The sequence below is a fragment of the Staphylococcus capitis subsp. capitis genome (assembly GCF_040739495.1).
Classification (GTDB): Bacteria; Bacillota; Bacilli; order Staphylococcales; family Staphylococcaceae; genus Staphylococcus; species Staphylococcus capitis.
Window position 1 is genome coordinate 1,441,784 of sequence record NZ_CP145263.1, and the last position, 57,671, is coordinate 1,499,454.

The 57,671-nt window shown below is 32.4% G+C and carries 52 protein-coding genes and 7 pseudogenes (2 of these 59 running past the window's edge); 9 read left to right on the forward strand and 50 right to left on the reverse strand.

The window, feature by feature from the left end; genetic code table 11:
- The 4 genes from guaC to V6C74_RS07260 all read right to left on the reverse strand — a co-directional run.
- A protein-coding gene (gene guaC, locus V6C74_RS07245) for a GMP reductase (protein WP_002453164.1) crosses the window boundary here: on the reverse strand, positions 1–919 show its 5' portion. It extends 59 nt beyond the left edge of the window; only the first 919 of its 978 coding nucleotides appear in the window; the start codon lies at positions 917–919; the stop codon falls past the left edge of the window.
- A gap of 162 nt (positions 920–1,081) precedes the next feature.
- A complete protein-coding gene (gene rpsN / locus V6C74_RS07250) occupies positions 1,082–1,351 on the reverse strand; it encodes a 30S ribosomal protein S14 (RefSeq protein WP_002433763.1) in 270 nt (89 codons plus the stop codon).
- A 188-nt stretch (positions 1,352–1,539) separates the two neighbouring features.
- Entirely contained in the window at positions 1,540–1,689 is a 150-nt protein-coding gene (rpmG, locus tag V6C74_RS07255; protein ID WP_001831295.1) for a 50S ribosomal protein L33, read from the reverse strand.
- A gap of 94 nt (positions 1,690–1,783) precedes the next feature.
- A complete protein-coding gene (locus tag V6C74_RS07260) occupies positions 1,784–3,298 on the reverse strand; it encodes a catalase (RefSeq protein ID WP_002453162.1) in 1,515 nt (504 codons plus the stop codon).
- Between the two features lie 218 nt (positions 3,299–3,516).
- Between V6C74_RS07260 and V6C74_RS07265 the strand changes: the two genes are divergently transcribed.
- Both V6C74_RS07265 and V6C74_RS07270 read left to right on the forward strand, forming a co-directional pair.
- Complete coding sequence (locus V6C74_RS07265) at positions 3,517–4,965, forward strand: amino acid permease (RefSeq protein WP_002453161.1); 1,449 nt, start codon at positions 3,517–3,519, stop codon at positions 4,963–4,965.
- Between the two features lie 172 nt (positions 4,966–5,137).
- Positions 5,138–5,452, forward strand: a complete 315-nt coding sequence (locus V6C74_RS07270; RefSeq protein WP_002453160.1) for a hypothetical protein — start codon at positions 5,138–5,140, stop codon at positions 5,450–5,452.
- 117 nt (positions 5,453–5,569) lie between these two features.
- Here V6C74_RS07270 and V6C74_RS07275 read toward each other — a convergent pair whose 3' ends face one another.
- The 4 genes and pseudogenes from V6C74_RS07275 to V6C74_RS07290 all read right to left on the reverse strand — a co-directional run bounded on the left by V6C74_RS07275 (position 5,570) and on the right by V6C74_RS07290 (position 9,698).
- Positions 5,570–6,373, reverse strand: a complete 804-nt coding sequence (locus V6C74_RS07275) for a Cof-type HAD-IIB family hydrolase (RefSeq protein ID WP_002453159.1) — start codon at positions 6,371–6,373, stop codon at positions 5,570–5,572.
- A 63-nt stretch (positions 6,374–6,436) separates the two neighbouring features.
- Positions 6,437–7,357: pseudogene (thrB, locus tag V6C74_RS07280) on the reverse strand (homoserine kinase).
- Positions 7,358–7,366: 9 nt separating this feature from the next.
- Positions 7,367–8,419 (reverse strand): annotated as a pseudogene (gene thrC / locus V6C74_RS07285) (threonine synthase); the annotation flags it as partial.
- A 5-nt stretch (positions 8,420–8,424) separates the two neighbouring features.
- A pseudogene (locus V6C74_RS07290) lies at positions 8,425–9,698 on the reverse strand (homoserine dehydrogenase).
- A 188-nt stretch (positions 9,699–9,886) separates the two neighbouring features.
- On the opposite strand from V6C74_RS07290, the pseudogene V6C74_RS07295 reads away from it, so the two are divergent.
- Positions 9,887–11,263 (forward strand): annotated as a pseudogene (locus V6C74_RS07295) (aspartate kinase).
- 67 nt (positions 11,264–11,330) lie between these two features.
- On the opposite strand, the gene V6C74_RS07300 reads toward V6C74_RS07295, so the two are convergent.
- A complete protein-coding gene (locus V6C74_RS07300) occupies positions 11,331–11,924 on the reverse strand; it encodes a hypothetical protein (protein WP_002453153.1) in 594 nt (197 codons plus the stop codon).
- Between the two features lie 333 nt (positions 11,925–12,257).
- On the opposite strand from V6C74_RS07300, the gene V6C74_RS07305 reads away from it, so the two are divergent.
- Positions 12,258–13,115, forward strand: a complete 858-nt coding sequence (locus V6C74_RS07305; protein WP_103175548.1) for a hypothetical protein — start codon at positions 12,258–12,260, stop codon at positions 13,113–13,115.
- A gap of 247 nt (positions 13,116–13,362) precedes the next feature.
- On the opposite strand, the gene V6C74_RS07310 is transcribed toward V6C74_RS07305, so the two are convergent.
- Positions 13,363–13,899, reverse strand: a complete 537-nt coding sequence (locus V6C74_RS07310; protein ID WP_002453151.1) for a thermonuclease family protein — start codon at positions 13,897–13,899, stop codon at positions 13,363–13,365.
- Positions 13,900–14,058: 159 nt separating this feature from the next.
- On the opposite strand from V6C74_RS07310, the gene V6C74_RS07315 reads away from it, so the two are divergent.
- Together V6C74_RS07315 and V6C74_RS07320 are read left to right on the forward strand one after the other, a co-directional pair.
- Positions 14,059–14,247 carry a hypothetical protein gene (locus V6C74_RS07315; protein ID WP_016898127.1) on the forward strand — a complete coding sequence of 63 codons (189 nt, stop codon included), beginning with the start codon at positions 14,059–14,061 and terminating at the stop codon, positions 14,245–14,247.
- 533 nt (positions 14,248–14,780) lie between these two features.
- A complete protein-coding gene (locus V6C74_RS07320; RefSeq protein WP_002453149.1) occupies positions 14,781–14,966 on the forward strand; it encodes a hypothetical protein in 186 nt (61 codons plus the stop codon).
- A gap of 16 nt (positions 14,967–14,982) precedes the next feature.
- Here the strand turns inward: V6C74_RS07320 and V6C74_RS07325 are convergent, their stop codons facing one another.
- From V6C74_RS07325 to V6C74_RS07350, 6 genes are all read right to left on the reverse strand, one after another.
- Positions 14,983–15,585, reverse strand: a complete 603-nt coding sequence (locus V6C74_RS07325; protein ID WP_002453148.1) for a response regulator transcription factor — start codon at positions 15,583–15,585, stop codon at positions 14,983–14,985.
- Positions 15,582–16,682 carry a sensor histidine kinase gene (locus tag V6C74_RS07330; protein WP_029625699.1) on the reverse strand — a complete coding sequence of 367 codons (1,101 nt, stop codon included), beginning with the start codon at positions 16,680–16,682 and terminating at the stop codon, positions 15,582–15,584. Before V6C74_RS07330 ends, V6C74_RS07325 begins: the two co-directional genes overlap by 4 nt.
- Positions 16,683–17,414, reverse strand: a complete 732-nt coding sequence (locus V6C74_RS07335) for an ABC transporter permease (protein WP_002453146.1) — start codon at positions 17,412–17,414, stop codon at positions 16,683–16,685. It abuts the gene before it with no gap.
- Positions 17,414–18,289 carry an ABC transporter ATP-binding protein gene (locus V6C74_RS07340; RefSeq protein WP_002453145.1) on the reverse strand — a complete coding sequence of 292 codons (876 nt, stop codon included), beginning with the start codon at positions 18,287–18,289 and terminating at the stop codon, positions 17,414–17,416. The genes V6C74_RS07335 and V6C74_RS07340 overlap by 1 nt, the downstream gene beginning before the upstream one ends.
- Before the next feature lie 180 nt (positions 18,290–18,469).
- Positions 18,470–19,942, reverse strand: coding sequence for a cardiolipin synthase (gene cls / locus V6C74_RS07345; protein ID WP_016898124.1), 1,473 nt, complete (start codon positions 19,940–19,942; stop codon positions 18,470–18,472).
- Positions 19,943–20,002: 60 nt separating this feature from the next.
- A complete protein-coding gene (locus V6C74_RS07350; protein ID WP_002433822.1) occupies positions 20,003–20,200 on the reverse strand; it encodes a hypothetical protein in 198 nt (65 codons plus the stop codon).
- A 317-nt stretch (positions 20,201–20,517) separates the two neighbouring features.
- On the opposite strand from V6C74_RS07350, the gene V6C74_RS07355 reads away from it, so the two are divergent.
- A complete protein-coding gene (locus tag V6C74_RS07355) occupies positions 20,518–21,543 on the forward strand; it encodes a low specificity L-threonine aldolase (protein ID WP_002453143.1) in 1,026 nt (341 codons plus the stop codon).
- 107 nt (positions 21,544–21,650) lie between these two features.
- On the opposite strand, the gene V6C74_RS07360 is transcribed toward V6C74_RS07355, so the two are convergent.
- From V6C74_RS07360 to hflX, 8 genes and pseudogenes are all read right to left on the reverse strand, one after another.
- Positions 21,651–22,052, reverse strand: coding sequence for a DUF4355 domain-containing protein (locus tag V6C74_RS07360; RefSeq protein WP_016898123.1), 402 nt, complete (start codon positions 22,050–22,052; stop codon positions 21,651–21,653).
- Positions 22,028–22,127 (reverse strand): annotated as a pseudogene (locus V6C74_RS07365) (hypothetical protein); the annotation flags it as partial. The gene V6C74_RS07360 and the pseudogene V6C74_RS07365, both read right to left, overlap by 25 nt.
- An 87-nt stretch (positions 22,128–22,214) precedes the next feature.
- Positions 22,215–22,465: pseudogene (locus V6C74_RS07370) on the reverse strand (hypothetical protein).
- A 426-nt stretch (positions 22,466–22,891) separates the two neighbouring features.
- Positions 22,892–23,151: pseudogene (locus V6C74_RS07375) on the reverse strand (minor capsid protein); the annotation flags it as partial.
- Positions 23,152–23,229: 78 nt separating this feature from the next.
- Entirely contained in the window at positions 23,230–24,570 is a 1,341-nt protein-coding gene (gene glnA, locus V6C74_RS07380; RefSeq protein ID WP_016898122.1) for a type I glutamate--ammonia ligase, read from the reverse strand.
- Positions 24,571–24,589: 19 nt separating this feature from the next.
- Positions 24,590–24,958 (reverse strand): MerR family transcriptional regulator, encoded by a 369-nt coding sequence (locus tag V6C74_RS07385; protein ID WP_002433929.1) that lies wholly within the window; start codon positions 24,956–24,958, stop codon positions 24,590–24,592.
- A 263-nt stretch (positions 24,959–25,221) separates the two neighbouring features.
- Positions 25,222–26,460 (reverse strand): aminotransferase class I/II-fold pyridoxal phosphate-dependent enzyme, encoded by a 1,239-nt coding sequence (locus V6C74_RS07390; RefSeq protein ID WP_002453138.1) that lies wholly within the window; start codon positions 26,458–26,460, stop codon positions 25,222–25,224.
- A 17-nt stretch (positions 26,461–26,477) separates the two neighbouring features.
- Positions 26,478–27,713, reverse strand: coding sequence for a GTPase HflX (hflX, locus tag V6C74_RS07395; protein WP_002453137.1), 1,236 nt, complete (start codon positions 27,711–27,713; stop codon positions 26,478–26,480).
- Positions 27,714–27,824: 111 nt separating this feature from the next.
- Here hflX and V6C74_RS07400 point away from each other — a divergent pair, with 111 nt between their 5' ends.
- A complete protein-coding gene (locus V6C74_RS07400) occupies positions 27,825–28,301 on the forward strand; it encodes a glutathione peroxidase (protein ID WP_002453136.1) in 477 nt (158 codons plus the stop codon).
- A 272-nt stretch (positions 28,302–28,573) separates the two neighbouring features.
- Here V6C74_RS07400 and hfq read toward each other — a convergent pair whose 3' ends face one another.
- The 17 genes from hfq to V6C74_RS07485 all read right to left on the reverse strand — a co-directional run bounded on the left by hfq (position 28,574) and on the right by V6C74_RS07485 (position 48,252).
- Positions 28,574–28,813 (reverse strand): RNA chaperone Hfq, encoded by a 240-nt coding sequence (gene hfq, locus V6C74_RS07405; protein ID WP_002453134.1) that lies wholly within the window; start codon positions 28,811–28,813, stop codon positions 28,574–28,576.
- Positions 28,767–29,765, reverse strand: coding sequence for a tRNA (adenosine(37)-N6)-dimethylallyltransferase MiaA (miaA, locus tag V6C74_RS07410; protein WP_002453133.1), 999 nt, complete (start codon positions 29,763–29,765; stop codon positions 28,767–28,769). Before miaA ends, hfq begins: the two co-directional genes overlap by 47 nt.
- A gap of 4 nt (positions 29,766–29,769) precedes the next feature.
- Positions 29,770–30,705 (reverse strand): alpha/beta hydrolase, encoded by a 936-nt coding sequence (locus V6C74_RS07415; RefSeq protein WP_002453132.1) that lies wholly within the window; start codon positions 30,703–30,705, stop codon positions 29,770–29,772.
- A 249-nt stretch (positions 30,706–30,954) separates the two neighbouring features.
- Positions 30,955–32,628: a glycerol-3-phosphate dehydrogenase/oxidase gene (locus tag V6C74_RS07420; RefSeq protein WP_002453131.1), complete on the reverse strand. Its 1,674-nt coding sequence runs from the start codon at positions 32,626–32,628 to the stop codon at positions 30,955–30,957.
- A gap of 175 nt (positions 32,629–32,803) precedes the next feature.
- Positions 32,804–34,303, reverse strand: a complete 1,500-nt coding sequence (glpK, locus tag V6C74_RS07425; RefSeq protein ID WP_002453130.1) for a glycerol kinase GlpK — start codon at positions 34,301–34,303, stop codon at positions 32,804–32,806.
- Between the two features lie 148 nt (positions 34,304–34,451).
- Complete coding sequence (locus V6C74_RS07430) at positions 34,452–35,270, reverse strand: MIP/aquaporin family protein (protein WP_016898121.1); 819 nt, start codon at positions 35,268–35,270, stop codon at positions 34,452–34,454.
- 311 nt (positions 35,271–35,581) lie between these two features.
- The gene (locus tag V6C74_RS07435; RefSeq protein ID WP_002453128.1) at positions 35,582–36,115 is read right to left on the reverse strand and encodes a glycerol-3-phosphate responsive antiterminator; all 534 of its coding nucleotides are present in this window, start codon (positions 36,113–36,115) and stop codon (positions 35,582–35,584) included.
- 13 nt (positions 36,116–36,128) lie between these two features.
- On the reverse strand, positions 36,129–38,096 hold the full coding sequence (gene mutL, locus V6C74_RS07440) for a DNA mismatch repair endonuclease MutL (RefSeq protein ID WP_016898120.1): 1,968 nt from the start codon (positions 38,094–38,096) through the stop codon (positions 36,129–36,131).
- Positions 38,097–38,111: 15 nt separating this feature from the next.
- Positions 38,112–40,721: a DNA mismatch repair protein MutS gene (gene mutS / locus V6C74_RS07445; RefSeq protein WP_016898119.1), complete on the reverse strand. Its 2,610-nt coding sequence runs from the start codon at positions 40,719–40,721 to the stop codon at positions 38,112–38,114.
- Positions 40,722–40,924: 203 nt separating this feature from the next.
- Complete coding sequence (gene thiW / locus V6C74_RS07450) at positions 40,925–41,419, reverse strand: energy coupling factor transporter S component ThiW (protein WP_002453125.1); 495 nt, start codon at positions 41,417–41,419, stop codon at positions 40,925–40,927.
- Positions 41,420–41,442: 23 nt separating this feature from the next.
- Positions 41,443–41,808 (reverse strand): YlbF family regulator, encoded by a 366-nt coding sequence (locus tag V6C74_RS07455; RefSeq protein ID WP_002453124.1) that lies wholly within the window; start codon positions 41,806–41,808, stop codon positions 41,443–41,445.
- Positions 41,809–41,811: 3 nt separating this feature from the next.
- Positions 41,812–43,356 carry a tRNA (N6-isopentenyl adenosine(37)-C2)-methylthiotransferase MiaB gene (gene miaB / locus V6C74_RS07460; protein WP_002453123.1) on the reverse strand — a complete coding sequence of 515 codons (1,545 nt, stop codon included), beginning with the start codon at positions 43,354–43,356 and terminating at the stop codon, positions 41,812–41,814.
- Between the two features lie 193 nt (positions 43,357–43,549).
- Complete coding sequence (locus V6C74_RS07465; protein WP_002453122.1) at positions 43,550–43,846, reverse strand: MTH1187 family thiamine-binding protein; 297 nt, start codon at positions 43,844–43,846, stop codon at positions 43,550–43,552.
- 75 nt (positions 43,847–43,921) lie between these two features.
- Complete coding sequence (locus V6C74_RS07470; protein ID WP_002453121.1) at positions 43,922–44,539, reverse strand: poly-gamma-glutamate hydrolase family protein; 618 nt, start codon at positions 44,537–44,539, stop codon at positions 43,922–43,924.
- Between the two features lie 156 nt (positions 44,540–44,695).
- Positions 44,696–45,562 carry a 2-oxoacid:ferredoxin oxidoreductase subunit beta gene (locus tag V6C74_RS07475; protein WP_002453120.1) on the reverse strand — a complete coding sequence of 289 codons (867 nt, stop codon included), beginning with the start codon at positions 45,560–45,562 and terminating at the stop codon, positions 44,696–44,698.
- Positions 45,563–47,323, reverse strand: coding sequence for a 2-oxoacid:acceptor oxidoreductase subunit alpha (locus V6C74_RS07480; protein WP_070664269.1), 1,761 nt, complete (start codon positions 47,321–47,323; stop codon positions 45,563–45,565).
- A gap of 134 nt (positions 47,324–47,457) precedes the next feature.
- Positions 47,458–48,252 carry a TIGR00282 family metallophosphoesterase gene (locus V6C74_RS07485; RefSeq protein WP_002453118.1) on the reverse strand — a complete coding sequence of 265 codons (795 nt, stop codon included), beginning with the start codon at positions 48,250–48,252 and terminating at the stop codon, positions 47,458–47,460.
- 162 nt (positions 48,253–48,414) lie between these two features.
- Between V6C74_RS07485 and V6C74_RS07490 the strand changes: the two genes are divergently transcribed.
- Positions 48,415–48,630, forward strand: coding sequence for a hypothetical protein (locus V6C74_RS07490; RefSeq protein ID WP_002453117.1), 216 nt, complete (start codon positions 48,415–48,417; stop codon positions 48,628–48,630).
- A gap of 206 nt (positions 48,631–48,836) precedes the next feature.
- On the opposite strand, the gene rny is transcribed toward V6C74_RS07490, so the two are convergent.
- The 9 genes from rny to V6C74_RS07535 form a co-directional block, all read right to left on the reverse strand.
- Positions 48,837–50,396 (reverse strand): ribonuclease Y, encoded by a 1,560-nt coding sequence (rny, locus tag V6C74_RS07495; RefSeq protein WP_070664267.1) that lies wholly within the window; start codon positions 50,394–50,396, stop codon positions 48,837–48,839.
- 234 nt (positions 50,397–50,630) lie between these two features.
- Complete coding sequence (recA, locus tag V6C74_RS07500) at positions 50,631–51,683, reverse strand: recombinase RecA (protein WP_002437037.1); 1,053 nt, start codon at positions 51,681–51,683, stop codon at positions 50,631–50,633.
- Positions 51,684–51,851: 168 nt separating this feature from the next.
- On the reverse strand, positions 51,852–53,000 hold the full coding sequence (locus V6C74_RS07505) for a CinA family nicotinamide mononucleotide deamidase-related protein (RefSeq protein WP_103175549.1): 1,149 nt from the start codon (positions 52,998–53,000) through the stop codon (positions 51,852–51,854).
- A gap of 141 nt (positions 53,001–53,141) precedes the next feature.
- On the reverse strand, positions 53,142–53,723 hold the full coding sequence (pgsA, locus tag V6C74_RS07510; RefSeq protein WP_002453113.1) for a CDP-diacylglycerol--glycerol-3-phosphate 3-phosphatidyltransferase: 582 nt from the start codon (positions 53,721–53,723) through the stop codon (positions 53,142–53,144).
- A gap of 27 nt (positions 53,724–53,750) precedes the next feature.
- Complete coding sequence (locus tag V6C74_RS07515; protein ID WP_016898116.1) at positions 53,751–54,143, reverse strand: helix-turn-helix domain-containing protein; 393 nt, start codon at positions 54,141–54,143, stop codon at positions 53,751–53,753.
- Between the two features lie 18 nt (positions 54,144–54,161).
- On the reverse strand, positions 54,162–54,989 hold the full coding sequence (locus V6C74_RS07520) for a YmfK family protein (RefSeq protein ID WP_016898115.1): 828 nt from the start codon (positions 54,987–54,989) through the stop codon (positions 54,162–54,164).
- Between the two features lie 181 nt (positions 54,990–55,170).
- Entirely contained in the window at positions 55,171–55,878 is a 708-nt protein-coding gene (locus tag V6C74_RS07525; RefSeq protein ID WP_002453110.1) for an SDR family oxidoreductase, read from the reverse strand.
- The gene (locus V6C74_RS07530) at positions 55,878–57,164 is read right to left on the reverse strand and encodes a pitrilysin family protein (protein ID WP_002453109.1); all 1,287 of its coding nucleotides are present in this window, start codon (positions 57,162–57,164) and stop codon (positions 55,878–55,880) included. The genes V6C74_RS07525 and V6C74_RS07530 overlap by 1 nt, the downstream gene beginning before the upstream one ends.
- Positions 57,164–57,671, reverse strand: the 3' end of a protein-coding gene (locus V6C74_RS07535; RefSeq protein ID WP_016898114.1) for a pitrilysin family protein. It continues 767 nt past the right edge of the window; the window shows 508 of its 1,275 coding nt (coding positions 768–1,275); the start codon falls outside the window, past its right edge — the gene reads right to left on this strand; it ends in the stop codon at positions 57,164–57,166. The genes V6C74_RS07530 and V6C74_RS07535 overlap by 1 nt, the downstream gene beginning before the upstream one ends.

The following is a 57,671-nucleotide window of genomic DNA, read 5'->3' on the forward strand; positions in this document are numbered from 1 at the left end:
ATGATTTTAAATCTTTACCACCGGCATAAGATATAGAACTTTGTAAATCTTGTTGCATTTCAATTAAAGTATCTTTAAGTGAACCTTTATGTTCGACAAACATTTTTTTACCTTCAACATTTTTATGTTCGCCTTTTTGGAATTCTGAAGCACTTCCAAAATATTCTTTATATTTCTTACCTTCAAGTTCAACTGTCTCTCCTGGTGACTCTTCGTGTGCAGCGAACAACGAGCCAATCATTACCATTGATGCACCAAAACGAATTGATTTAGCTATATCACCATGAGTTCTTAAACCACCATCAGCAATGATAGGTTTGCGAGCAGCTTTACTACAAATGTTTAGCGCAGCTAATTGCCAACCTCCAGTACCAAAGCCTGTTTTGATTTTAGTTATACAAACACGACCTGGACCAATACCAACTTTTGTTGCATCAGCGCCAGCATTTTCAAGCTCTCTAACGCCTTCAGGTGTGCCAACATTACCAGCAATAACGAAACTTTGAGGTATGTGGTTTTTAATATGTTTAATCATATTGATAACTGAATCTGAATGACCGTGCGCAATATCAATCGTGATATATTCTGGAACTAAAGATTTCGAAGCGAGTTCTTCTATGAATTTAAATTCATTTTCTTTTACTCCAACAGAGATAGAAGCGAATAGTCCATCATCTTGCATTTTTTTAATAAATGGAATTCTAGCTTCTTCATCAAAGCGATGCATAATATAAAAATAGTCATTTTGAGCGAACCATTGTGCAAGTTCTTCATTCATTACTGTCTGCATATTGGCCGGAACCACTGGTAATTTAAATGTGCGTGGTCCGAACTTAATTGAAGTATCACATTCAGAGCGGCTATTAACAATACATTTATTTGGTATTAATTGTATATCTTCATAGTCAAAAATCTTCATTTTATGTCTTTTGCCCCTTACAATTAAAAATTTTAATTGGATAATACTTTAAAACCGAATAATCATATTAAATTTGCACATATTATTCAGTTATTCTTTATCCTTACTAACTGTACATTGTTTTTTTACTAATGTAAATGGACAAAAGACATAAATTCTTTTTTACCAGCTTGATTTTTTTACGCCAGGGATTTGACCTTTATGTGCATGTTCTCTAAAAGCAATTCGAGACATTTCAAATTTGCGTAAAACACCTCTTGGACGCCCTGTCACTTTACATCTTCTAGTTAATCTTGTAGGTGATGAATCTCTAGGAAGTTTCCTAAGCGCTTCATAATCACCTTTGGCTTTTAGTTCTTTACGTAATTCATAATATTTATTTACAAGTTCTTCCCTTTTTTGTTCTTTAACTACTTTAGATTTTTTTGCCATTTAATTTAACCTCTTTTCTATAATCGTAATTATTACGATTTATAGAATAACATATATTACGATTTATACAAGGAAAAGTTCTGAAGTTAATAAAACTTTATTTATAATTTTTCAATAAAAAAGCCTCTCCTATTTAAATAATAGGAGAGACAAAAAATTTCAAATTGTCGTATTTGAAAGATAAGAAATTATTTAGTTTCACGATGTAACGTATATTTATTTAATCTAGGACAATATTTTTTCATTTCAATACGTTCTGGATTATTACGTTTATTTTTAGTTGTAATATAGTTACGATCGCCACATTCTGTGCAAGCTAAAGTAATATTTACGCGCACGTTAAACACCCTTTCTAATGTTGTTAGGAATTCTTACGATTTAAGATTTTATCATAATTTATGTCAACGTGCAATCTTATCTTTTCCAAATATATTATTTGAAGTTTTCGTAAGTTTCATCTTCTTCAGTTTCTAAATCGATTTGATTAATATCAATACCTAAAGCTTTAGCTACACCTTTACCATAATCAGGATCTGCTTTATAACAATGACGAATATGACGTACTTTAACGTCTTCAGTTACCCCGTCCATTGCATTAGCTGTGTTAGTAAAGATACGTTCTTTTGCATCATCTGATTGTAGTCTGAATAACTTGCCTGGTTGTTCGAAATAATTGTCATCGTCTTGACGGAAATTATATTCATATCCATCGCCATCTACAGGGAATGATGGTTTTTTGAACTCAGGTTGAGAATCATATACGCCTTGGTTATTTGGATAATAGTGAGGTCCGCCACCTTGGTTGTTATCTAAGAAACGCATTTGACCATCACGACTGAATGGGCATAAGTTTTCAACTCCAACTCCTTTAGGTTGGTTGACAGGAATTTGCCAATGATTGACACCTAAACGATATCTCTGAGCGTCTCCATAAGAGAATAGTCGTCCTTGTAACATTTTATCTGGAGAAAAATCTAATCCCGGTACTATATTTGTTGGCGCAAAAGCAGCCTGTTCTACATCTAAGAAATAGTTTTCAGGATTGCGATTTAATTCAAATTCTCCAACTTCAATTAAAGGATAATCATCTTTGTACCATACTTTAGTTAAGTCAAATGGATTGTGTGGATGGTTTTTAGCTTGTTCTTCTGTCATCACTTGGATATACATTTTCCATTTAGGATAATCGCCTTGTTCAATGGCATTAAATAGATCTCGTTGAGATGAATCTCTATCTCCACCTACAATTTCAGCGGCTTCTTCATCAGTATAATTTTCAATGCCTTGTTGTGTTCTAAAGTGGTATTTCACCCATACACGTTCTCCCGCATCATTATACATTGAATAAGTATGTGAGCCGAAACCATGCATGTTACGGAAACCTTTAGGCATACCACGGTCTGACATTAGAATAGTTACTTGATGTAAAGATTCTGGAACACCAGTCCAAAAATCCCAGTTATTTTGAGGACTTCTCATGTTTGTACGTGGATCTCTCTTAACAGCACGATTTAAACTAATGAATAATTTAGGATCTCTAAAGAAGAACACTGGAGTATTATTCCCAACCAAATCCCAGTTACCATCCTCAGTATAGAATTTTAATGCGAATCCACGAATATCTCTTTCTAAGTCAGCAGCTCCACGTTCACCTGAAACTGTTGAAAAACGCGCAAACATTTCTGTTTGTTTGCCAACTTCAGAGAAGATTTTAGCATTTGTATATTGAGTAATGTCATTTGTTACAGTAAAAGTACCGAAAGCTCCAGAACCCTTTGCGTGCATACGTCTCTCAGGAATAACTTCTCTATCAAAATGTGACATTTGTTCTAAGTAATAAACATCTTGCATCAATAATGGACCACGTGGCCCTGCTGTCATACTATTTTCTCTATCTGATACTGGTGCACCAAATAGTCCAGTTAATCTACCATCTTGTTTAGACATGACTAGCTCCCCCTCATATTTTCTTATTTGTAATAATTATAATGTAATATATATTTTAAATAAACCCGTTTTGAATAGCAACTAAACGCATTTCCTATTTAAAATAAAATTTCAGAAAATTTTTAAACATTTTCGCTTTAAAGTGCTAAAAAGTTATTGAATACTCAACTCAAAAAGATTAAAATGGTGGATATATTTAAATAGATGGGAGACACCATATGGAAGATAACAATATGAAACGTGGACTCAATTCGAGACACATATCCATGATTGCAATTGGTGGCGCTATCGGAACGGGATTATTTGTTGCAACTGGTAGTGTAATTTCGCAAGCAGGTCCCGGTGGCGCTATATTAGCTTATATACTAATAGGGATTATGCTTTACTTTTTAATGTCATCTATTGGAGAATTGGCAACTTTTTACCCAGTATCAGGATCATTTAGTTCTTACTCAACGCGCTTTGTTGATCCATCTCTAGGTTTCACGATGGGATGGCTATATTGGGGAATGTGGTCACTCGTTACAAGTGTAGACGTTATTGTAGCATCGAATGTCCTCCAATTCTGGGACGTATTTAAAGTACTTAGTCCTCTAGTTTGGAGTTTAATATTTTTAACTTTTATTTTCTTAATTAATATCTTTTCAGTCAAAGCTTTTGGAGAAACGGAATTTTGGTTATCACTTATCAAAGTAATAACAATAATTGTTTTTATCATCTTTGGCGTATTAATGATATTTGGTATATTAGGTGGCCATTCTTATGGTTTTGAAAATTATACTAAAGGTCAAGCACCATTTGTGGGTGGTATATCAGGAATACTAAGCGTATTACTAGTAGCTGGTTTCTCTGTAGGTGGAACTGAAGTCGTCGCAGTTACCGCAGGCGAATCAAATAATCCTCAGAAATCGATGCCTAAAGCTATCAAACAAGTATTTTGGAGAATTCTTTTATTCTATGTATTATCTATCGCTGTGATAGCAGCTATTATACCTTATACAGATCCTTTATTATTAAATGAGCATGAATCTGTTTCCCAAAGTCCGTTTACTATCGTATTTGATAGAATTGGAATCGCATTTGCTGCATCTGTCATTAATGCGGTTATCTTAACTTCATTATTATCAGCAGCAAATTCAGGAATCTATACTACGAGTAGAATGCTATTTTCTCTAAGCGCCGATGGCCAAGCTCCTAAATTTTTCGGCAAATTAAATCAACAAACGAAATTACCTATTCGTGCGTTAGTCACAACATACATTCTTATAATACTTGTTATAGTATATGCAAATTTCAATGCAAATGCTGTGTTTAATCTATTAAACATAATTGGTTCAATGGTTATTGTAGTGTGGGGATCAAGTATTTGGTCTCAAATTAGATTGCGTCGCGCCATTAAACGTCAAGGTAAAAATCCTGATGAATTACTACCTTATAAAGCACCGTTTTATCCAATAGGAGCAGTTATAGTAATTATTACATTATTTTTTTTACTATTAGGTAATTCTTACGGTAGTATTATTACTGGAGATTTTTTAAGTGTTTTAAGAAACTTTGCACCTATTATTATTCTTGCAATTATTTATTTCGTGCATAAATTACTTAAACGCACGCATTTTGTAAAATTAGAAGAAATGGATTTAACTTCTCACAATTATAAAAATTAATTTTATAAGCGATAGTTCTTTATAAGAATTGTCGCCTTTTTATCTTATTTCTTTCATTAATCGATTGAATTCTTTTTAGAAAATAAACTTCTTTCATAGCAACTTTGAATATTTTATGTTTAAAAGTAATCATGTATAATATAAGTAATAAAAAGGTTTAGAGGTGGATAACATGGTTGGACAAACTAACTTATTCGATGATGTTATAAAACAAGATGAACGTTTTGTCATTGTGGTTCAAGCCCTTGAAGAAAAAAATGGTAATTTACTAAAACACACGTTAAGGGAATACCCTAGTTTAAAACATGATCAAATGAATGATTTATTTACACATCTCAAAGATGTATTTTTGGAAGAACCCTTTGAAGACAATCAATCAGCTTTTACTATTACAGTATATACAAACCTTGATTACGCTGCTGACCAAGTTTATGCACACGTCAAACGTTACAAAGGTAAACATGATTGGACACACACTGCCAAATAAAATAAGTCAAATATCAAATTATGATAATACAAAAATATGGACTGGCAAGATTAACACCTCTTACCAGTCCTTTTAATTATGTTTAAAGCTATATTTTTAGCAATTTTTTATTGTTAATCAAATCAATTTCTTCAACATATGAGGAATACCTTCTGAGTCATTATCCAAGGTAACTTCATCGGCACTCTCTTTAAGTTCTTCACTAGCATTACCCATCGCAACGGAATAGCCAGCAACCTCAAACATAGATTGATCATTTAAACTATCTCCAAACACCACTACTTCTTCTAGATTAATATTCTCTTTTTTGCATAGTGCTTTAATAGCATTTCCTTTGGAGACATCTTTAGCCATAAACTCTAAGAAAAATGGTTTACTAGTCGTTACATCTATATCCTTATTGAAAAAACCATTTAAATCTATACGTGCTTCAGTAATGTTACCTACATAATCTACGCCCATCACTTTAGGAACATCACGAGAAATATAAGATTTAATATCTTTAACTCTTTTCATAGGTAGCCCTGTCAATTCAGATTCAATATTCATATATTCGTGATCGCTATCATGGATAATATAACCGTTATCATACGTTAAAACTAGAAAGCCTCGTTCTCTACAATAATCTACAATTAAATCAAAATTATCTTTCGAAACTGTTTTACTTACTTCAACTTCTTCATTAGACATTTTGATTGTTTTACCACCATTGTAGCTAATAATAAAACTCTCATTATGATTTAACTGCAATTCTCTAGCTACTGGAATCATCCCTTCCGTAGGTCTACCAGATGCTAAAACTACGCTATATCCTTTATCTTGAATATCAATCAAATATGATTTAGTTTCGGGTGACACTTCATTGTCGCTATTCATTAGAGTATCATCCATATCCAAAACTACCATTTTAAATTTACTCATATAGCAAAAGAACTCCTTCCGTGACTTAATCAAAAATCATTCTTATCCATATTTTACAATAATTTAGGACTTTAGGTACACAACTTCTTCTATAACGCCGCTCTCATTAATTGTAGCAAGTTCAGAGGTACAATGAGTTATTTGATCTCTTAGTACTCTAACTAATTCACCACTACGTTCTCTACGGCTTAAAGTTAAAATTGTAGGACCTGCACCGCTGATGACAGTTGCATATGCTTCGTGTTGTCGCGATAGTTGACGAACTTCTTCAAACTCTGGAATAAGATGCTGTCTAAATGGTTCATGAAACCCATCTTGTTCCATCATTTTACCTGCTAACTCATATTTATGTTGAATTAAAGCACATATCATAGTATTACTAATCGCACTATTTTGTACTGCTTTTCTGTAGGAAAAGGTTTCAGGCAAGGCATTTCTAGAGTCTTCAGTACGTAATTCGTAAGGCGGGATTGTTAAAATAATATCAACCTTAGGTACATCAATACGCGTAACATCTGTTACTTTAGTGTCCGGATTATAATATCCAGAGATGAGTCCGCCATAGATTGTTGGAGCAACATTGTCAGGATGACCTTCAATTTCAGTAGCTAATTGTAATAACTCGTATTGCGATAATTGAATATTACCAAAATAGTTTGCGATATATAAAGCGTCCACTAGCGCTGAAGCAGAGGAACCTAGTCCTCTAGCTAGTGGGATATCACTTCTCATTTCGATTTGTAAACAAGGTAATGTTACATCATATTTTAATGCAACCTCTTGAGCAACTTTATAGATATAATTACTTTCATCTTTGGGTAATGTTTCTAATTCAGGACTTTAATATAAGAATTCCCAATCATGTCCATCTATTTTTTTAATAGACATGTATAAATATTTATCTAGTGCCATTCCTATTGAATCAAAACCTACGCCTAAATTAGCAGTTGATGCCGGAATTTTAAGTTTCAAAACTTCTTCCATATCAAATTGCCCTTTAATGTATTTGATTATACTGTCCTTGTCATTTGGTAACGGTTGAATTGGGTTATCTAGTAAGGAGATTGCTGTATCTGGGTCTTTTAATCCATTACCAGTTAAAATAGCCACTACTTTTTTACCTTTAGGAAGTTTTCCTGCTCTGTGAAGTTTAATTAAACCTGCGATGGATGCGTTACTTGCTGGCTCACTAAATACACCTTCATTTGTAGTCATTAACTGATAAGCTTCAAGAATTTCGTCATCTGTTACACTATCAATTAATCCATTAGATTCTTCTAACGCTTTAACTGCTTTCTGCCAACTTGCTGGATTACCTATACGGATAGCTGTCGCAACTGTTTCTGGATTTTTAATAACTTTATTTTGAACAATTGGAGCTGCGCCTGCTGCTTGGAAGCCGAATAATTGAGGTAATTGGCTACCTTTTTTCTCATTAAATTCTTTAAAACCTTTCCAATAAGCAGTAATATTCCCAGCATTACCAACAGGAATTGCTAATACGTCTGGAGCTTGTTCTAACTGTTCAACAATTTCAAACGCCCCAGTTTTCTGCCCTTCAATTCTAAAAGGATTCACTGAGTTTACTAATTCAATATCACTATTTTCTTCCGCTATTTCTTTTACAATTTCTAGTGCTTCATCAAAGTTCCCTTCAATTGAAACAATTTCTGCGCCATACATGACAGCTTGCGATAATTTTCCAAGTGCAATCTTACCTTCAGGAATAACTACAATTGCTTTCAAACCTGCTCGTGCAGCATAAGCTGCTGCTGAAGCCGATGTGTTTCCTGTAGATGCACATATCACTATCTTTTTGCCTTGTTCCTTAGCTTTAGTGACCGCCATAACCATGCCACGATCTTTAAATGATCCTGTAGGATTGGCACCTTCATATTTAACATACAACTCTATTTCAAGCTTTTCAGATAACTTTTTACAATAAATAAGTGGCGTACTGCCCTCGTTAAGGGTAATCTGAGGTGTTTCTTCGTTAACTGGTAAATACTCATTAAATTCTTGTACTAATCCTTGCCATCTTTTCATATTTATTAAACTCCTTCTACAGGATAAATCTTTTCAACTTCATATCCTGATTTATTTAGAACATTCTCTGGAGATTGATCCAATCCTGTAATAATCACTGCAACCGTATTATCGTCTCTTTCAACAATTTGAAGAGATTTATGTAACGGCAACTGCGCTTTAATGTCATTCTCGATTTTTTCAACAGTTAATTGATTATTTTGTAAAACAACGTAGTAATTTAACTTTTCTTGGATTACTACTGGTTCTTCCCCATCCATCATCTCTCTTGTTTCATCGGTTTTTAATTCAAAATGAGGTGGCAACGTGTGAAGGTTCGATTCAAAGAATAAAGCAACATTGAGTAAATCACTTACTACAGCACTTCCCGTAGCTAAACTACCGGCACCTTTACCATAAAACATTGTGTCACCTACAGCATCGCCTACAACATAAATGGCGTTATATTCATTTTCAACAGCTGCAAGTTGATGCGTCTTATGAATAAGTGTTGGTTCAACTGAAGCGTGAACATGACCATTTTCATAAGTACCTTTACCAATTAGCTTTATTTTAAAGCCTAATTGATCAGCAGCATTAATATCTGATAATGTAGTTCCACTAATACCAGTTAACTTCACATCATTAAGTTTAATCACTTGGTTAAATGATAGATAAGATGTAATAACAACTTTACGAGCAGCATCGACACCTTCTACATCATCTGTAGGGTCTGCTTCAGCAAACCCTAATCTTTGAGCTTCATCTAAAGCGTCTTCGAAATTTGTTTGCTCGCGTGTCATTTTAGAAAGAATAAAATTAGAAGTTCCGTTCAAAATCCCCATAAATTTTGAAATATTATTAGCGTTCAAACCATTATTAATTGCATTAACAATTGGAATACCACCTGCAACACTTGCTTCAAATTTTAAGGCTACACCATTGCTCTCTGCTAAATCCTCCAACAGTTTTAAATGAACTGCTAATAAATCTTTGTTAGCAGTTATCACGTTTTTTTTTATGCAGTTCTTAACCAATCGACAGTAGGTTCTATACCACCCATAACTTCAACTACAATATCAATTGATTCGTCCCCTAATATCTCATCAATATCTTCAGTTAAATGATATTGGCTAATATTTAATGGACGTTTTTTTGATTTATCACGTACTAAAATATGCTTAATGACAATATCTTTATTGATGGTATCTTTAATTTGTTGCCTATTCTCCTCAATAATTTTTACAACACCTGATCCGACAGTTCCCAAACCAAGTAATGCAATATTCAATTCTTTCATGTATCATACCTCCTATTGTGCTTTTGATAAAAACAATTGTACATTTGAAAAATACTAAATAATGGTTTAGTATAAAATCATTCTTAATTTTTGTAAAGTTCTTAATATTGAAAATATAAATCTATAGTACCATGCTTAATCAGAAAACTGAATAGAATTTTCTGATTTTTTAGAAAGGTTGATAGCTCATGAAAGTTGCTAAATTCGGAGGTAGTTCTGTCTCCAATGCTAAACAAATTAAAAAAGTATTAGATATTGTAAATGAGGACCCTGAGCGCAAGATAATTATCGTTTCTGCCCCAGGAAAAAGAAGTAAAGATGATACTAAAACAACTGATTTACTCATTCGTTTATATGAAAAAGTACTAAATGGTTTAGATTATCAAAGTAAGAAGAAAGAAATTATACAACGTTACGCTGATATTGTAAGAGAGTTAGTGATGGATAAAGAGATATTAACTACCATTGATGAAACGTTAGAACGATACATTAGTCAACTTTATGACAAACCTGCTCGTTTATATGATGCTTTATTATCTTGCGGAGAGGATTTTAATGCGCAATTAATTGCTTCATACAATAATAGTCAAGGTATTCCTACACGATACGTTTCTCCTAAAGAAGCTGGACTCACAGTGACAGATTTGCCACAACAAGCTCAAATTATAGATTCTTCATATGAGGATATTTATAAATTACGTGATTATAATGAAAAGCTTATTATTCCCGGCTTCTTTGGAATTTCAAAAAATGATTATATTGTAACCTTCCCACGAGGTGGTTCAGATATTACTGGCGCTATTATCGCTAGAGGTGTAAAAGCATCACTTTATGAAAATTTCACTGATGTGTCAGGTATTTTCAAAGCAAACCCAACAATAATAGATAAGCCAGAGCTAATTGAAGAAATTACTTATAGAGAAATGCGGGAACTGTCATATGCTGGATTTGGAGTTTTTCATGATGAAGCTCTACAACCTTTATATAAAGATCGAATTCCTGTTGTAATAAAAAATACAAATCGTCCTAGCGATAAAGGTACTTATATTCGTCACGATAGAGAAATTAATTCAGAAAATGTAATTAGCGGTATAAGTTGCGACAAAGGCTTTACAGTTATTAATATTAAGAAGTATTTGATGAATAGGTAGGTTGGATTTACATTAAAAATTCTAGCAGTATTAGAGGAGTTTAATATCTCATTCGATCATATGCCATCTGGTATTGATAATATCAGTATTATTATGCGTACTAATCAGATTAAAGGTAAGGAAAGTCAAGTTTTAAATGAAATAAGAAAACGGTGTGAGGTAGATGAACTAAGCGTTGACCATGACTTATCTATATTAATGATTGTTGGAGAAGGAATGAATCAGGTAGTTGGTACAGCAAGTAAAATCACTCATGCACTTTCAGAGTCTAATATTAACTTGAAAATGATTAACCAAGGGGCTTCTGAAATATCAATGATGTTTGGTATACGAGTTGAAAATGCAGAGAAGGCTGTCCTTTCAACTTATGAATTTTGTTACCATGGTATTTGTCTAAAAAATTTATGTTCATAAAACAAAAAGATTTCTACAATACATATACTACTTTAGTCTATTTTCAGTGTATGTCGTAGAAATCTTTTTATGATATTTTCCTATTATTTATAACCGCTTCTTCAATGCGTTTCTTACCTACTACCAATTTTAAAATATAGAATTGATAATAACTGAGAGAATCAATCACAGCTTTATAATTTGAAAATTGATGATAATTTTGATCATCCATCAAATCATACATTAATACAATTTCAGGTTTGATATAATCTACATTCCAGCTTAATGAATGAAAATAAATATTACTCTTCGGCAAGCGAATCTTACTATCTAATCTAAATATCCACTCATCATTTACTACATCATAAACAAAAATATTGAGAACCATATTTCCATCTTTAAACACTTCGACATGGGCAACTTCAGGTAATGAAAGTTTTTTACTCTGTGGAACTATATTTGCTTTACTATAATATTCTATAGTGAAATCTTTAGGTATAACTTTAAGGATTTCAATTAATTTTTTACGTTCAACGCAAATATCCACTTTGTTAGGTAACTTAAACTCATCATTTAAAAACAATTGCATCGCAACTTCGCCATGAAATTTAAATATATGAGTTGATGTATCCATTAATATCTTCACTATTTGATCTACAGGTTTTTGTGCTTCAATTTTCATTCGTACACCTCTTTAAGCAAGCGCTTTCATAAATTTAATTATACATACGAAAATTACAATTATCAAACGTATATTTGTGAACATTTAGTAAATTAAAATTAAAATTTTTATAAAGAATAGGCTTTGTATAAATATTAAATGTCAAAAAGAGTTATAATACGGTTTTTTGTATATCAATTAAAAATTTAAATTTCTTAAAGTTTTGTAAACATTAAATATAGCGCGAGTACGTTTAAGCATTATTTACACTCATAATCATTGAACTCGAAATTTAAGACGTATATAATTTGTTTTGAAATTAGAATTAAAATTTTAAGATTTGGGTGAATATTTATGTCTGTAACGGTCATTTTATCTGTAATTATAATTATTTTGATTATAGCCATTGTCTTAAATCAAAGATATATGAAAGATAGAGTTGAGACTGAAGAGTACGCTAGAAACCAATTAATCGCTAAAAATTCAACTTTGAGCGAAGAAAATTTAGCTCTAAAGAATCAAATGTTAAGTTCTAATAACGATGTAGGACATCATGCATTTAAAAATGCTAAGCGTGAGTTACAAAAGATTTTGGACCGCTTTAAAGAAAACGGTCGTTTAAAAACATATTCAATTGTTTCTACAAATAATTTAGCTGTAAAGCATCCATTATTTGAATATGCACGATCATTTGATTTTATAATTGTTACTGACGTAGGGCTTATCAATGTCGACGTTAAAAATTGGAACCAAAAAACTTTCTATCATTTCGACGTTCCTGACAAGCATTTTGAAGAGAGAAATCAACCTTATGAAACCGATCAGATTGTAGGTCACTATGTAAGTAGTAGATACCATAGCCAATTCAATACGACATGTACAGGTGTCTATACATTTACAGAAATCTTACAAGATAATCGTGTGATTTACGAATTTTATGACCAAGATCCATACCAACAAGCTGCAAACAATGCTAAAGCATTTAAAGATCAAATAGAATCTGTTTATCAATTTAAGATTCAAAGTATCGGTGTTGTTTACTTCAGCGACGGTAGCGTCAATATTATCGAAGGTTCAGATGAAAGTGATAAATATGTAGATACGGTATCTACTCAATCTTCTCTTGAAAAGGTTATAGAAGATGCTGTACAACTTTCTAAGCACCCTCTCAACAATGTACAAGTACAAAAGATATCTGATAGTTTTAAATAACATATGGAAGCTTAAAAAGAGAGTGGGACAGAAATATAATTTGTCAAAATTATTTTCGTTGTCCCACCCCAACTTGCATTGTTTGTAGAATTTCTTCCAAAAGAAATTCTCTATGTTGGGGCCCCGCGGCAAGGATGACTAGGATTGAAAGAAGCTTGATACAAGCGCACTTTCAATTCAGACATCTACTGCCAATATGTTAAGTGAGGTTGAGACAACGAATTATGTCGCAGCCTCCTTTAATATATTAACTCCATAAGTTCACTTTATTCTGTTTCGCCTCTTCTTGGGCTTTTATAAGAATATTTCTATATTTACCATTTGGAGAATAGTATTTCTCTCTGGCTAATCCTTTTTCAACTAATTCTCTGTTAAACATCCTATTTTTACTTAGCCAAACATAAGCCAAAGTTCGGCCATATCTATCATTTTTTTCTTTATCGTATTCTAAATAAACATACTTATGTGTTAACTCTTTCTTACTATAGTTTGATGCTTCTTTACCATAGGGTTGAACAGGCGTATTTGGTTTAACCGTTTCTGGTGTATCCATACCAATCATTCTAACTTTAATACGCTCGCCATCTTTCTTAGCAAGAAAAGTATCCCCATCTACTACACGTTCAACATAAACTTTATCTTTTCCTTTTAAATCTGCGCTTAGATTTTTTTCATTTGATTGTTTACCGCCAAATGGACCTTCGTGGTTAATAAATTGAAAAAGTATGACTATTATTGCAATTAATGCCACAACAATTAGCGATAATCCTTTTTTTGATTTCATAGCTGTCACCTTACTTCACGTTATATTCTGATTTATGTTAATTAAAATTTAGTTTGGAGTCAATATGAAATTTAAACTGATTCATCATAAGCTTCTATTTATAGTTATTTTTCAAAATGTAAGCTCATGCTATAATATGTAATGTTAGGAGTGAAATAGATGGATTCATCTAATGAAAGCAAGATATCTTTAATCGCAATTATTGTAGCAATAATCATAGGCGTAGTATTACAAATAGTATTTAAATTACCTATCATAGTAAGTGTAGTAGTAGCCATATTACTCGGAATTTTAGTTGGTTTCATTGTATATATTATTCAATCCACGCTAAATAAAAAGAAAAAGTGAAAATCTACTATGTTAAAGAAACCTTAATATTCAATATATAATATTTAAATAATTTCTCTTAATTCCTTAAATTAAATAAAGAGAAGTGTTATTAAATCAATTAAATAAACCAATTTATGATAATAAGGTACTATATGAGCCATACGCAATGCGTATGGCTTTTTTATACACAAAGACTAATACATAAAGTAAACGTAGCTGAAATGATATAAGAAAATTAGATTGATTAGTAAAAAACTAGTCATTCAAAAACACATTAAGTAGTTCTCATTAAATAAATATATTTCCACTGTCTAGAAATCAAACTTAAGTTATTTTTTAAATCAGGAGTAAAAGTAATCTATAGTGGTATAGTTACAGAAACAGTATACTGTCTATTTTTACAACTCATCTATTCAACTTTATTTTATAGAAGGACAAATTTTATAAATGTATCTCAGACATAAAAGTTGTAAGTAGATAAAGTCTAAATTTATCAATAATTATATTGATAATAGCATATTTACAACACTTAATATGGGAGGTACAAAACGATGGAAATTTTAGATTGTATTATCGACACAAATTCAGTCACATATGAGGTAAAGACATCTAAAGGGAAAGTGTTTCAACACACATTGAGTATTGAAACACCCACATATAAAGTTATAGAAATTTTAGCATTATTATCTGATTATGTAGATAAAACTGATCGTCCAAAATTAATAATTAAAAAGTAAGATATTTTATCAAAATTTATATCCACCCTTTATCAATTCCTTTTTTCCATGCATCAAAGCGATTTTCAGAGCACATTTTATCAATAATCGTACTTGTGTAATTACGCACTGTCCCATTAGACAAATAAAGTTTTTCAGCAATTTCTTTACTACTCAACCCATTGCCTATCTCTCTTAATACAACTTGTTCTTTATGCGTTAATGGATTTGACTCAGTAAATAAAGTAGTCATCAATGATGTACTATATTCTTTTTCACCCTTCATCACTTTATAAATCGTATTCACTAAATCTTCTACAGAACGTTCTTTCAACACATAGGCATCTACATCATTGGCAACAGCCTTTTCGAAATAGCCAGGTCGCTTGAATGTCGTAACAATGATAACCCGTGTATTTAATCCTTTAGCTCGAATTTGAGCCAAAATTTCCAACCCAGTCATACCAGGAATCTCAATATCTAAGATTGCCACATCAGGCTGTTTATTTTCGATCAATTGAAGTGCTTCTTCACCATTTTCGATATCGTTTAAAACTTTCATATCCTCATGCATTTCAATAAGTTGTACCATTGCTTGTCTTAACATTAATTGGTCTTCAGCTATCACCAGTGATATCACATTAATTCACTCCTAGGAATTTGAACTGTTATTGTAGTACCTTCATTTGATTGAACTTTAACTTCCCCATTTAAATAAGCGGTACGTTCTTTAATACTTTTAAGCGCGCTTGCCTCGTCATCATTAATCCCTACCCCGTTATCACTCACAATCAATGTCATTTCATGATGCTTCTCTATAATTTCCCCTACAACTTCTGTGGCATTGGCATGTTTAATTACATTATTAATCGCTTCTCTTAATATCATCGATAATATGGATTGTTTGGCCGGATTTAATGACCTTGCAGCACTTTTATTTTTGAAAATAAAATTTAAATTCGCATCGTGAAGAATAGATGCTACAGATGAAACTTCCTCTTCAAATGATTGCACCTTCAAGTCGTCTATAATCGTGCGTACTTTATTAAGTGTCTCTCTTGATAAATCATTAATGGCTCGCATTTCATTTCTAGCTGCTTCTTTGTCGGTATCGAGGAGTTTTGTTGCAAGTTCTGATTTCAACGTTAGACTTGCAAACACATGGCCTAGAGTATCATGGAGATCTTGACCAATGCGATTGCGTTCTTGTTCTGCTATAAGGACATTAATATATTTGTTCTTCTCTTCAAGTTCTTTACGTACCTTACGATCTTTGCGCACTTGAAAATTACCAAACGCAATCATCAATATGACAATATAATATATTATCATCGTATACACATATTCATGATGGGTGATATAGGTGAACAAAGCACATAGTATCATTGTAGTAACAAAACTTATAAATTCTTTTGATTTCACTCCCACATCGAAAATGAAGGGTAATGCAAATGCACTATAAAAAAAGAACATACTTAATAATGGTTCATAAGCATAAACAAAATACATAATGCAGAGATAATGGATAAGCAAAAAGATATATAAATGATTTTTGTTCAACTTAGTGTGAAGTAGAACTAAAATTAAATATGAGATTGTAAAGATAGCTAAAACAATAATATATACCAACATATTATAATGATGTTCATTATAAAATAATCCAAATATCGGAAATATTAAATATACAAGTGAAGAAATTTCACCCATCCTTACTCCAAAACCACGTTTAGATCTCATTTAAGACACATCTTTCTTGTTATTAATAATTAAAGCTATACTAAGGAAAATTATACTATATACTAGTAAAAAACCAAGTGACTCATAATTGATACCTTTATCTTTACCAAAGTCTAACGAGATTTGCTTTAAATGATAGGTAGGCATTTTTTTAGAAATAGTCTGAAGCCAATCTGGAAATGTCTGAACTGGGAACCATAAACCACCTATAATTGCCATTGTCATGTTAAGTAAATTTGCTACACTACTCGCCTTTTGCACATCATTAAATTGTGCAATAATCAATCCTAAAGTTAAAAATAAACTTGCTCCTACCCATAAAACAATTCCAGATAGTAACCAATCTGATAAATTCATGCTTACATCTTTATAAAAATGTGCTGCTGTGAAAATAATTATAATCGCTACTAAAAATTGGCACATAGTTTTTAAAACTTTGACGAGATAGTATTGTGACGGTTTCAAAGGTGTAGACATTAAATGTTTATACCAACCATTGTTTCTCTCCTCAATCATGTCTAGTGGAAATGACAACATACAAAAGTTTAATAAACTAAATACTGTCATACTGTACATATATTCCTTATAAAACGGTTCTTTAGCTTCTTCAGGTAAATCTAATAAAGAAGTAAATAATAGATAAAATCCTAAAGGAAGAAATATAGACATAAATAAATAGAGTTTTTTTCTAAACATTACTTTAATTTCAGTTTTAAAAAATGTGGCTACCATCATTGTGTCACCCTTTCTTGGTCGCTATTATTGGAAAACATAATATCTAATAATGAAGTTTTATGAATTTCAATTTGATTCAAATCAATACGGTATTCAATTAATTTTTGTATAACTGAAGCAACTTGATTCGTTCTAATTTCATAACTATTTTTATAGTTGGTAATCTCAAACTCACTCTTTAAATCTTCAATAATATGTTTACAATTTGACGGTAAAACTACTACTGAATAGCTCTGTTGATTTTTAATGAGTTGAGGAGAATCACTCAATTGAATTCGACCTTTATCTAGAAGAACGACTTGATCAGCCATTCTCTCGACTTCTTCTATGTAATGAGAAGTGTATAGAATCGTGACATTTTGTGATTTAAGATCTTGAATTATTTTCCAGAAATGCTCTCTTGTCTCAATATCCATAGCAGTTGTTGGCTCATCTAAAATTAAAAATTCAGGCTGACCAACGAGTGTTAATGCAAAATCAAGAATACGTTTTTGTCCACCAGATAACTGGCTTGCCATCTGATTCATCTGCGTTTCACTAAATTGAGTAATAGCTAAAAAACGTGTGGTTGAAATCGAATTTGAATAAAAAGATTGGTGAAGTTTGAATAATTCCTTTACTTTGAAGAATTTAGGAAAATTTGTTTTTTGAAATAAAATTGCCATTTTATGATGATTAATCATTTTAGACTTATCAATAATCTCTCCCTTATCACCTTGTAAATTGCCAATTATTATATCTATAAGAGTTGATTTTCCTGCACCATTTTTACCAATTAAAGCCGTACATAAATGTTCCTTAATTTCTAAATTAATGTCATCTAGTACCCTGTTCTTCTTAAATGACTTAGATAAATTTTTAATCTTAATCATAATGTTCACGCCTTTTCTTTAAGATATATACAATTTATCAATTACTAGGTATATAATTTAGTTCATTTTGTCATTATTAGTACGTGACATTTGTCATTTAATTTAATAGTTTACATAATATTGTTATTAGCAACAAAAAATCCTCGCTCTTACGAACGAGGATTGTACTAAACTATCATTTTATAAAATTGGTGAAATTAACTTGGCTAAATCTTCTTTAAATTTAATTGATAGTGGACGTTGTTCATATTTTTCTTTAGTAAGAAGTTTTGATTTTTTCACGTCTTCTTCAAAAGCATGACGTAATTGTTGTGCAATTTCTTTGTCGTATACAAAGGCATTAATTTCAAAATTTAACTCGAAACTTCTAAAGTCCATGTTTGCACTACCTACAGATGAAACTTCATCATCTATCATCAGTATTTTAGAATGTATAAATCCATTCTGATACGTATAGATATTTACACCACTATCTAACAAGTCAGCTGCATTTGAAAAAGTAGCCCAATATACAAACGGATGATCGGGTTTACATGGAATCATCAAATTAACTTCTACCCCACTGTTTGCTGCCATTTTTAACGCATTAATGTACGATTGATCTGGTATAAAGTAAGGACTTTGAAGATAAATTGATTTTCTTGCACTCATTATCATTTTTGTATAACCATATTCTATTTGGTGAAGATCGAACGCTGGTCCACTCGAAGCAATTTGTAATGCTTTATTTCCTTTTTCTCCTGTCTTTTTAGGGAAATATTTTTGATCATATTCAAACTGTGGTCGATGTGCTTGTGAGTTCCAGTCTAGAATAAATCTTATTTGCAATGCATCAATACTGTCACCTTGCACACGCAAATGTGTGTCTCTCCAATAGCCTAATTTACCTAAGCCTAAATAATCGTCACCTATATTAAAACCACCTACATAGCCAACTTGACCATCTATGATAATAATTTTTCTATGATTTCGGTTGTTCATTCTGAAATTTACAATAGGTAGTTTAGATGCAAAAAAGGCTTCAACCTCTCCACCTAAAGACTTAAATTTTTTAAATTTAGCCATATTCACTTTTTTCGAACCTACATCATCATATAATAGTTTAACTTCTAAGCCTTCTTTAAGTTTAGTTTCTAACGCATCGATAATACGATTTCCAAGACCGTCTAATTCAAATGTATAATACTCAAGGTGAATATAATCTTTAGCATTATAAATATCTTCGATCACTTTATCAAAGAGTTTATGACCATCAGTAAATAATTCGATGTTATTATTTTCAGTTAGAAAAGCATCTTGTTTCATTAATAACATTCGGATTAAATCATGATGTTTTGTAACTTGGTCGTTTGGAGAATTAAAATTTAATTTTTCAAAGCTATTCGCTTGTGCTTTAACTAAGTCTTGGAAAGCATCTAACTCTTTTCCGTTATTTTTCTCTAGTTTTTTCTTAGAAACAGTACGACCTAGGAATAAGTAAAGGATGAACCCTACTATTGGTAATAAGAAAAGTACAAATAACCATGCCCACGTGGAACTTGCACTTCGTCTGTCCTTTTCCAAGAATATGATAATAAAAGCAAGTATCAAGTTAACGATAAACCCTAGAACTAATAAAATCGCTAAAATAGTACCAAAATATCCTAAATTCATGAATGTTAACTCCTATATGTATTTCCACCTAAATCATCTCAAGTGGATATTTCTCTTATATTATTCTTTAGTAACTAAAGTTACTATTGCATTATAATCTTCTTCGATATTTGGAAACTTTCGTTCCTCAATCTGTTTAATAGTGATATTTAATAAGCTATATGCACTACCCTCATCTGACTTTAGAAAATCATTTACGCTTTTTTCCAATCTTTCAATAGAATCTTCTGTAAATGTTTTAAATTTTATTTGTTGCATAAGGCACATTCCCCTTTCTTTATGTTGATTAAATGATAGAACTTTTCATATAAAAATTCAATTATTACAGAAACAATTTGTTTAATTACCACTTATTTAAATAGGTTGCTCGGAATATATTTTAATTTTAGTTATGATGATGTATAATAACAACATTCGATTGAATATTCAGAATTATCTATCTTTTGATTTATTTATTAGTTTATATTTTCTTGTTAACTATCCCTAATACTAAGAATTTATTTTCTAATAAAGGTGAATCATCAAGATGCGTAGAATGATATTGAAGATTGGATTTAACTTAGGAGGGAAAGTTAATGATTTCATTTGAAAATGATTATTTAGAAGGCGCGCATGAGAAAGTACTCAAACGACTTATTGATACAAATATGGTTCAAGCTGCTGGTTACGGCTTTGATGAATTCTCAGCACAAGCGGCTGATAAAATAAGGGAGACTATCAAGTGTCCTGAGGCAACGGTAAGATTTCTGGTTGGTGGTACTCAAACAAACCAAGTGGTTATAAATTCTATGTTGAAAAGTTATGAAGGTGTGATATCAGCAGATACGGGACATGTGGCAGTTCATGAAGGTGGCGCCATTGAATTTAGTGGTCATAAAGTTTTAGCCATACCATCCAGTGAAGGTAAAATATCAGCCGAGGGTGTCGAAGCTTACTTAGAAACTTTTTATAGTGACTTTAAAAGAGAACATATGGTATTTCCAGGGATGGTTTATATTTCGCATCCCACAGAATATGGAACGTTATATACGAAAGAGGAATTAAAAAGCTTAGCCAAAGTTTGTCGTAAACATGAGATACCATTATTTATGGATGGCGCTAGACTCGGTTACGGGTTAATGAGTGACAATACCGATGTCACTATTGAAGATATAGCTAAGTACTGTGATGTCTTCTACATTGGTGGTACTAAAATAGGTGCACTGTGTGGTGAGGCAATCGTATTTACTAAGAACAATGAGCCGATAAACTTTACGACAATTATTAAACACCACGGCGCTTTACTAGCTAAAGGTCGATTAACTGGCATCCAATTTTTAGAGTTATTTACAGATGAGTTATACTTTAAAATTAGTAAACATGCGATTAATATGGCTAAGAAAGTTAAAAATGGATTTTTAGAAAAAGGATACCAAGTCTATTATGATTCACCCACTAACCAACAATTCTTTGTACTTAGTAACGATAAAATAAAAGAATTAGAGAAGAAGGTTAAATTCGCAGTGTGGGAAAAATATGATGATAATCACCGTGTCGTCAGATTTGCGACAAGTTGGGCGACTACAGAAGAAAATGTAGAACAGTTGTTGAAGCTAATTTAATATTTTTAATTTTAAGAGATTTCGTCTATTCTTAATTTTACTTTGAAAATAAAAGGTAAATTGGCTAAACGATGTATGAATACGGCGAAATCTTCTTTATTGATGATTCAACATTTTTTTGTTTTTTCAGCGTTAAAGTTGACTAATACATTACCAATTTGATCATTAAAATTTTGCACACCAAATTCATTAAGCATTGAACGAGTCTCATTTTTCATTTGAGATAAAGCCTTTTCTGCTTTAAGTTCTTCATTCTCTTTCAAAAGCTTTTCGATCTCATATTGACTCTTTTGATCTTTATTCATTTTGGCCAGTTTCTCAGCTTCTTGAATTGCATACTTAATACGTTCATCAGATTTTCTTTTTTCTCTAGCTAAACGATCCTTAATCATTTGAGATACTTCTTCTTGAGAGAATGTTTTCTCTTTTTGTTGCGTTTGTTCATGAGTTGTTTCTAAATTGTCATTGTGCTTCGTTTCTTCAGTTATATTACTTTGATTGTTCTCCATGAGATATACCTCCGTTTATAGTCTGTCGACTGCGTATTCCATACTTGCTTTTATAACGTCATCAGTACGTTTTGGATATAAAAAATAACCTTCCGCGGAAGGTTAAAAAAGCGTATAAAAATAGCACCACTTTCTATTTATAAGGGTAGAAAGGATGCTATTTTAATACCAAGCAACTAAATATTCACTTGGAAATTCATTTTTGCTTATAAAATATCTAATAGCTTGAAATGCTTTGTTCCTATATATCATATAATCTTTTAATATTTCATCTTTAGATAATACAAAATCAATAACCTCTGAATTTTTTTATTTAAAGTTACTATTCCTTTCCCCTTTTTTAAATCATCTTGTGGCAAATATTCATAACTAATTATTCGCTCATCTTCTTCTATTTTATTTAGTGTTAATATTGGTCTCACCTTATTTACTAATAAAACTTGCATAATCATACTTTTTCTAAACATAATTATGTGCTTTTATATATGAATAATTATACTTATTCATTAAATAGTGTTCAATAACTTCATGACGTAATAATATAAAATCTTGCTCTTTTATATTTTTTCCTTCTCTTAAACGTTGCCAACTTAAAGCTATATTAAAGTCGGGGAAAAATTTATCTCTTTTATTTCCTAATTTATAGATGTTTTCAAATAAATGTTCATAAACTCTTTCTATTAATTTTTGATTATATCCAGTATTATTTGATATTACTTCAATTTCTCTTTTTTATTTCTATTTAATACTGACTTATAATATTTCATTGCATGCTTATCTCTTTTTGAATGATAAGGATCATTGATGTCGTTTAATGCTCCTGCCTTACGTACTAAACTCTGTTTATCTTCTATCTGATACTTACCTTTACGCTCAGTAAAGAATTTATCCCGCCAGTTTCCCATTTGTGGCACTGTAGTACTTCTACACCAAGGGTGCATAGGGGGTGCATTAATGCCAGGTGTCATATCTTTTATTTTAAATACTTTGCCGTTAAAGAGTGACAAATTTTAGATGTTTTCTTGTCTATTTTAGCCACATATTTATATTCGCCATCTTCACCTAATTCTTTTAGATAAGTAAGCTTCTGTGATTCAGCCTAAAACATAAAAAAGAGCTGAGACAGTTTCGTCTCAGCTCTGACCCCTATTGTGGTTCCCCTGTTTTGTTTAGCGCTTTAGTATTGTTTTATGTACTGTTCGCGTTCCCATTCAGAAACTTGAGTACGGTAATAATCCCATTCAATAGATTTAGAGTTAATAAATTGATTGTAAATGTGATCTCCTAAAGCGTTTTTAATTGAAGAATTTTCACGCATTGATTTTAACGCAGTATACAATGTTGATGGTAAGTCTTGGATGCCAACTGCTTCTCGTTCTTCACGATTCATTTCGTAGATATTTTGATTTACTGGTTCAGGTACTTCTAGTTTGTTTTTGATTCCGTCTAACCCTGCTTCAAGGATTGCTGCTAGAGCCATGTAAGGGTTAGCTGCAGGGTCAACTGAACGTACTTCAATACGCGTTGATAATCCTCTTGAAGAAGGCACACGTACTAATGGAGAACGGTTTTTACCACTCCAAGCGATATAACATGGTGCTTCGTAACCTGGTACTAAACGTTTATAAGAGTTTACTAGAGGGTTACATACTGCAGTGAATCCACGTGCATTTTTAAGAACACCTGCTGTAAATTGATAAGCTGTTTCTGTTAATTGCATTTCGCCATTTGGATCATAGAAAGCATTTTCTTTGCCTTTAAATAATGAAACGTTAAAGTGCATTCCGCTTCCGTTAACACCAAATAATGGTTTAGGCATGAATGTCGCATGTAAATTATGTTTACGAGCAATAGTTTTTACAACAAGTTTGAATGTTTGAATATTATCACAAGCTGTTACAGCGTCTGCATATTTAAAGTCAATTTCATGTTGACCAGGTGCAACTTCATGGTGACTTGCTTCAATATCAAAGCCCATATCCTCTAATTCTAATACGATATCACGACGACAATTTTCACCTAAGTCTGTAGGTGCTAAGTCGAAGTAACCACCATCATCATTGAGTTCTAATGTTGGTTCACCTTTTTCATCTAATTTGAATAAGAAGAATTCTGGTTCGGGCCCTAAGTTGAAGTCTGTGAAGCCCATATCTTCCATTTCTTTTAAAACTCGTTTTAAGTTCGCACGTGGGTCGCCTTCGAATGGAGTACCATCTGTTTTAAATACATCACAGATTAAACGCGCAACTTTACCTTGTCCAGCTGTCCATGGGAATATTACCCAAGTATCTAAATCTGGATGTAAGTACATATCAGATTCTTCAATGCGTACGAATCCTTCGATTGAAGAACCATCAAACATCATTTCATTATCTAAAACTTTTTCTAATTGGCTAACTGGAACCTCTACGTTTTTAATTGTTCCTAAAATATCAGTGAATTGTAATCTTAAATATCTAACATTTTCCTCTTCAGCAAACTTACGAATATCATCTTTTGTAAAACTACGTTTTGGCATGGTTTGAATCCTCCAAATTTTATTTAATAAATCTTGATAAGTCACCACGATTTATTGGCAATGTTTCGCTACGCGGTTTCTGCGTTGCATCTACAATCATTCTTTTTCTAGTCTCTTGTTCGTCTGTCGATAAGTGATCTTGGTCATCAAAAATGATTTGTTTGATACCTTTGATATTAAAACCTTTTTCAATTAAAGATTTAATTTCTAAAAGTCGATCCAAATCATTCATTGAAAATAACCTTTTGTTACCTTCAGTTCTTTCAGGTGTAATGAGTTCATGTGTCTCATAGTACCTAATTTGTCTTGGACTTAGTTCAGTTAATTTACTCACTACACTCATAGAGAATACGGCCATGTTACGTCTGATTGAATCGTTAGACTGCACTTGAACCTCTCCTCTACTTTTGAACTTGTCATTAATTTAGCATAGTTTTATCGATATTACAAAAGTATGTAAGGTTTTCTAACACAATATGTTAAAAGCCTGTCACATCAATATTTCGACCAATAAAATTAACGCTAAATATCTAATTAATTTCAAGCAACAACTTATATTTTCTAAAATAATTTTATAATTTTCTGACAAAAAGTTCAAATAAATACAAAAACTCTCTAAACCTTTGACTATTTAGAGAGTTTAATAATTATTTAAATTAAGTTTTGTTTACGTAATTGAGTAACTGCTCGTGTTACAGCTAATTTAACATGTTCATAAGTAAGTCCACCTTGCACATATGCCTCATATGGTGGTCTAATAGGACCGTCCGCTGATAATTCGATAGAAGAGCCTTGTACAAAGGTACCAGCAGCCATAATAACATCATCTTCATATCCAGGCATATAACTCGGTTCTGGACTAAAATGTGCATTAATAGGAGAAGCATGTTGTATACTTTGGCAGAAAGATATCATTTGTTCTTTCGTCTCAAATTGTACAGTTTGAATCAAATCTGTACGCTTCACATTATATTTAGGTGTCGTTTTCATGTTTAGCTTTTCAAGAAGGAGACTAGTAAACAATGCACCTTTCAAACTTTGACTTACTACATGAGGAGCTAAAAAGAACCCTTGATACATTTCTTGTAAAGAATTCAAAGATGCTCCCGCTTCTTTACCGATACCTGGTGCAGTTAGGCGATAACCACATCTTTCAATTAAGTCTTTACGTCCTGCAATATACCCACCTATCTTAGCTAGGCCACCACCAGGATTCTTAATAAGTGAGCCTGCAATTATGTCAGCCCCTACTTCAATAGGTTCTTTATCTTCTACAAATTCTCCGTAGCAATTATCTACAAATATAATGACATTCGGATGCTGTTTTCTAATTGTCTCAATCGCCTCTTCAATTTCATTTACCGGAATTGATGGGCGTTGATCATAACCTTTTGAACGTTGAATAGCGACGACTTTCGTTTTCTCATTTATAGCAGTTAGTACAGATGAAATATCAATTTTACCATTATTTAATTTAACCTCGTTGTAATGCACACCATGTTCTTTCAAACTTTCTATACCATTTCCATTCACACCTATCACTTCTAGTAAAGTGTCATATGGACTGCCAGTGATATATAATAACTCATCACCATATTTCAAAGTACTTTGTAGTGCTAGCGTAATTGCATGGGTACCTGAAATGATTTGTGGTCTAACAAGTGCATCCTCAGCTTTAAATGTGTGAGCGTAGATTTCCTCTAAATGATCTCTGCCGAAATCATCGTATCCATATCCAGTAGATCCTTGCAAATCACTCTCAGTAGCTTTGACATGGTGAAATGCGTTTAACACTTTTTCCTGATTGTTGAACGCAGTTTGCTCAATATCTCTGAAGAACGGTGCTAAAGTCGTTTCAACTTCTTCAATTAATTTAGTCATTTCTTCCATGATTGTTTCTTCCTTCTTTATTTTTTATAACCTTTAACACTATAAGTCTCACTTTCTTCATTAAAATGAAGTTCTTCGACTAACGTGTTTTGCTTTAAAAAGTACAATCGATTAGCATTTACACTATCAACTGTTTCTTCGTAATAGTTTAAATGACGTTTAATCTCATCAATCATTAAGTTTTTTACTTTATCTTTATCATTTTCATCACGACTAGAAACAAATACATATGGCGATTTAGCAACTGGAGACGCTTGTGCTTCTGTGCATAAATCTTTTTTATTGAAAATTACAGCCTGAGGTATTTGATCCATATTTAAATCATTAATGATTTGATTAACTGTATCGTATTGCGTACGGTGTTCAGGATGACTTGCATCTACAACATGTAATAATAAGTTTGCATCTTTAGCTTCTTCAAGCGTAGATTTAAATGCAGCAACAAGTGTTGTAGGTAACTTCTGAATGAAACCTACTGTATCTGAAATAATGAGATTAAACCCTTCATTTATTTGTATTTGACGTGTTTTAGGATCTAATGTTGCAAAGAGTAAATTCTTTTCATAAGTTTCTTCATTTGCCAAAACATTAAACCATGAAGATTTCCCAGCATTCGTATAACCTACTAAGGCCACTTGGAAAACTTGATTTTGTTCTCGTTTATTTCTATATCTTTCACGATGTTCAACTACCGATTGTAATTGATGTTTAATTTCATTCATACGAGTTCTTATATGGCGTCGATCCATTTCAAGTTTTGTTTCACCTGGACCTCTTGTTCCAATGCCACCACCTAAACGTGAAAGACTCTTCCCATGACCTTGTAATCGTGGTAAAAGGTAATCAAGTTGTGCAAGTTCAACTTGTAATTTACCTTCTCTACTTCTCGCTCTTAAAGCAAATATTTCTAATATCAATTGGGTTCTATCGATGATTTTTATGCCCAAATTATCATTTAATGTTTTAGATTGTGCGGTCGTTAGCTCATCATTTGTAACGACAACATCTATATCGTGAAATTCGATGAAAGCTTTAATTTCTTCTATTTTACCTTTACCGACATAATATTTATGATCAAATTGTTCTCTATTTTGAGTAATTTGTCCTTTAACATTTAAACGGCAAGTTTGAGATAGAGCTTCTAATTCTTCCATAGTAGAATCAAAATTAAATTGATTATCCGTTTGAGCATGTACACCGATTAAAACAGCAGTCTCTAATTTTTTTTTAGTCTTATGTGGTTGCTGAGCCATGATATACATCTCCTTTTAAAAAGTTACTCAAAACATTCTATCATAGAGTATAAACAAAGACTATACAGTTAAATTATGTTAAATTTGAGGTATATCGAAAGGGTGATAAATATGGAAACAATTTATGATTTCGTAGTACAAAAAAATAACGGTGAAAATTATAAATTAGAACAGTATAAAGGCGATGTAATGCTTATTGTAAACACTGCTAGTGAATGTGGTTTCACTCCACAATTTGAAGGATTACAAAAGTTATATGATAATTATAAAGATAAAGGATTTATCGTCTTAGGTTTCCCTTGTAATCAATTCGGCGGACAGGAACCCGGTTCAGGAGAAGAAGCAGCTCAAAATTGTAAAATTAATTATGGTGTTACTTTCCCGATTCATGAGAAAGTAGACGTTAAAGGCGATAATCAACATCCATTATTCCGTTATTTAACTGATGCTGCAAAGGGTATGTTAAATGAAAAAATCAAATGGAATTTCACTAAATTCTTAGTTGACCGTCAAGGTAATGTCGTTAAACGTTTTTCTCCTCAGAAAAAACCAGACCAAATCGCAAGTGAAATTGAAAAATTATTATAAATAAATATTAATTGAGTGAGAGTAATAAAAACTATAATCACAATGAAAAATGCTTCATGTAATGTGTAAAAATTGAAATTAATACTAACTTCAATCACCACATTACATGAAGCATATTTTTTATTACAAACATTCCCTTGATTTGTTCTAAAGTGCTTATGTTTTAAAACATTATCTTCAATACTTAAATGTATTTCATTGATTAGCAAAACCAGTGATTAGTTTTTACTCTTCAACAAAATGGCGTTATTAATGCACTTTGATTACAACTTCTATTCTTCACTTTTTTCTTCAGATGATTCTTCTGTTTCAGTATCAACTGTAAAAGTGCTGATCGCATGTTTGTAAATCAGATGTTGTTTGCCTTGAGAATTTAAACTTACAACGTATTTGTCAAAGTCTTCAATAACACCTTTCATTTGAAAGCCGTTTAAAAAGAATACAGTGACCTCAGTTTTGTCTGCTTTAAAGTTCTCTAGTGCTTGATCTTGGATGTTTTCGTTTGCAATCATGTTTAGAACTCCTTTTATTTATTTGGGTTGTAATCTCATCTAACATCATCTGAAGTGACATTTTTTCTTTATCTAACCAAAGAACGTCCATTTTATTTTTAAACCAAGTTAACTGTCGTTTCGCGTACTGACGTGAATGCTGCTTAAGTTTTTCTATAGCGTCCTCCATCTGTAAATGACCTTTTACTACAGGAACGAGTTCTTTATATCCAATTGCTTGCATACTTTGACTTGATTCAAAACCTTGTTCTACGAGGTCTTGCACTTCTTTAAATAATCCGTGACCCAACATAATATCGACACGTTTATTTATTTTAAAATATAATGTTTCGCGCGACATTTCAATCCCTAATAATAATTTATCATAATTTTCAGTAAATTGTTGCACTTTCTTGCGAGAACTTAAAAGTTTTTTTGTTTTTAAATAGTATTCTATCGCTCGAAGTACTCTTTTTCGATTATTTGGATGAATATCTTCTGCAGAATCACTATCAAACGAAGCTAAATACTGATGCAAGTCTTCATTATTATACTGTTCTAATTCTTCAAGTTGCGCTCGAACTCGTTTCATTTGTTCTTCTGAAATTGTTTCATCTTCAAACGCATAATTATAGAGTAATGATTGTATGTAAAGACCCGTTCCACCAGCTATAATAGGTAATTTACCTCTATTTGTAATATCTTCAATACATACCTCTGCACGTTTTTTAAATTCAAATGCCGAAAACGATTCGTCAGGTTCTAAAATGTCTATCATATGATGTGTGATGCCGTCCATCTCATCTCGTGTTACTTTAGCTGTGCCAATATCCATATTTTTGTATACTTGCATTGAATCACCACTAATGATTTCTCCATTAAACTTTTTGGCGACTTCAATACTTAATTCAGTTTTACCTGATGCAGTTGGCCCAACAATAACAACAAGAAATGGCTTTGGTTGATTCGTCATTTAGTTATTCACTCACTTTATTTTTCTTTAAAATTTGCTTCTCTATCCACTCAAACATATGTTGCCATGTCGTTTGATAATCATCTTCGAATAAAATTTCATGTCTTTTATTTTTATATAGCTGAACAGTAATGTGTTTAATACCTGATTTTTTATATAATTTTCCTAATTGTTTAATTCCTTTCCCATAATCACCAAATGGATCTTCTTTTCCTGAAATTAATAAAATAGGCAATTGTTTATTGAGCTTATCTAGACATTTAGGTTCTATTGTTAGCATCATAAATTTTACAGTTTGATAAATCAACTGGTTAGATACTTTAAATCCACAATATTCATCTTTAACAAACTTCTCTACCTCATCGCGTCTTGTAGATATCCAATCACTCTCAGTCAAAGGATTATCTATTCGTTTGTTGAATGATTTGTTAACTAATTTATTTACCCAATTCACTCGACGGCGTTTCCCTAATATCATCGTAACCAGTTTTAATGCAAATGTCGCCGGAACACCCTTCCATTTAGGGAACATACCAGTCCCAGTTAATATGAGGCCATTAGCGAATTCTGGGTATCTCATTACGAATAACCTTGCAATAATAGAGCCCATAGAATGTCCTAGTACAACATAGGGAACATTGAGTTCAGCGCCATATAAAGTTTCCACTATCTCATATGCATCATCAACGATTTGAGACATACTTTCAAAGTGACCACGTTCAACTTCATCAATATCTTTACCATGACCACGATGATTATGTCGTAGCACATCATAACCTTGAATATTTAACGCATTTACTAGCTCATCATAGCGGTCCATATGTTCAGCCATACCATGAAAAAGATGGACAATACCAATAGTATTTTTCTTCGCTTTATCAACTTTAACTTCTATCATTGTTCCATCTTCAACAGTAATTTTAAATTGACTTTGACTCACAACATATGCCCCCAATCTTTCTAACTTTTAACTTACGTCCAGTTCAATATGCGCTTTTGAACCATTTTATAAATAATATACCGTGTGACATTCATGTAATCAAATCGTTTGCATAATATCATTACTTATTTATTTTTGGAAAATGATAGCACAAATCGCAAATAAAAAACTACCCATGAATGAAAGCAAGCGCCAACATTCACAAGTAGTTTAATAGATATTCATTCAATTCATTTTAATTCAACATGATTATTCTTTAACTGCTGGTTGATTGTTTCCAGTACGTGCTTGATCAATTGCTTCTTCCACTTCTTTAGTGTAAGCCTCTTTTTGAGCATCTGAATAGTTAAGCATGTCAGCCATAACATCAATAACAGCATCTTTATAATCTAAAACATCTTGAATATTGAAGTATAGTTTACCTGAACGACGTACTAAGAAGTCAGTTGGTTTATAAACCATTTCTTGTTGGATACCGTAAACTAATTCTACATAAATTTCTAACGGTAAGTTATTATCTTGTTGTTGAGCAGTTTGAGCAATATTAAATAATTGATCTACGTTAGAACCGTATTTGCTAGCTAATCTACGTGCAACATCTTCTTCAATACCAAATCCTTTGGCTGCGTCAACTTTTTGATCAACAAAGTGTTGATAGTTTTTACTACCGCCTACGTCACCACCAGAGATTTTAAGATATTTAGTTGCACATGGTTCAAATTTAAGTCCATGTTCTTGTTTTAAACGTTTAGCTAATAAGTCAACAATATCTAGTGCCATATGACGATAACCTGTTAACTTACCACCTGCAATTGTAAGTAGGCCTGATTCGCCTTCCCAAACTTCATCTTTACGAGAAATTTCAGATGGATCTTTACCTTCTTCTAAAATTAATGGACGAACACCTGCCCAAGTTGATTCGATATCTTCATCTTTAACATTTACACTTGGGAACATGTAATTAATTGCATCAATAAGATAATCTCTATCTTCTTGTGTAGTTAATGGTGTAGCTTTTTCATTATCATAGAAAGTATCAGTTGTACCAACATATGCTTTTCCTTCACGTGGAATAGCGAAAATCATACGACCATCTTTCTCAGTATCGAAATAAACTGCTTGGCCTAATGGGAACTTAGATTGGTCGATAACAACGTGAACACCTTTAGTTAAACGTAGTTGTTTATTATTACGTGCGTAGTCACCACTTCTCACTTCATCAACCCATGGGCCTGAAGCGTTAATTACTTTTTTAGCTTTGATACCATATGTTTCTCCGTCAATCATATCTAATACTTCGATACCATTCACTTTTTTATTTGAATCATAAGTGAAGTGTTCTGAACGCGTATAGTTAATGATTTCAGCACCTTTTTCAGCTGCTTTTTTCATAACTTCAATAGTTAAACGCGCGTCGTCAGTACGATATTCAACGTAATAACCGCCACCTTTTAGGCCTTCTTGTTTAACTAATGGTTCTTTATTTAATGTATCTTTTCTAGATAACATTTTTTTACGTTCAGATTTTTTAACACCAGCTAATCTATCATACATTGTTAAACCGATAGCTGTTGAGAATTTACCAAATGTACCACCTTTATGCATTGGTAAAAGCATCCATTCAGGTGTAGTTACATGTGGACCATTTTCATAAACAATTGCACGTTCTTTACCTGTTTCAGCAACAACGCCAACTTGTAATTGTTTTAAATATCTTAAACCACCATGAACAAGTTTAGTAGATCTAGAACTTGTACCTTGTGCAAAGTCTTGCATTTCAACTAATGCTACTTTCATACCGCGGTTACTAGCGTCAAGAGCAATACCTGCACCTGTAATACCACCACCGACGATAACAACGTCATATTCATTTTCTCTTAAATTTTTCTTGATATGATCTCTTTTCAATGTAGATAATGCCATTATCTAACGCCTCCTAGAAATAAATAAAAAACGAGACACCTATCCCACAAGAACATTTAATTGTTTTGTACGAACAGATCTCTCGTTTCTCGATTTTCTTATTAACTTAACTAAAGTATACCACATTTAAGAAAATCAAATCCATTTAAAGCTCATCTTTTCTTAAAATTTTGTCTTAATCTTCTAATTTGAATACTTGAGTTGCTTCAACAGCCTTTTTCCAGCCTTTATATAACTTAGTGCGTTGTTCATCTTCCATCTTAGGTTCAAATTCAGTTTCAAGCTTCCAACGTTCTCTAATGTCTTCTTTATCGTCCCAGAATCCCACAGCTAAACCTGCTAAGTAGGCAGCACCTAAAGCAGTAGTTTCTTGAATTTCTGGTCTTTCAACTGCTGTATTTACGATATCAGCTTGGAATTGCATTAGGAAATTGTTTTTAACAGCACCGCCATCGACACGTAAGTTTTGAACTTCAATAGAGGAATCTTTTGACATTGCTTCCATAACGTCACGTGTTTGATAGCATAGTGATTCTAATGTCGCACGGATGAAGTGTTCCTTTTCAGTACCGCGAGTTAATCCAAAGAATGCGCCTCTAGCATCTGAATCCCAGTAAGGCGTACCTAGTCCAACGAATGCTGGTACCATATAAACGCCTTCAGTTGAATCTACACGTGAAGCGTAGTTCTCAGTTTGAGGTGCAGAATTAATCATTCTTAAACCATCACGTAACCATTGGATAGCTGAACCTGAAACAAAGATTGAACCTTCTAGCGCATAGTTAACTTTGCCATCAATACCATAAGCAATTGTTGTTAATAAACCACTTTCAGATTTAACCGCTTCTTCACCTGTGTTCATTAACATAAAGCCACCTGTACCGTATGTGTTTTTAACGTCACCACGATCGAAACAAGCTTGACCAAATAATGCAGCTTGTTGGTCACCAGCAATACCTGCGATAGGTACTTCTTGACCAAAGAAGTGATAATCAATCGTTTTAGCATATATTTCGCTTGATTCTTTAACTTCAGGAAGCATTTGTTTAGGAACATCTAAAATGTCTAATAATTCATCATCCCATTTTAAATCATGGATATTAAACATTAAAGTACGACTAGCATTTGTATAATCAGTGATATGAGCAGCTTTACCTGATAATTTCCAAACTAACCAAGAGTCGATAGTTCCGAATAACAAGTCACCATTTTCTGCTTTCTCTCTCGCTCCATCAACATTATCTAGAATCCATTTTACTTTTGTTCCTGCGAAATAAGGATCAAGTAGTAAACCTGTTTTATCTCTAAATGTTTCTTCATAACCTTTATCTTTTAATTCAGTACAAATATCTTGTGTTTGACGTGATTGCCAAACTATCGCGTGATATATTGGTCGTCCAGTATTTTTATCCCAAACCACTGTTGTTTCACGTTGGTTAGTAATACCGATACCTTCAATTTGTTCAGATTGAATATCATTTTCGTTCATAACTTCAGCCATTACTGAAAGTACTGAAGTCCAAATTTCATTAGCATCATGTTCTACCCAACCTAAGTGTGGAAAATGTTGTTTAAATTCACGTTGAGAAACACCTTTAATTTCTCCATCTTTATTAAATAAGATTGCACGTGAACTTGTCGTTCCCTGATCGATTGATAAAATATATTTTTCCATAGGTTTTGACTCCTTTTGATGTGATTAATAATAAGCTTTATAAAGTTGGTATTTTAAATCTATTTATAAAGTATCAACCATTATATCTATACACATAATCGAGAAATTTTAATCCCGATAATTATAATTATCTAATATATCATAGCAATTAGTAAATTGATTCAATGTCGTCTTTTTTTGAAGATTTATTTAAAATCAACCCTAATACTAGAGTGATTACGACTACTAAAATTCCAACAGCACAACTTACATTGAATGTTTGTTTATAAAATACTTCGTAAATGACAGCACCTAGCATACCACCAGCAATAGGACCTAATACTGGCACTATAGCATATGACCAGTTAGATTTACTCTTTCCTGCAATTGGTAAAATTGCATGTGCAATACGTGGGCCTAAGTCACGAGCTGGGTTAATTGCATAACCAGTAGGACCGCCTAAACTTAAACCAATAGCTACAATTAAAGCTCCCACAATCAGTGGGTTTAATCCGTCAGCAATTTTATTTACACCAATGAATAGAATACCTAATGTTAATGCCATAGTACCGATAATCTCACTTAAAAAGTTAGCGAAATAATTTTTGATTCCAGGTGCTGTAGAGAACACGCCTAATTTAACGTCATGTTCTTCAGTAACTTTCCAATGTGGAAGATACATTAACCAAACGAGTGCACCACCAACGATACCGCCTAACATTTGGCAAATGATATATCCTGGTACTTGAGCCCAACTAAATCCACCATCCATGGCAAGAGCTATACTTACAGCTGGGTTTAAATGCGCGCCTGAGAATTTACCAACAGCATAAGCACCCATTGATACGGCAAGACCCCAACCTGCTGCGATAACAATCCAGTCAGCGTTGTTGCCTGCACTTCTCTTCAAGTTGACGTTTGCACACACGCCACCCCCGAAAAGAATTAGGATCGCAGTTCCTAAAAATTCTGCTAAATAAGCATTCATATAAATTCCTCCCAAAAAACAGAGAGACCCCTACCATAGCGATATTAAGCTTGTAGAAATCTCCCAGTCTCTGTTCTATTATTAACTTTTAAACTTGATATAATTTTACTATTGGGTTGTAAGCGTTGTCAATAACTTTGTAAAATAATTGTCATAATTAGTATTTAGATTTATAAAAATAATGAGCAAATGTTATTGATATCCAAAATACTTTTTAATTATTTTAGTGTTATTGTTATTTTTTTATAAAAAAGTGAGTTGCTTAAAGAATAAAAATTCTCCTCAAACAACTCACAATTTATAATGATTTACTACCAAAGCTTTTGATAGCTTGTAGTGACATATTTAGCTCCACTTGAGATAGCTTCTTGAATTTCCTCTTCATCATTGATTAATCCGCCCGCAATGACAGATGTTGAAGTTTCTTTTTGAATTTGATTCACTGCTTTACTCGCTATACCAGGTAAAACTTCGACAAAATCTGGTTCAACTTTTTTAATTAACTCTATACTTCTCGTAAGTGCTTGGCTATCAATAATAAACACTCTGAATATCGTTAAAGTATTTAATGATTTGGCTTTTCTAATAACTTTTGTTTTGGTGGAAACAATACCTTTAGGTTGATATTGTTGAATAATATATTCACAAGCAAATTCATCATGGCTCAACCCTTTAATTAAGTCGATATGAATATAACACTCTATATTATTTTGCTTTAGTAACCCCATTATACTCTTTAGATGACCAATATGCATATCTAATAATACACAAGCTTTATAGTTCGTCTTCGTTAATCTTTCAAGATCTCTCATGTTTCTAATAGCTGGTAAAATATTTTCTTTCAAGATAACAGCTCCTCTACATCACTCGTTTAAATAGTTTCTCTAGTTCATAGTTTGAAAAATTAATTATAATTGGTCTACCGTGCGGACACGTAAACGGATCTTCTGCTTCTCTTAGTTGATCAATTAAATCTGACATTTCATTATTTTTTAAATAATGATTGGCTTTAATTGATTTCTTACAAGACATCATAATCGCTGCGTCTTCTCTAATCTTCTTCACATCTACCTTTTTATTGTCTAAAACTAACTCAATCATATCTTTAATGATTTCCTGTGCTTCAGCTTTAGGAAACCATACTGGATAGCTATTTACAATATAATCATGACCACCAAAATGCTCTAAGTGAACGCCCACTTTATCCAATTCATCTTGATATTGATCAATAATCATTTGCTCATCTTTTGAGAAATGGAATGTTAAAGGTATAAGTAAATTTTGAACTTCATTAGATACTTCTCCAATTTTATCTCTGAAATATTCATACTTTATTCTCTCTTGGGCTGCATGTTGGTCTATCATAAACATACCATTTTCATTTTGCGCAATAATATACGTTCCATGTACTTGGCCCACAACTTCCATGTATGGTACGCGACGTTTAGGATTTTGACTCACTGTACCTTTGATATCTCCCTCGTTGTTAGAGGTTGATTCAGAATTGGAGAGATCATCATCTTCCATATCATTAAGTATGTCTTTTTGAATTTGAGAGTAATTATCTTCTCCGGAACGTTGTATATTATGAGAGGCATTTTCTTGCTCTTCATCTTGGTTAGACAAACTAATATTTGTATTTTGATAATTATTAATTCCTTCTCTAATTTCTGAATCATTAGTATTGTTAAAATGATCTTTAGATGAAAAGTGTTCTGATGGGTCCCCATTTTGTGCTACTTCAGAATTCCTTTTTTCAAAATCCATTTTTTGTTGTTCAAATGATTCAAGAACTTTATTCTTTCTTGGTGTACGGTCTAAATCATTTTGCGGAATCAGAATTCTATCTTTAAATGCCTCTCTAATTTTTTCAACTATTAAATCATATAACTGTTCCTCTTTTGATAAACGAACTTCTAACTTAGTTGGATGTACATTAACATCAACTAGGATAGGATCCATTTCAATGTTAATGTAGCAAATTGGATATCTACCGATAGTTAATAAGGTATGATACCCTTCCAAAATAGCCTTGTTAAGAATAAAGTTCTTAATGTATCTACCATTAATAAAAATTGAAATATAGTGTCTGTTACTTCTTGAATGTTCAGGCTTTGCAAAGAAACCTTCAAGGTGATAGTCACTCGTATCTCCTGAAACATGTACTAAATCTTTAGCAACTCTCATTCCATATATTTCTGCCATCACTTCATTAGTACGCCCTGAGCCATTTGTACTAATTAATGTTTTGCCATCAGACACTAAAGAGATTCTAATATCCGGGTGACTCATCGCCATTCGGTTAACAATATCAGTTATTTTGCCCAATTCTGTATAAAGACTTTTAATATATTTTAAGCGCGCTGGAGTATTGTAAAACAAAGATTCAACTAATATATCTGTACCTTTTTTAGCTTTTGCTGGTTTACGATTTATTATTTCACCGTTTTCAGCATAGACTTCGAAACCATTTTCATTATCTGTACATGTCTTTAATGTCACTTTAGAAACTGATGAAATACTGGCTAACGCCTCTCCACGGAATCCTAGTGTTCTGATATGGAATAAGTCATCATCAACATCTAATTTGCTCGTTGCATGTCTATGGAAGACTAGACTCAAATCATCTTGCTCAATACCTGAGCCATTATCAACAACTCTGATTGAAGCAATACCTGATTGTTCCACTTCGATATTTATCTCAGTAGAATTTGCATCAATCGCGTTCTCTAATAATTCTTTAACTACAGAACTAGGTCTTTCAACAACTTCTCCAGCTGCAATTTTGTTAGCTAATGAGGTTTGTAATTCTTTTATTTTTCCCATTTCTTACACCTACCTCTATCTTAATTGATTCTGTAACTCACTTAATTTCACAAGTGCTTCTATAGGCGTCATGTTGGATAAGTTTAAATTCTTAATTTCTAATTCTATTTCACTTTGTTCATCACTATTTTCAAATAAATCAAATGCAGCTTGTTCAAATGAATCGTTAATTTTTGTACTTTTCTCATCTTTGTTATGTTCATTATTTGCATTTTCATCATCTGTATGATGATTTGGTAACTCATTAGGCATAATTTGATTAGAAGGTTTTTGTTCAAATTCATCTAATATTATTTGAGCTCGACTTATTACTTCTACCGGTAAATCAGCTAACTTAGCTACTTGAATACCATAACTATCATCAACGGCTCCATCTTTGACTTTATGTAGGAAGATAAGTTCTCCTTGATATTCATTAGCAGCCACATGTACATTTTTTAAACATGGCAACATTTGATCTAATGAAGTTAATTCATGATAATGCGTTGAAAATAATGTTTTAGCATGAGAAGTTTGTGCCACGTATTCTATCATTGCTTGTGCTAGAGCAAGCCCATCATAAGTTGAGGTCCCTCTACCAATTTCATCAAAAATAATTAAACTATTTTCTGTAGCATAGGTTAATGCTTTTTGTGCTTCCAACATTTCTACCATGAATGTACTTTTACCTGAAACTAAGTCATCCGCTGCACCGATTCTAGTGAAAATTTGATCAAATATAGGTAGTATAGCAGAATCACAAGGTACATATGCGCCCATTTGAGCCATGATACTAATAATGGCTACTTGTCTCATGTAAGTTGATTTACCAGACATATTTGGCCCTGTAATGAGATAAATAAATGTATCATTGTTTAAACTACAATCATTTGGCACATAATCATTATGATCCATAACTCTCTCAACTACGGGATGTCTAGAATTTTCCAGATGTAAAGTTTTATCATCACTGAAAGATGGTCTTACATAATTATATTTTTGGGCAATTTCAGCAAAACTTTGAAGACAATCTAATTCAGAAATAATTTTAGCTTGTTTTTGTAACCTTTCAGTGTAAGTTTTGATATGCTCACGTAATTTAACAAATAATTGATATTCTAATTCAATCGCCTTATCTTCGGCACCTAAAATGATATCCTCTTTTTCTTTCAGCTCGTCAGTTATAAAACGCTCTGCATTGGATAATGTTTGTTTGCGATTGTACCCATAGTCACTAGGTTCAAACCCTTGCAAATTAGCACGTGTTATTTCAATAAAGTAACCAAAAACTTTATTAAAACTTATTTTAAGAGACTTGATACCTGTGCGCTCACGTTCTTTAGCCTGTAATTCTGCTAGCCAAGTTTTACCATTTTTAGAAGCTTCTAAGTACTCATCTAGTTGTTCATTGAAACCTGTCTTAAATAATCCGCCATCTTTAACTGAAATCGGGGGTTCTTCTACTAAACTTTCTTCTAATAATTCTAAAAGATCATCTAATGGCTCAAGCTCATTGAATTGAGTAGTAGTTTGAGCATCTAATTCGTTAAGTAATTCTTTGATATGTGGAATTTCTGATATAGAATGTTTTAGCTGAATTAAATCTCTTGCATTCACATTACCGTAACTAACTCTACCTACCAATCTTTCTATATCATAAACTTGATTTAAATAATTACGTAATGTATCTCTTTCGATAAAACGATTAATAAATTCTTCTACTATATTTAATCGATCATTAATTTGATCTTTACTAATTAAAGGTCTATCTACCCATTGCTTTAATCTTCTAGCGCCCATTGGTGTTTTAGTTTCATCCATTAACCATAGTAAAGTACCTTTTTTGGATTTGAGTCTAATACTTTCTGTTAGTTCAAGATTACGTTTGGCATAGAAGTCCATCTTCATGAAATCAACAGCAGCATATTGTACAACTTCTTCTATATGAGATAGATCTCTTTTTTGGGTATGATGAATATAATCTAATAATAATTGTGCAGATTTATGCATGAGATGATGAGTAAGCTTATTTGTATCATATTGTTCATCTGATATACACTCACGTACCGTAATTGTTTCTGTAGTCATGCTAATTTGGCGTTTTAGCTCATCAGATAATTCTTCATTAACGACAATTTCATTTGGATTTATCGTCGTAATTTCATTTAACAATGTCGCTTCATCTTGAAAATGAGTAGACTTAAATTCACCAGTAGAAACATCACAATAACTAAGTGCTAATTCCTCACCCTTTACAAAGCTAAGGATGTAGTTATTTTGTTTCTCGTCAACTCCGCCTTGTTCCATAACTGTACCGGGAGTAACAATTCTTACAACTTCTCTTTTAACCATGCCTTTAGTTTGTTTAGGGTCTTCCATTTGTTCACAAATCGCTACTTTATACCCATTATTAATTAAGGTTTCAATATAACTATCTGCCGAATGATATGGTACGCCACACATAGGAATTGGATTTTCTTTTTTAGCATCTCTTTTAGTTAAGGTAATTTCAAGAACTCTTGATGCTTCTTTAGCATCTTCAAAGAACATTTCATAGAAATCGCCGAGTCTAAAAAATAACAAACAATCATCATATTCTGATTTTATTTTTAAATATTGTTGCATCATTGGTGTTACATTCGCCATTTCTATTTTCACAACCCTTATTTATAAATATTTTTTTATTAATATAATTTTTTACGTACAGTTTTAACTCATACATTTTAACATATAAATATGTAACTCGCTTAATCAAAAAGTGTATAAAAAAGTACGCTCTAATATGAGAAATAAACAGAGTCCCCCCTATTTAATTAATCCCTCAATAATAAAGCGTACATTAAAGTTAATTATTTCTTATTAAATTTATCTAATAATCCGCGTCTTTTTAAAACAATAAGTATGATATAGCTAATTAGAGATCCAATTACACTTGAAACCATAAATGCTATCATTAATGGTTTCACAAAGAAGTTTTCCATCCCCATAACCCATGCTAACGGTATACACATTAAACTTCCTATCACACCTGTTCCTAAAACCTCTCCAACAGATGCCATAAAAATATGTTTTCTATACATGTAGAATAGACTAGATAAGAGAACTCCTATCATACTACCTGGGAAAGCAAAAGGTCTACCTGTTCCAAAACTAATTCTTAAAATTGAAGAAATAAGTGCTTGAGCTAATCCATACCAAGGGCCTACAAACACAGCACATAAAACATTAGTAAAATGTTGAACAGGCGCTGCTTTTATAGGTCCTAAAGGTATTACAATAAGACTACTTAATACAACGTTGATTGCAATTAAAAATGCGGTTATAGTCAAATTCCTTATTTTCATAGCATTTACTCCTCAATTAGCTTTTATTCCTTATGTTCTCGTTCGTTATGTTCATTAAGTCTATCTTCCATTGTTTTAATCATCATTTGTAATAATTCATTAGCATCATATTGTGCAGAACGAAATTCTTCAACTATAGGTAAGTTATTAATTTCATTTTCAATATGATGAATTTGATTTTCAGATTGTCGAAAGGCAGTATCTTTTCCATAATTTTGAAAGTTAACAGATTGTTTTTGTTGTTTTTTTAGACTTTTCATCTTACTTTCAATAGTTTTATTATTATGGATTTGTTGTTCAATCGATTGGTAATCTTTGACAACTTCTAAGTTATTAATGCGCCGCGCTAGTACATCTGCATGTTTTAATATATCCTCTTTTGAATACATTTTCTATTGAACCACCATTGTCTTTTGATGTTCTTGTACAAATGTTCCATTTAATGAATATTGCTTAGCTTCATCGATTTTAACATCAACAAGCTTACCAATCATTTCTTTAGGAGCTTTAAAGTTTACTAGTTTATTTTTTTCTGTGTAACCAGCTAGCACTGTGTCGTCCTTTTTACTAGCTCCTTCACATAATACGGTAACTATTTCACCTTCATACTGACTCATAGCTTTTTGAGAGTATTCACCTACTTTTTTATTTAATCTTTGTAGTCGTTCTTTTTTCACTTCAGTAGGCACATTATCTTTCATTTTAGCAGCTGGTGTTCCATCTCTTTGAGAGTATAAATAAGTATAGGCATGTTCAAATTCTACTTCGTCATATAAAGATAGTGTTTCTTCAAATTGTTCTTCAGTTTCATTTGGATATCCTACAATGATATCTGTTGTTAACGCTATATTAGGAATTGCAGTTTTTATTCTATTTACTAGATCAAGATAGCTTTCACGAGTATATTTACGACCCATAATTTTTAAAACAGCATTGTTACCTGATTGAACTGGAAGATGGATATGAGGAACTATATTACCGCCATTGGCTATGACTTCAATCATGCGATCAGTAAAGTCCCAAGGATGGCTTGTTGTAAATCTTACTCTCGGTATATCGATTTTAGATATATCTTCTAGTAAATCACCAAGTCCATAATCTAAATCTTCTATATCCTTACCATAAGAATTTACATTTTGACCTAATAAAGTAATTTCTTGATAACCTTCTCTTGCTAATTCTCTTACTTCATTGATAATATCTTCTGGTCGACGGCTACGTTCCTTCCCTCTAGTAAAAGGTACGATACAATATGTACAGAATTTGTCACATCCATACATAATATTAACCCAAGCTTTAATACTACCTTCTCTTACCTTAGGGAGATTTTCAATAACATCTCCTTCTTTGGACCATACCTCTACTACCATTGCTTTAGATAAGTATGCTTCTTCTAAAATTTCAGGTAAGTGATGAATATTATGTGTACCAAATATCATATCTACATTTTGATATGATTTAAGAATTTTATTTACAACTGATTCTTCTTGAGACATACATCCACAGACTCCGATTAGGCAATCAGGACGTTCTTTTTTCAGATGTTTTAAATTTCCTATTTCACTAAATACTTTATTTTCCGCATTTTCTCGAATAGCACAAGTATTAATTAAAATCACATCCGCTTGATTAATATCTGTTGTCGCACTATAACCTAAAGCTTTTAATATCCCCGCCATTACTTCAGTATCATGTGCGTTCATTTGACAACCATACGTTTTAATTAAGAAAGTACGACCGTTACCCATATCTTTATATTTTTCATCTATATGGAAATCTCTATTATATTGAACTTCTTGTTTCCCACGTTTTTTTGCTTCTTTTAAACTTGGTGGTTGATACACTTGTTCAAAGTATTTGCTATAGTCTTTTTCAGCTTTACGATCACGCTCAGCTAAAATGTTTATCGTACCAGCTTTTCTTTGTTCTTCATTCACTTTGAAAAATCCTTTCTATAAGCCCATAATCATTACTATATTATATTAAATTTAAAGTTAAAGTGCAAAAAGACGTTTTGATTTATTTTTCAAAAATGACATAAAATAAGAGACAAATCAAACTTAATAAGTTTAATTCGTCTCCAACATATCTTGTGAAAACTTAACATTAGTTTATTATAAAATGCTTAGTTTATTCTTCATCATATTTACCAGTTAATGTCTCAATCTGAATACCCTCTGGTACATGATAAAATTTAACTTGGCTAATAATACTTGGACATTCTAATTCAACCATTCTCTCGTTAAGTTTTTGAATTAGAATGAGGCATTCACTCATTTCTCCTTGGACCGTTGTCTCCAATGGCCCTACTCTATAATGCATCCCAGATTCATCAATAATTTTAATTGCCTCATCAACATAAGGAATAACATCTTCATTCTTCGGAGTTCTAGGAATTATTTGTACACTCATTAAAGTATCTTGCACTACTATAACACTCCTTTTATCTATACAGTCATATACTCATATTTTAACATTCATAAAGTAAGTATACGCTAAAGGTTAAACTTGTTGTAGTGCTCTAATTGTTGCATCTGCAAAGTCGTACATTAAGTCGCCCCAATTATCACGGTCTTCACGACTTTTACGAGAACTCTTATTATTCACAAATAATTCTTTTCTAAGACTTGAAGTTAACTCAATTTGAACGCCAGCATTATTTTTAGTTAAATTAATAATATTTTCATCTTGCTTTCCTGCCATGGTATTAGGTGCTTCTTGTACCTTTATACCTACATCTGACAATGTATCACTTAAGATTTCTATAAGTTCGTGATCATTACCTCCAAGATAAGCTACGCTATCTTCACCTTTACAACCATGTAATGCTATCGCTCTTTCACTTTTTTCAACAATTTTTATAGCTTCTGGATCATCATAATTTGTAGATGTTACATGCAATTCATTATTACCTTTACTACGAAGTCCCTTGAAAGAAAAATAATTATAGTTTCCCTTATCAGCAATAACTTGTGCTAACTCAGTGGTAGCTGGTTCAATCCCCCCACCATGAATCGCTAGGATTGATATATGACTATCTTTATCATTCGTTTCAATTTCCCAATCCTCATTTTCCACAGTAACATTTTCTAATTCTTGCATTGATTTAAATCTATCCATAACTACCTCCAAATAAGATTATTTATTCTGCCTATTCCCAAAATAAATAATTTAAAAAGTCATTTACGCAATTTAAATATTTTTAATCAAGAATTAAAATACTGATACCATTACAAAAAACTGGGCACCTAAGAAAGGCACTCAGTTAATATTAATTTATATAAATTGAGCTGTTAGATCATTGAATGTATCTTCTGAAATGTGAATATCTTTTTTAGCTAGAGCTTCATCTTCAAGCTCATCAATATGAGATTCGTATGATGGAGTTTCTGTATCTTGATAAACAATTCCTTTAACTAGCGATTCATGTTCTAAAACTGTTCTCATAGCCAACTGTTTATCTGAATTATCATAATCTTCTATATCATCAATGCTAGTTAAATGCTCTTTAAACCAATCATAAGTGTTAACTTTATTGTATGTTACACAAGGTGAAAATACATTAACAAATGAAAATCCATCGTGATTAATGGCATCTTCAATCATTTTAGTTAATGCTTTAATATCACTTGAAAACCCTTGTGCTACAAATGTAGCACCTGATGAAAGTGCTAATTCTAACGGGGCTACATTTTTCTCAATATTACCTTTAGGTGTTGATTTAGTCACAAACCCAACTGCTGAAGATGGTGATGTTTGCCCTTTAGTTAAACCATATATTTGATTATCCATAACAATGTAAGTCATATTCATGTTTCTTCTTAACGCATGAATCGTATGACCCATACCAATTGCATAACCGTCTCCGTCACCACCTGAAGCAATGACAGTTAAATCTTTATTTGCCATTTTAACACCCTGAGCTAAAGGTAAGGCACGTCCATGAATAGCATGAACACCATAAGAATTGATATATCCTGATAATCTACCAGAACATCCAATACCTGTAATAATAGCAACTTCTTCAGGTTCCAAACCTACATTGGCTGCAGCTTTTTGTATAGCTGCTTGTACTGAGAAATCTCCACAACCTGGGCACCAATTTGGCTTAACATTATTTCTAAAATCTTTGAATGTAGCCAATTAAACCAACTCCTTAATTTCCTTGACTATCTCTAATCCTTTATCTTCAATTTCATGAGGTAAGAATGGCGTACCATCATATTTAGTTTGGTTCACTAATTTTTCTTCTACTTTTGTGTTCATTTTTAAAATATTAGATAACTGTCCTTGATAATTGTGTTCAGCTACAACAACTTTAGAGGCTCTATCAATAGCTTGTTGAATCGTATCCTTAGGAAACGGATGTAACTGACGAATTTGTAAAGTATTAACTTTAACACCTTGTGATTCTAAACGTTCAGCACCTTCGTTAATAGCACCTTTCGTAGAAATAAAACCTATATAAAGTATATCTGCCGCTTCATGTTTTTCATTAGATTCAACAGGTTTTTCTATAACTAGATTTTCTGTTTTACGCATACGTTTTTCCATTTGAGCTTGCCTATTAGAAGCAGCTTCACTAGGTTTACCTTCTTCATTGTGTTCAACACCTGTAATGTGATGAATACCACCCTTTACTCCTGGAATAGGACGAGGCGAAATACCATTACCTGTTAAAGCATATCTTCTAAAGTAGCCTTTATCATCTTCTTCACGTTCTATATCAGATTGAAGTAATTCACCACGCTTAATTTCAATCTTACTATAATCTAATGACTTAACGGTTTGTTTACCTAAAGAAAGCTGTAAATCACTTAAGATAATAACAGGACATTGATATTCTTCTGCTAAATTGAATGCCTCTACAGTGAGATAAAATGCATCCTCAGCATCATTTGGGGCAACGACAATTTTTGGAATATCACCATGTGTACCATATATCATTTGCATTAAATCTGATTGTTCTTGTTTAGTAGGTAAACCTGTTGAAGGACCGCCACGTTGAGTGTTGATGATTACAAACGGTGTTTCAGTCATTCCTGATAAACCAATTGATTCCATCATTAGAGATAAACCAGGACCTGCGCTAGCTGTAAATCCTCTTACGCCAGCATAGTTAGAACCTATTGCCATTGTAGCTGCAGCAATTTCATCTTCTGTTTGAACAACAGTGCCACCGACTTTAGGTAGATTAGCAATCATATACTCCATAATTTCAGATGCTGGAGTAATAGGATAAGCAGCCATAAATTTCGAACCCGCTGATATAGCACCTAATCCTATTGCATCATTACCTATCATATATAATTGAGGGTCTTCATTTATCGCTTCTAATTCAAAGTCTCCTTGAATAGTACTTAAGTGTTCTTGCATTAAACGATAACCTTCGTTAAGCGCTTCTATATTCATATCAACTACTTTTTCTCCCTTTTTAGAGAACATATTAGTAATTAATTCTTCAAAAGTAGTCGTATCTAAATTCATAAGCGCTGAAGTAGCCCCAATAGCGACCATGTTTTTCATAAGTGCTGTTCCAAGCTCTTTTGCAGTACTAGTAAATGGTAAATCTATAAGTTGTGCCTTACAGTCTTCTGGTTTATTGGGTTTAGCCTTAGAATCAGCAATTATAATACTATCCTCTCTCATTTCATGATGATTCAACTCAATCGTTTCTTGATCAAATGCAATTAAAATATCTAAATCATCACTAATGGCATGAACTGGCGTAGTTGATACTCTTATTTTATTATTAGTGTGACCGCCTTTAATTCGACTTGAAAAGTGTCTGTAACCATATAAAAAGTATCCCTTTCTATTCATTGCTGTAGCGAAAATTTCTCCAGTAGATTCGATACCTTCACCTTGTTGTCCGCCCACTTTCCATGATAGTTGTGATTTCATATCACATGCCTCCTGTGGATATAATTCATATTTTATATTAACAAAAGAAACCACCGTTTTACTATGTAAACAGTGGTACAAAATTAAATTCATACTAATGGACGATAACCTTTAAATACTATTGAGACAGGGGTTTATCCCTGAAAAGGATTGTCATCATTTATTAATATTCTTTCAATTTGTGTAGTTTTACCTTCTTTATCTAAATCAATAATAACGCCTGATAAAACACTGCGTCCTTCATCAGGTACTACATGTCTTTGAGGTAAACTTGTTATAAATCTATTAATCACTTCTTCGCGATTAATCCCTAAAATACCATCATAATACCCTGTCATACCAACATCAGTGATATAGCCAGTTCCATTTGGTAAGACGCGACTATCAGAAGTCTGTATGTGAGTATGCGTTCCAACTACTGCACTCACTCTTCCATCTAAATACCAACCCATAGCATTTTTTTCAGAAGTTGTTTCAGCATGAAAGTCAACAAATATATATGGTGTCACTTTTCTTGCTTCTTCTATCAATTGATCTGCCTTTTTAAATGGGTCATCAATATCTTGCATAAATGAACGTCCTTGCAAGTTAATAATAGCTAATTTTTTTTCATTAATTTGAATATAACGCATTCCAACTCCTGGCGCTTCTTCTGGAAAATTAGCCGGACGAACCATGCGATTAGCATCATCAATAAAGTCATAAATTTCTCTTTGACCATAAGTATGATTACCCATAGTCATGAAGTCTACGCCTTCTCTTAATAATTGTTTATAAATCTTTTCTGTTAACCCTTTGCCATGTGCTGCATTTTCAGCATTTACAATAGAGACTGTAGGGCGATAGCTTTGTTTGATTTTAGGTAAATATGTAGAAATTGCTTTTCTACCGATTTTTCCAACGATATCTCCAATAAACAATATTCTCATTAATCGTTCATCCTCTCATAAAAATAGTTTAATAGATACCGCCTTAGAATTAAAGTATCCAGTACAAATTAATTATTCTGAATATTAAAAGACTTTTCTTCTTTGAATTTATTTAATATGTTAATATGAAGTTAACAAAATTCTAGGAGTTGTAAATAATACATGTCTATTAATATTGATCCTGAAAAATTTGCAGAATTAGTAGTAAATTCGAATCCAGCAAAATCTGATGAACCTGAAGATATTGCTAAAGAAAGCTTAACACTTTACATTAATGCTTATCGTTTAGCTGAAAAATATTCAAATATTGCTACTAATTGTTACGATACAGCTGAAATCATTAAAGAAATCAATGATGCAGACCTACAATTAAAATAATTTAGTAATTAATTACTAAAACTTAGTTTTAAGTCAACATAATCAATTGATTATGTTGACTTTTTTATTATTCCTGTCATACTTGAATCTTTGTTTCAAGCGTAAGAGCCACTAACCGATTCCTCGGTAAGTTTTCTTGTCATACTTGAATCTTTGTTTCAAGCATAAGAGCCACTAACCGATTCCTCGGTAAGTGGCTCTAAAAATTATTTTGCATATTCTACTGCTCTAGTCTCTCGAACAACTGTCACTTTGATGTGACCAGGATATTGTAATTCTTCTTCTATTTGATATTTGATATCTCTAGCCAATCTGTATGATTTTAAATCATCAATTTCTTCAGGTGAGACAACTACGCGAATTTCTCTACCTGCTTGGATTGCAAATGCTTTTTCAACTCCATCATAACTTTCTGATAAAGCTTCTAATCTTTCTAATCTTCTAATATAGTTTTCAAGTGTCTCTTTACGAGCACCCGGTCTTGCTGCTGATAAAGCATCGGCAGCAGCAACTAAGATAGAAATAATAGAAGTTGGCTCTACATCACCGTGATGTGAGTGAATAGCATTAGTTACTGTTTCATTCTCACCATATTTCTTAGCTAATTCAACACCTATTTCTACGTGACTTCCCTCAACTTCATGGTCAATTGCTTTACCAACATCATGAAGTAAACCTGCGCGCTTAGCAAGAGTAACGTCCTCACCTAGCTCAGCAGCTAACATACCTGAAAGGTGCGCCACTTCAATAGAATGTTTAAGCACATTTTGGCCATAACTCGTACGGTAATTTAATCGACCAAGTATTTTAACTAGATCAGGGTGCATATTATGAACATTAATTTCAAATGTTGCTTGTTCACCTGCATCTCTAATGATATCGTCAACTTCTTTTCTAGCTTTTTCGACCATATCTTCAATACGTCCAGGATGAATACGACCATCTGAAACTAAATTAACTAATGCTGTTCTAGCTATTTCTCGTCGAATTGGGTCAAAGCCTGATAAAATAACCGCTTCTGGAGTATCATCAATAATCAAGTCTATACCAGTAAGCGTTTCTAATGTACGGATATTTCGACCTTCTCTACCAATGATACGTCCTTTCATTTCATCATTAGGTAAATTAACAACTGAAACAGTTGATTCGGTTGTGTGATCGGCTGCTAATCTTTGTACTGTAGTGGCAAGTAATTCTTTTGCTGTTTTATCTACTTTTTCTTTCGCTTCTTTTTCTTTTTCTTTAACAAGTATTGCAATATCTTGTGACAGTTCTTCTTCAACTCGTTGAAGTTGTTCATTTACAGCTTCTTCTTGAGTGAGACCGGAGATGCGTTCTAATTCTTGTTCATGCTTCATTATTAATGTTTGAACACTACTCTCTTTTGCATCTACTTGTTGTTGTCTTTCTTCAATTTTTGATTCTTTTTGTTCTAAAATCTCATCCTTTTTATCTAAAAGATCAGATTTTCGATCCAAGTTCTCTTCTTTTTGAAGAAGTCGGGTTTCTTGTCTTTGAAGTTCCCCGCGTCTCTCACGCAGTTCACTTTCTGTTTGTTCTCTTAAAATTTGGTTCTCTTCTTTTGCTTCAAGCAATTTTTCTTTTTTAATATTGTCAGCTTCTTTATTAGCATAACTAACAATATCTTCGGCAGTTTGTCTTGCTTGAACTTGTTTTTGGTGTAATAAATTTCGGGCAACGACATACCCTACAACAACGCCTAGAATTATCCCCAGCAAAATGAGTAGGAGGCTTAATAAATTCACATAAACACCTCCTTTATCTAGGGTTTGCTCTGTATATCAAAATCAATATGATTATATGAAATTATATAAGAATCATACACACTAATTGTACGTTTTTCGACAGAGGAGTGTCAAGATATGAAATTCCTTAACATACGTTTAAAACCCATACTTATCACGTAAATTTACTCTATAAAAAATGGATAGCAATTAGCCATCCATTTTCACTCTTATTTATATATTTGTGAATAATAATTATTCTTCATCAAATAAAGTTTTAGGTGCTTCCTCTTCAGCATCTGTTTCTTCAACGTCACCATCAAATATTCCTAATTTTTCACGTAATTTACGATCAATTTCTTCTTTAATTTGAGGGTTTTCTTTTAAATACGTTTTAACATTTTCTTTACCTTGACCCATTCGGTCGCCGTTGTAAGAATACCAAGCGCCAGATTTATCAACGATATCGTTTTCAACACCTAAGTCAATTAATTCACCTTCTTTAGAAATTCCTTGACCATACATAATATCTACTTCAGCTACTCTGAATGGAGGTGCTACTTTATTTTTTACAACTTTGATTTTTGTTCTGTTACCTACGATATCTTGGCCTTGTTTTAATTGTTCAGCTCTTCTTACTTCCAATCTTACAGAACTATAGAATTTTAATGCTCGGCCACCTGGCGTAGTTTCAGGATTACCAAACATCACACCAACTTTTTCACGAATTTGGTTAATAAAGATTGCAGTTGTGTTTGATTTAGAAATTGCACCAGATAATTTTCTTAAAGCTTGTGACATTAATCTAGCTTGTAAACCAACATGTGTATCTCCCATTTCACCTTCAATTTCAGCTTTAGGTGTTAATGCTGCTACAGAGTCAACTACGACAATGTCTACGGCACCACTTCGAACAAATGCTTCAGCAATTTCAAGTCCTTGTTCCCCATGGTCAGGTTGAGATAAATAAAGGTTATCAATATCTACGCCTAAAGCTTGAGCATAAACAGGGTCAAGTGCATGTTCGGCATCAATAAATGCAGCTACTCCACCATTTTTTTGAACTTCTGCAATTGCATGTAGAGCAACTGTTGTTTTACCTGAACTTTCAGGTCCATAAATTTCAATAATTCTTCCTTTAGGATAACCGCCTACACCTAGGGCATTATCCACCGTCACAGAACCACTTGAAGTGCTTGATACTTTACGACCTTTATTGTCGCCTAATTTCATAACCGCACCTTTACCAAATGATTTCTCCATATTTTTTATAACTGTATCTAAAGCTTTTTGACGTTCGTTATCCAAAGCGAGACCTCCTAATTACGAAAGTAATCTTTTTTAATATCTTATCTTTACTATACAAGCAATCAAATCAAAACACAAGCATTTTGCGAATATTTGTTCGTATATCTGTGGTATTAAATAACCCGAAAACGAACAAACGTACTTATATTTTAAACAAGAAAAGAATAATTATCGATTTTCAAACCATTTTAATAATATTATCATCGCATAATTTTGACTTCTGCTTCTTAATAAATTTCTACTTTGAGTCATCTTGAAAGTATCAACATTTAATGCCTCTCCATCATACATTGCTAAGTAGACTTCTTCATTTTCATGTAATAAAACAATACCCAAATCAGTTTGGTATAAATCTTTGACATATTGTGCTGCATTAAGTAACTGGTCATGGATACTATCTCTAGAGTCTACAAATAAATCATTATGTGGTAATGATCCATTAAGTAAATTATCTTGATCCACATTTTTTAGTCTTGTATATAATGCGCCATTCGTTACTCCATCATATATTGCAAACGTTTCATTTACTCTAGACATCACAGACTTTTCGAGAGTAATGTCATCTGATCCATAATAATAATCACCTATACGATCAAGTACTTCCTTCTTAATAGGTGCAATAAGGTTTTCACATTCATTTTGTGTGTCAGAATTAGCAGTAATTCTAATATAAACTTCATGTGTTCCAGCTAATGGAGCAATAGTTGGATTAGTTTGATTCTCTATGAGATCCATGAGTATCGTTTCTACTTTAGATTCACCTATTCCAGCAAATCTTAACAACTCTGAATAAATTACACTATCATCATCTAATAAATAAGGTAATAGCTCATTTTTAGCCATAGGCTTCATTTCACGAGGAGGTCCTGGTAAAAGCACTACCTTTTTATCATCCTTTTCAACTAACATTCCTGGCGCCATTCCATTTTTATTTGGTAGTACTTTGCAACCATCAATGACTAATGCTTGTTGTTTATTATTAGGTGTCATTTCTTGTCCCTGCTCTTTGAAATAGCTCTCAATATATTCTAACGATGCTTCATCAGTAACTAATTCTTTACCTAATACTTTAGCTACAGTATGTTTAGTTAAATCATCTTTTGTAGGTCCTAAACCACCTGTCAACACAAGAGTATCAAAGCGTTCTAATCCTTGTCTGATAATGTATTCTAATCTTTCTGGATTATCTCCAATCACAGTATGTTCAACCACACTTTTACCAATGCCATTAAAAAGTTTGGATAGATATTGACCATTCGTGTTTGCTATTTGCCCTAAAAGTAATTCAGAACCTACAGCAATTATTGATATTTTCATTGGTTTTCACCCCTTTAACCATCATTTTCGCAATAAATTCATTATATATTTTTTGATTTAATAAATCTAAAAAAAGCGTTCAAAAAAAGACTACACTTTATAAAAGTAATATTATAAAGTGTAGTCTTATAACATCTAATTTTATTTTGATTGTTTAAATACATCTTTACCTTTATAGAAATACTCAATACCAGAAAGAATAGTGAAGAACACTCCTATATATAGCAACGTGACGCCTAGTGGAAAATGAATATAATGAACGAGTGGATCACCTAGTAATATCCAAATAATTGCCACCATAGTGACTGCAGTCTTAATTTTACCTAGTTGACCTGCCGCACTTACAAATCCTTGTTCAATTTGTAGTAGACGTAAGCCTGTAACTGCAAATTCACGTGCAATAATTATGATAGCTACAACTGAATTTGTAAATCCTAATTGAACCATTACAATAAGGGCACTAGCTACTAAAAGTTTATCAGCTAATGGGTCTAAAAATTTACCCATATTTGTAACAAGTTGCCATTTACGTGCTAAGTATCCATCAGCAAAGTCACTTAAAGATGCAAGTATAAAAATTATTGCACTTATTAAAATTTCAATTCTAATGTGATATCCACCTAGAAAAGAGACCTTTCCAAATCCGAAATCTACTAATGCAAATAGTATGAAAACGGGTATCAATATAACTCTAAATACCGTAATTTGATTCGGTATATTCATATTAAATCCTCATTTCTAAAACTTTATTTATATAATTAACACTGCAAGTATCCAAATGATTAAAGAAACAATTACTATAAAACCAATTAGCATAATCAATTGTAATGTTTCTTTAGCCTTACTACGATACGTGGGAGCTTCTCCATTAGAAAAAGCAACAATTAAATCATCAATTTGATTCTGATTATTTGGTATTTCGTCACGATGAGCTTCAATAAGTTGATTAGGTTCAATGTTGACTACGTTAGCATATTTGCGAATAAATCCCTCTGTGTAATCCTTTTTGGCTAATAAATCAAAATCATTATTTTCAATATGTATTAAAGTTTGACGCTTAAGTTGTGTACGTTGTTCAAGTTCATTTAAAGTCATACCTAATCGTTCACGTCTACCTTTTAATGCTTCACCAACAGTTTTCACACACAGTCCTCCTCAAACCTATTCAAAGAAACCAAATCCTCCACCAAACGGATCACCGAAATCTAAATTATTTTTGCTTTGAATTGTTTGTTTTTTCATTTCATCATAATGTATTTCTTGATTTTCATTTTCTCTTAATTCAATGATATAGTCAAAGTCTTCCATGCTATAGTTACATGCTTCTACAAATAAATCGGGATGTTCAACCACTTTAATCGAAGGGAGGGTCATAACTTCTCTAACTAAATCTTGGTGTTTAGGATTAGATTCACGAGCCGTCACTGCACCATCAATAATGTAAACATGATTCGAATCGTATTCAACTTTGATTAAAGAACTTCTTACCGTCTGCTTAATCAAAGTAGAACTAATAAACAACCATCTTTTGTGTGCACAGACGCTTCCAGCAACAATCGATTCTGTTTTACCAACCCGTGGCATACCTCGTATTCCTATTAACTTATGTCCCTCTTCTTTGAAAAGTTCAGCTAAAAAGTCTACAAGTAAGCCTAGATCTTCTCTCTCGAATTTGAATGTTTTTTTATCATCTGCATCTTGTTCTATGTATCTACCATGTCTTACCGCAAGGCGATCTCTGAGTTCAGGGATTCTTAATTTGGTAATATCTATTTCATTAATTTCTTTAACTATTTGTTCAAAGCGTTCAACTTTTTCAAGTTTATCAGTTTTGATAAGTAAACCCCTTTTACCTTGATCAACACCGTTAATTGTAACAATACTAATTCCCAACATACCTAATAAACTTGATATGTCACCAAGTAATCCGGCCCGATTAATAGTAATCTCATACTCTAGATACCATTCTTTTCTTTCTGCTACTGCCATGATATAACCACCCCTTGTTTTCAATCACGCACTTGAAAGCTTTTTCAAAGTTTGATTTAAAAACATTATAACATCGATTAGGAAACTCGCACTTAAGAATTGTATTTATTTTCTTAAAAAACACTAACAAAACGCTTCGAATAGTTATCAATAAAACCAGAAATACACTGGTTACAAAAGGTTATAAATACCATGCTCCATTTACCTTTTGAACGGTACCTGTAATACTTCTAGCCATTGGATGACATAAATACGCGCAAACATGTGCCACCTCTTCAGGTTCAATCATCCTATTTTGAGGTAATTCATTAAGTATGGAATTTCTTTCATCTTCAGACCAAACTTGACTCATATTACCTGAAACAAAACCAGGAGTTATAGCATTTACAGTCACTGATGTGAGCGCAAGTTCTTGACTAAGGGCTTTAACGAAACCTATTTGAGCACTTTTCATAGCTGAGTAAATAGTTTCCATGCTTGCACCAGTTTCTCCCCAAATTGAAGAAATAACTATAATTCGGCCATTCTCACTTTTTCTTAAAATATCAACAAAAAATCTGGATAAACGCATGAATTGTCTCAAGTGAAGTGCATAACTTTTATCAATATCATCATCACTCATATCTTGCAACATACCATATAAAGCAGTACCACTAGTGTAAATAAGACAATCTAAATCATTAATATGTCCAAAATAATCTTCTAAATTAAGATTTTGAGATAAATCACATTGAATAAATTCTACGTTTTGGTTATTATCAAATTTTTGTTTTAAGTCTTTTAAATTAGCAGAGTGATAATGAACAATCACATGATACCCTTCATTTAAAAGATGCTTTGCAATCGCTGAACCTATAGTACCTGAACCACCAAGTACAAGTGCTTTCATTATGATTTCATCTCCAAACGACTATCGACAAGTTGTTCAAAGTTTAAAAATAGTTTAGATGTTTCATTAACACTTTCGAGTGTTATATTTTCAACAATTTCTAACATGTCAAAAACACTTACACCTTCGAAATATAATTTTGCATATTGATTAGCAATATACTCTGGTGAATTTAAACTTGAAATGAATTCTCCGATAAATTGTTTCTTTAATAAGTCGAAAGCTTCTTGGTCAGCCAACTGCCCTCTATACTTCTTCAATTCATTGATTAATAATTCTTTAAGTTCGTCTGGTTGATGTGTTGCACTAGTAATTATAGAAAAACTATAACTAGGTTCGAGCACAAATTGATAGCCAAAAGTTTCATCAATTAAATCTTTATTTAATAAATTTTGATAAAAATCAGTTTCTTCTCCGAAAATTAACTCATAGAAAAACGTCATTTCTAAGTCTCTTTGTACGTATTTTTCTGAGCTTTCCTTAAGTGGTTGATTTTTAAAACCTAGCATTAATCTTGGAGATTGCAATTTCATCTGCTCAGTTACGCTGTGTTGGCTGACTTCAATAGGTTCATTAATTTCAGCACGCTCAATTTTAGGTTGGTTTGTCTTGTTTCGTTTTGCCTCATGTTGCTCTACTAAATCAATCATATTTTGAGGGTTAACGTCACCGACTATAAATAAAACCATATTTGATGGATGATAGAAGGTTTCATAACAAAGGTATAAATCATCTTTAGTGATTTCATAAATACTATCTACACTACCAGCAATATCAACACGAATAGGATGGTTTGAATACATTGCTCTTAAAGTATTGAACATTAATTTGTAACCAGGTTGTTCTTGATACATTTTAATTTCTTCAGCAATAATTCCTTTTTCTTTGTTAACCGTTTCTTCGGTAAAATAAGGTGTTTCAACCATATCTAATAAACGCTTAATATTACTTTCAATATTGCTAGTAGCACTAAATAAGTAACTCGTACGATCAAAACTTGTAAACGCATTTGCTTGAGCATTTTCCTCAGCAAAAGCAGTAAATAAATCTTCTTCTTCTTTTTCAAAAAGTTTATGTTCTAAAAAGTGCGCTACACCATCTGGCACTTTAACAAATTTTTGGCTTCCAATAGGTTTAAAATGGTTATCTAAAGAACCAAATTGCGTCGTATAAGTCACAAAAGTTTTTTGGAATCCAGGTTTTGGAATAATAAACAGCTTTAGCCCATTATCAAGTTTATGCTCATATACTTTCTCATCAATTAATTCATAATTATGTACCTTCATTATTTAGTTTGCCCTCCTTTCGTCAAAACATAAATGGTATCTAGCTTAGCTTCGTTTGCTAATTTTATAACATCTTCTCTAGTAACAGCATTTATTGCAGTTATAAATTCCTCTTCAGATTGAGAGTTGTCTAAAAGCACCTGGTTATGTAATAGTTCAATAATACTTTTAGGTCTGTCGGTAGATTCATGTCTATGAGAAATAATAATTTTCTTTGCCAAGTCTAATTTACCATCTTCAAAGTCGCCATTTTTTAATTTTTCAAATTCATCTAAAATAGTATCTTTGGCGAGCTCATATTTAGCAGCTGAAACCCCACTTAAAACAAATAAGAATCCATTTTTCCCATCAACCTGTGAATGGATAGAATACGCTAAACTTTGCTTTTCTCGAACTTCATTAAATAACACTGAAGAAGGGTCGCCACCGAACATCATATTTAGAACTACGAATGCATAGTAATTATCTTTTCCATAATAAGTTGGAAAACGATAACCTAGGTTGAGT

Bases quoted from the DNA above. Each gene is read 5' to 3' on its own strand.
- V6C74_RS07530 (WP_002453109.1), bottom strand. From the start codon at position 57,164: ATGAAGGTACATAATTATGAATTAATTGATGAGAAAGTATATGAGCAT.
- V6C74_RS07400 (WP_002453136.1), top strand. From the start codon at position 27,825: ATGGAAACAATTTATGATTTCGTAGTACAAAAAAATAACGGTGAAAAT.
- mutS (WP_016898119.1), bottom strand. From the start codon at position 40,721: ATGGCGAATGTAACACCAATGATGCAACAATATTTAAAAATAAAATCA.
- V6C74_RS07340 (WP_002453145.1), bottom strand. From the start codon at position 18,289: ATGATTAAGATTAAAAATTTATCTAAGTCATTTAAGAAGAACAGGGTA.
- V6C74_RS07335 (WP_002453146.1), bottom strand. From the start codon at position 17,414: ATGGTAGCCACATTTTTTAAAACTGAAATTAAAGTAATGTTTAGAAAA.
- V6C74_RS07330 (WP_029625699.1), bottom strand. From the start codon at position 16,682: ATGAGATCTAAACGTGGTTTTGGAGTAAGGATGGGTGAAATTTCTTCA.
- V6C74_RS07315 (WP_016898127.1), top strand. From the start codon at position 14,059: ATGGATTCATCTAATGAAAGCAAGATATCTTTAATCGCAATTATTGTA.
- pgsA (WP_002453113.1), bottom strand. From the start codon at position 53,723: ATGAATATACCGAATCAAATTACGGTATTTAGAGTTATATTGATACCC.
- V6C74_RS07355 (WP_002453143.1), top strand. From the start codon at position 20,518: ATGATTTCATTTGAAAATGATTATTTAGAAGGCGCGCATGAGAAAGTA.
- V6C74_RS07320 (WP_002453149.1), top strand. From the start codon at position 14,781: ATGGAAATTTTAGATTGTATTATCGACACAAATTCAGTCACATATGAG.
- V6C74_RS07260 (WP_002453162.1), bottom strand. From the start codon at position 3,298: ATGTCTAAACAAGATGGTAGATTAACTGGACTATTTGGTGCACCAGTA.
- V6C74_RS07305 (WP_103175548.1), top strand. From the start codon at position 12,258: ATGTCTGTAACGGTCATTTTATCTGTAATTATAATTATTTTGATTATA.
- hfq (WP_002453134.1), bottom strand. From the start codon at position 28,813: ATGATTGCAAACGAAAACATCCAAGATCAAGCACTAGAGAACTTTAAA.
- V6C74_RS07270 (WP_002453160.1), top strand. From the start codon at position 5,138: ATGGTTGGACAAACTAACTTATTCGATGATGTTATAAAACAAGATGAA.
- V6C74_RS07505 (WP_103175549.1), bottom strand. From the start codon at position 53,000: ATGAAAATATCAATAATTGCTGTAGGTTCTGAATTACTTTTAGGGCAA.
- V6C74_RS07455 (WP_002453124.1), bottom strand. From the start codon at position 41,808: ATGTATTCAAAAGAGGATATATTAAAACATGCAGATGTACTAGCGCGG.
- V6C74_RS07390 (WP_002453138.1), bottom strand. From the start codon at position 26,460: ATGGAAGAAATGACTAAATTAATTGAAGAAGTTGAAACGACTTTAGCA.
- V6C74_RS07265 (WP_002453161.1), top strand. From the start codon at position 3,517: ATGGAAGATAACAATATGAAACGTGGACTCAATTCGAGACACATATCC.
- V6C74_RS07480 (WP_070664269.1), bottom strand. From the start codon at position 47,323: ATGAAATCACAACTATCATGGAAAGTGGGCGGACAACAAGGTGAAGGT.
- V6C74_RS07420 (WP_002453131.1), bottom strand. From the start codon at position 32,628: ATGGCATTATCTACATTGAAAAGAGATCATATCAAGAAAAATTTAAGA.
- glpK (WP_002453130.1), bottom strand. From the start codon at position 34,303: ATGGAAAAATATATTTTATCAATCGATCAGGGAACGACAAGTTCACGT.
- V6C74_RS07430 (WP_016898121.1), bottom strand. From the start codon at position 35,270: ATGAATGCTTATTTAGCAGAATTTTTAGGAACTGCGATCCTAATTCTT.
- V6C74_RS07275 (WP_002453159.1), bottom strand. From the start codon at position 6,373: ATGAGTAAATTTAAAATGGTAGTTTTGGATATGGATGATACTCTAATG.
- V6C74_RS07525 (WP_002453110.1), bottom strand. From the start codon at position 55,878: ATGAAAGCACTTGTACTTGGTGGTTCAGGTACTATAGGTTCAGCGATT.
- V6C74_RS07300 (WP_002453153.1), bottom strand. From the start codon at position 11,924: ATGAAAATTGAAGCACAAAAACCTGTAGATCAAATAGTGAAGATATTA.
- rpsN (WP_002433763.1), bottom strand. From the start codon at position 1,351: ATGGCAAAAAAATCTAAAGTAGTTAAAGAACAAAAAAGGGAAGAACTT.
- hflX (WP_002453137.1), bottom strand. From the start codon at position 27,713: ATGGCTCAGCAACCACATAAGACTAAAAAAAAATTAGAGACTGCTGTT.
- thiW (WP_002453125.1), bottom strand. From the start codon at position 41,419: ATGAAAATAAGGAATTTGACTATAACCGCATTTTTAATTGCAATCAAC.
- V6C74_RS07490 (WP_002453117.1), top strand. From the start codon at position 48,415: ATGTCTATTAATATTGATCCTGAAAAATTTGCAGAATTAGTAGTAAAT.
- V6C74_RS07310 (WP_002453151.1), bottom strand. From the start codon at position 13,899: ATGAAATCAAAAAAAGGATTATCGCTAATTGTTGTGGCATTAATTGCA.
- miaA (WP_002453133.1), bottom strand. From the start codon at position 29,765: ATGACGAATCAACCAAAGCCATTTCTTGTTGTTATTGTTGGGCCAACT.
- V6C74_RS07485 (WP_002453118.1), bottom strand. From the start codon at position 48,252: ATGAGAATATTGTTTATTGGAGATATCGTTGGAAAAATCGGTAGAAAA.
- cls (WP_016898124.1), bottom strand. From the start codon at position 19,942: ATGAATTTAGGATATTTTGGTACTATTTTAGCGATTTTATTAGTTCTA.
- glnA (WP_016898122.1), bottom strand. From the start codon at position 24,570: ATGCCAAAACGTAGTTTTACAAAAGATGATATTCGTAAGTTTGCTGAA.
- V6C74_RS07520 (WP_016898115.1), bottom strand. From the start codon at position 54,989: ATGGCAGTAGCAGAAAGAAAAGAATGGTATCTAGAGTATGAGATTACT.
- mutL (WP_016898120.1), bottom strand. From the start codon at position 38,096: ATGGGAAAAATAAAAGAATTACAAACCTCATTAGCTAACAAAATTGCA.
- V6C74_RS07360 (WP_016898123.1), bottom strand. From the start codon at position 22,052: ATGGAGAACAATCAAAGTAATATAACTGAAGAAACGAAGCACAATGAC.
- V6C74_RS07350 (WP_002433822.1), bottom strand. From the start codon at position 20,200: ATGCAACAAATAAAATTTAAAACATTTACAGAAGATTCTATTGAAAGA.
- V6C74_RS07470 (WP_002453121.1), bottom strand. From the start codon at position 44,539: ATGGATAGATTTAAATCAATGCAAGAATTAGAAAATGTTACTGTGGAA.